Source organism: Planctomyces sp. SH-PL62 (genome assembly GCF_001610895.1).
In the GTDB taxonomy this organism is placed as follows: Bacteria; Planctomycetota; Planctomycetia; order Isosphaerales; family Isosphaeraceae; genus Paludisphaera.
The window spans coordinates 4,551,713-4,609,383 of the sequence record NZ_CP011273.1 but is presented as its reverse complement, the minus strand read 5'-3'; the positions used below and the strand labels follow the sequence as shown (position 1 = coordinate 4,609,383).

At 67.8% G+C, this 57,671-nt stretch carries 45 protein-coding genes and 2 tRNA genes (2 of these 47 running past the window's edge); 26 read left to right on the top strand and 21 right to left on the bottom strand.

Annotated features, from left to right (window positions below; all coding sequences use genetic code 11):
- On the bottom strand, window positions 1-212 hold the start of the coding sequence (locus tag VT85_RS17845) for a class I SAM-dependent methyltransferase (protein ID WP_068418321.1). 556 nt of this gene lie to the left of the window's left edge; 212 of the gene's 768 nt are visible here — the first part of the coding sequence; it begins with the start codon at window positions 210-212; its stop codon lies off the left edge, out of view.
- Complete coding sequence (locus VT85_RS17840; protein ID WP_197490845.1) at window positions 209-2,557, bottom strand: CehA/McbA family metallohydrolase; 2,349 nt, start codon at window positions 2,555-2,557, stop codon at window positions 209-211. The genes VT85_RS17845 and VT85_RS17840 overlap by 4 nt, the downstream gene beginning before the upstream one ends.
- 311 nt (window positions 2,558-2,868) lie before the next feature.
- Here VT85_RS17840 and VT85_RS27755 point away from each other — a divergent pair, with 311 nt between their 5' ends.
- The 5 genes from VT85_RS27755 to VT85_RS17815 all read left to right on the top strand — a co-directional run bounded on the left by VT85_RS27755 (window position 2,869) and on the right by VT85_RS17815 (window position 7,999).
- The gene (locus VT85_RS27755; RefSeq protein WP_068418318.1) at window positions 2,869-3,354 is read left to right on the top strand and encodes an AsmA family protein; all 486 of its coding nucleotides are present in this window, start codon (window positions 2,869-2,871) and stop codon (window positions 3,352-3,354) included.
- Window positions 3,355-3,380: 26 nt separating this feature from the next.
- Window positions 3,381-4,160: an AsmA-like C-terminal region-containing protein gene (locus tag VT85_RS28600; protein WP_197490844.1), complete on the top strand. Its 780-nt coding sequence runs from the start codon at window positions 3,381-3,383 to the stop codon at window positions 4,158-4,160.
- A 277-nt stretch (window positions 4,161-4,437) separates the two neighbouring features.
- Complete coding sequence (locus tag VT85_RS17825; RefSeq protein WP_068418312.1) at window positions 4,438-4,968, top strand: tetratricopeptide repeat protein; 531 nt, start codon at window positions 4,438-4,440, stop codon at window positions 4,966-4,968.
- A 215-nt stretch (window positions 4,969-5,183) separates the two neighbouring features.
- Window positions 5,184-7,697 carry an ATP-dependent Clp protease ATP-binding subunit gene (locus VT85_RS17820; RefSeq protein WP_068418309.1) on the top strand — a complete coding sequence of 838 codons (2,514 nt, stop codon included), beginning with the start codon at window positions 5,184-5,186 and terminating at the stop codon, window positions 7,695-7,697.
- A 98-nt stretch (window positions 7,698-7,795) separates the two neighbouring features.
- The gene (locus VT85_RS17815; protein WP_068418306.1) at window positions 7,796-7,999 is read left to right on the top strand and encodes a hypothetical protein; all 204 of its coding nucleotides are present in this window, start codon (window positions 7,796-7,798) and stop codon (window positions 7,997-7,999) included.
- Here VT85_RS17815 and VT85_RS17810 read toward each other — a convergent pair.
- Entirely contained in the window at window positions 7,987-10,479 is a 2,493-nt protein-coding gene (locus VT85_RS17810) for an MMPL family transporter (protein ID WP_082858695.1), read from the bottom strand. The genes VT85_RS17815 and VT85_RS17810 overlap by 13 nt on opposite strands.
- 322 nt (window positions 10,480-10,801) lie before the next feature.
- On the opposite strand from VT85_RS17810, the gene VT85_RS17805 reads away from it, so the two are divergent.
- Window positions 10,802-11,191, top strand: a complete 390-nt coding sequence (locus VT85_RS17805; RefSeq protein ID WP_197490843.1) for a hypothetical protein — start codon at window positions 10,802-10,804, stop codon at window positions 11,189-11,191.
- A 58-nt stretch (window positions 11,192-11,249) separates the two neighbouring features.
- Here VT85_RS17805 and VT85_RS17800 read toward each other — a convergent pair whose 3' ends face one another.
- The 3 genes from VT85_RS17800 to rlmN form a co-directional block, all read right to left on the bottom strand.
- On the bottom strand, window positions 11,250-12,191 hold the full coding sequence (locus VT85_RS17800) for a reverse transcriptase family protein (RefSeq protein WP_068418300.1): 942 nt from the start codon (window positions 12,189-12,191) through the stop codon (window positions 11,250-11,252).
- Window positions 12,188-12,910 (bottom strand): slipin family protein, encoded by a 723-nt coding sequence (locus tag VT85_RS17795; protein WP_197490842.1) that lies wholly within the window; start codon window positions 12,908-12,910, stop codon window positions 12,188-12,190. The genes VT85_RS17800 and VT85_RS17795 overlap by 4 nt, the downstream gene beginning before the upstream one ends.
- Window positions 12,911-13,362: 452 nt before the next feature.
- Entirely contained in the window at window positions 13,363-14,400 is a 1,038-nt protein-coding gene (gene rlmN, locus VT85_RS17790) for a 23S rRNA (adenine(2503)-C(2))-methyltransferase RlmN (RefSeq protein WP_068418291.1), read from the bottom strand.
- Window positions 14,401-15,216: 816 nt separating this feature from the next.
- Between rlmN and VT85_RS17785 the strand changes: the two genes are divergently transcribed.
- Window positions 15,217-16,788, top strand: coding sequence for a trypsin-like peptidase domain-containing protein (locus tag VT85_RS17785; RefSeq protein ID WP_068418287.1), 1,572 nt, complete (start codon window positions 15,217-15,219; stop codon window positions 16,786-16,788).
- A 479-nt stretch (window positions 16,789-17,267) separates the two neighbouring features.
- The gene (locus VT85_RS17780) at window positions 17,268-18,518 is read left to right on the top strand and encodes an aminotransferase class I/II-fold pyridoxal phosphate-dependent enzyme (RefSeq protein ID WP_068418284.1); all 1,251 of its coding nucleotides are present in this window, start codon (window positions 17,268-17,270) and stop codon (window positions 18,516-18,518) included.
- A 97-nt stretch (window positions 18,519-18,615) separates the two neighbouring features.
- On the opposite strand, the gene VT85_RS17775 is transcribed toward VT85_RS17780, so the two are convergent.
- The 3 genes from VT85_RS17775 to VT85_RS17765 all read right to left on the bottom strand — a co-directional run bounded on the left by VT85_RS17775 (window position 18,616) and on the right by VT85_RS17765 (window position 21,358).
- A complete protein-coding gene (locus VT85_RS17775) occupies window positions 18,616-19,719 on the bottom strand; it encodes a PIN/TRAM domain-containing protein (protein WP_156512932.1) in 1,104 nt (367 codons plus the stop codon).
- A 90-nt stretch (window positions 19,720-19,809) separates the two neighbouring features.
- Complete coding sequence (locus VT85_RS17770) at window positions 19,810-20,337, bottom strand: HIT family protein (protein ID WP_197490841.1); 528 nt, start codon at window positions 20,335-20,337, stop codon at window positions 19,810-19,812.
- A 241-nt stretch (window positions 20,338-20,578) separates the two neighbouring features.
- Window positions 20,579-21,358, bottom strand: coding sequence for a hypothetical protein (locus VT85_RS17765; protein ID WP_068418280.1), 780 nt, complete (start codon window positions 21,356-21,358; stop codon window positions 20,579-20,581).
- Window positions 21,359-21,930: 572 nt separating this feature from the next.
- Between VT85_RS17765 and fusA the strand changes: the two genes are divergently transcribed.
- The 6 genes from fusA to VT85_RS17735 all read left to right on the top strand — a co-directional run bounded on the left by fusA (window position 21,931) and on the right by VT85_RS17735 (window position 32,135).
- Window positions 21,931-24,018, top strand: coding sequence for an elongation factor G (gene fusA / locus VT85_RS17760; RefSeq protein ID WP_068418278.1), 2,088 nt, complete (start codon window positions 21,931-21,933; stop codon window positions 24,016-24,018).
- 227 nt (window positions 24,019-24,245) lie between these two features.
- The gene (locus tag VT85_RS17755) at window positions 24,246-25,130 is read left to right on the top strand and encodes a DUF3179 domain-containing (seleno)protein (protein ID WP_068418276.1); all 885 of its coding nucleotides are present in this window, start codon (window positions 24,246-24,248) and stop codon (window positions 25,128-25,130) included.
- 375 nt (window positions 25,131-25,505) lie between these two features.
- A complete protein-coding gene (ppdK, locus tag VT85_RS17750; RefSeq protein ID WP_068418274.1) occupies window positions 25,506-28,169 on the top strand; it encodes a pyruvate, phosphate dikinase in 2,664 nt (887 codons plus the stop codon).
- Between the two features lie 165 nt (window positions 28,170-28,334).
- Window positions 28,335-29,675 (top strand): PQQ-dependent sugar dehydrogenase, encoded by a 1,341-nt coding sequence (locus VT85_RS17745; RefSeq protein WP_068418271.1) that lies wholly within the window; start codon window positions 28,335-28,337, stop codon window positions 29,673-29,675.
- On the top strand, window positions 29,659-30,696 hold the full coding sequence (locus VT85_RS17740) for a DUF1559 domain-containing protein (protein WP_068418268.1): 1,038 nt from the start codon (window positions 29,659-29,661) through the stop codon (window positions 30,694-30,696). Before VT85_RS17745 ends, VT85_RS17740 begins: the two co-directional genes overlap by 17 nt.
- Before the next feature lie 107 nt (window positions 30,697-30,803).
- Complete coding sequence (locus VT85_RS17735; RefSeq protein WP_082858693.1) at window positions 30,804-32,135, top strand: MFS transporter; 1,332 nt, start codon at window positions 30,804-30,806, stop codon at window positions 32,133-32,135.
- On the opposite strand, the gene glpK is transcribed toward VT85_RS17735, so the two are convergent.
- Complete coding sequence (gene glpK / locus VT85_RS17730) at window positions 32,114-33,622, bottom strand: glycerol kinase GlpK (protein WP_068418263.1); 1,509 nt, start codon at window positions 33,620-33,622, stop codon at window positions 32,114-32,116. The two genes, VT85_RS17735 and glpK, sit on opposite strands and share 22 nt — an antisense overlap.
- A 125-nt stretch (window positions 33,623-33,747) precedes the next feature.
- Between glpK and VT85_RS17725 the strand changes: the two genes are divergently transcribed.
- Window positions 33,748-34,206, top strand: coding sequence for a hypothetical protein (locus tag VT85_RS17725; protein ID WP_197490840.1), 459 nt, complete (start codon window positions 33,748-33,750; stop codon window positions 34,204-34,206).
- Here the strand turns inward: VT85_RS17725 and VT85_RS17720 are convergent.
- Complete coding sequence (locus VT85_RS17720) at window positions 34,150-35,541, bottom strand: ArnT family glycosyltransferase (protein ID WP_197490839.1); 1,392 nt, start codon at window positions 35,539-35,541, stop codon at window positions 34,150-34,152. The two genes, VT85_RS17725 and VT85_RS17720, sit on opposite strands and share 57 nt — an antisense overlap.
- 118 nt (window positions 35,542-35,659) lie before the next feature.
- On the opposite strand from VT85_RS17720, the gene VT85_RS17715 reads away from it, so the two are divergent.
- From VT85_RS17715 to eno, 7 genes are all read left to right on the top strand, one after another.
- Window positions 35,660-36,328: an MBL fold metallo-hydrolase gene (locus VT85_RS17715; RefSeq protein ID WP_068418252.1), complete on the top strand. Its 669-nt coding sequence runs from the start codon at window positions 35,660-35,662 to the stop codon at window positions 36,326-36,328.
- 231 nt (window positions 36,329-36,559) lie between these two features.
- Window positions 36,560-37,120, top strand: coding sequence for a hypothetical protein (locus VT85_RS27750; protein WP_068418250.1), 561 nt, complete (start codon window positions 36,560-36,562; stop codon window positions 37,118-37,120).
- A complete protein-coding gene (locus VT85_RS17705; RefSeq protein WP_068418239.1) occupies window positions 37,117-39,258 on the top strand; it encodes a hypothetical protein in 2,142 nt (713 codons plus the stop codon). The genes VT85_RS27750 and VT85_RS17705 overlap by 4 nt, the downstream gene beginning before the upstream one ends.
- A gap of 11 nt (window positions 39,259-39,269) precedes the next feature.
- Window positions 39,270-40,445: a hypothetical protein gene (locus VT85_RS17700; RefSeq protein WP_068418236.1), complete on the top strand. Its 1,176-nt coding sequence runs from the start codon at window positions 39,270-39,272 to the stop codon at window positions 40,443-40,445.
- A 129-nt stretch (window positions 40,446-40,574) separates the two neighbouring features.
- Window positions 40,575-41,345, top strand: coding sequence for a sugar phosphate isomerase/epimerase family protein (locus VT85_RS17695; RefSeq protein ID WP_068418233.1), 771 nt, complete (start codon window positions 40,575-40,577; stop codon window positions 41,343-41,345).
- Window positions 41,346-41,358: 13 nt separating this feature from the next.
- A complete protein-coding gene (locus tag VT85_RS17690; protein WP_068418230.1) occupies window positions 41,359-42,384 on the top strand; it encodes a phosphotransferase family protein in 1,026 nt (341 codons plus the stop codon).
- A 29-nt stretch (window positions 42,385-42,413) separates the two neighbouring features.
- Window positions 42,414-43,739 carry a phosphopyruvate hydratase gene (eno, locus tag VT85_RS17685; protein ID WP_068418222.1) on the top strand — a complete coding sequence of 442 codons (1,326 nt, stop codon included), beginning with the start codon at window positions 42,414-42,416 and terminating at the stop codon, window positions 43,737-43,739.
- Between the two features lie 59 nt (window positions 43,740-43,798).
- Here the strand turns inward: eno and VT85_RS17680 are convergent, their stop codons facing one another.
- From VT85_RS17680 to polA, 8 genes are all read right to left on the bottom strand, one after another.
- Window positions 43,799-45,427: a fumarate hydratase gene (locus VT85_RS17680; protein WP_068418219.1), complete on the bottom strand. Its 1,629-nt coding sequence runs from the start codon at window positions 45,425-45,427 to the stop codon at window positions 43,799-43,801.
- Between the two features lie 136 nt (window positions 45,428-45,563).
- Entirely contained in the window at window positions 45,564-46,229 is a 666-nt protein-coding gene (locus VT85_RS17675; RefSeq protein WP_068418216.1) for a hypothetical protein, read from the bottom strand.
- A gap of 35 nt (window positions 46,230-46,264) precedes the next feature.
- Window positions 46,265-46,582 (bottom strand): hypothetical protein, encoded by a 318-nt coding sequence (locus tag VT85_RS17670; RefSeq protein ID WP_068418213.1) that lies wholly within the window; start codon window positions 46,580-46,582, stop codon window positions 46,265-46,267.
- A gap of 76 nt (window positions 46,583-46,658) precedes the next feature.
- On the bottom strand, window positions 46,659-46,982 hold the full coding sequence (locus VT85_RS17665; RefSeq protein ID WP_068418211.1) for a hypothetical protein: 324 nt from the start codon (window positions 46,980-46,982) through the stop codon (window positions 46,659-46,661).
- Window positions 46,983-47,055: 73 nt separating this feature from the next.
- A complete protein-coding gene (gene ribH, locus VT85_RS17660) occupies window positions 47,056-47,526 on the bottom strand; it encodes a 6,7-dimethyl-8-ribityllumazine synthase (RefSeq protein WP_068418208.1) in 471 nt (156 codons plus the stop codon).
- A gap of 117 nt (window positions 47,527-47,643) precedes the next feature.
- Window positions 47,644-49,581 carry a transcription termination factor Rho gene (gene rho, locus VT85_RS17655; protein ID WP_068418205.1) on the bottom strand — a complete coding sequence of 646 codons (1,938 nt, stop codon included), beginning with the start codon at window positions 49,579-49,581 and terminating at the stop codon, window positions 47,644-47,646.
- Window positions 49,582-49,867: 286 nt separating this feature from the next.
- Window positions 49,868-50,626 carry a dephospho-CoA kinase gene (gene coaE / locus VT85_RS17650; protein ID WP_068418201.1) on the bottom strand — a complete coding sequence of 253 codons (759 nt, stop codon included), beginning with the start codon at window positions 50,624-50,626 and terminating at the stop codon, window positions 49,868-49,870.
- A gap of 454 nt (window positions 50,627-51,080) precedes the next feature.
- Complete coding sequence (polA, locus tag VT85_RS17645; RefSeq protein ID WP_068418197.1) at window positions 51,081-53,789, bottom strand: DNA polymerase I; 2,709 nt, start codon at window positions 53,787-53,789, stop codon at window positions 51,081-51,083.
- A 271-nt stretch (window positions 53,790-54,060) separates the two neighbouring features.
- On the opposite strand from polA, the gene VT85_RS17640 reads away from it, so the two are divergent.
- Entirely contained in the window at window positions 54,061-55,641 is a 1,581-nt protein-coding gene (locus VT85_RS17640) for a hypothetical protein (protein ID WP_068418194.1), read from the top strand.
- A gap of 83 nt (window positions 55,642-55,724) precedes the next feature.
- On the opposite strand, the gene VT85_RS17635 is transcribed toward VT85_RS17640, so the two are convergent.
- Window positions 55,725-56,294, bottom strand: a complete 570-nt coding sequence (locus tag VT85_RS17635; RefSeq protein ID WP_068418191.1) for a GbsR/MarR family transcriptional regulator — start codon at window positions 56,292-56,294, stop codon at window positions 55,725-55,727.
- Between the two features lie 453 nt (window positions 56,295-56,747).
- Between VT85_RS17635 and VT85_RS27745 the strand changes: the two genes are divergently transcribed.
- The 3 genes from VT85_RS27745 to VT85_RS17620 all read left to right on the top strand — a co-directional run bounded on the left by VT85_RS27745 (window position 56,748) and on the right by VT85_RS17620 (window position 57,305).
- Complete coding sequence (locus VT85_RS27745; RefSeq protein ID WP_156512930.1) at window positions 56,748-56,909, top strand: toxin-antitoxin system HicB family antitoxin; 162 nt, start codon at window positions 56,748-56,750, stop codon at window positions 56,907-56,909.
- Between the two features lie 146 nt (window positions 56,910-57,055).
- Window positions 57,056-57,128 (top strand) — tRNA-Asn (locus VT85_RS17625).
- Between the two features lie 104 nt (window positions 57,129-57,232).
- Window positions 57,233-57,305, top strand: a tRNA-Asn gene (locus tag VT85_RS17620).
- A gap of 94 nt (window positions 57,306-57,399) precedes the next feature.
- Here VT85_RS17620 and glgX read toward each other — a convergent pair.
- A protein-coding gene (gene glgX, locus VT85_RS17615) for a glycogen debranching protein GlgX (RefSeq protein ID WP_197490838.1) crosses the window boundary here: on the bottom strand, window positions 57,400-57,671 show its final stretch. 1,780 nt of this gene lie beyond the right edge of the window; only the last 272 of its 2,052 coding nucleotides appear in the window; its start codon lies off the right edge, out of view; its stop codon occupies window positions 57,400-57,402.

Below are 57,671 nucleotides of genomic sequence, written 5' to 3'. Positions count from 1 at the left end.
ACGCCGAACACGCGATCCCCGGCTTTCAGGAAGGCCTCGCTCACCAGACCGGGGCCGCAGCCGGCGTCGAGCAGGAGCGCCCCGGCCGGAAAGCCGGCGGCGCGGACGAGTCGTTCGAGCGCCGCCGGATCGCTCTGCACCGGGGCCCGCTCGAACTTCGGGGCCTGGTCGTCGAACGCCCCGGCCAGGTCTTCATCGTGGGGCCGAATCATCGATCCTCTCCTCCACCGGCGGCCTTCTCGTCGGCCGCCGGCCGATCGTCCTCGCACTCCGACAGGATCTTGCGGTAGGCGTCGCGTGCGACGTCGTAAGCCTGGCGCGCGGCCTCCTTCTCGGACTCGCGGATCGCCGGCTCCTTCTGAGACCAGCACTGGTCGACCGACTTCAGGCACCATTCGGCCGACTTCCTCGACGCCCGGATCGGCTTGTCTCCGACCGTGACGAAGACCGGGTTGGTGTGCGACGTGGGGAAGATGCGCACCGCCACCCAGCTCGACTTCGTCACCGGAACGTCGAATTCCAGATCCTGGATGGAGCCGTCGGCCTCGATCTCCCGGCGCTCGACCGGCAGGCCGTTGACGACCACCTCGACGGGGACCTTGCGCGACGCCCCCACCCGGGCCCGCTCGACGTGCCAGTAGGGCTGGACGTAGATCGGTCGGGTCCGGATCGCTTCGGTCTCGGGCGAAGGGGTCTCGGCGAGGAGTGCGGCGGCCTTCACGCGGACCTTGATCGTCCCCGGTGCGAGGAGCTTGACCTCGCTCCCGTCCTCGCCGACCTCGCGGTCGTCGACCTGGAAGTCGATCAGGTGGCTCTTGCCGTCCGAGACGTAGGAGCGGCCGTCCTTCAACCCCTGGCACCAACGGTCGAAGTCGAGCTTGCCGTCGTCGAGCTTGACGTACACGCGACCCAGGCCGACCCGCTCGCCGTAGATGCAGGGGAAGTCGGTCTCGCCGCTGATCCGCGTGCGATATCCACAGTTGAGCGTGTGATACCAGATGTTGAGCTCCCAGGGGATCGGGGTGTCGACGGCCGAGATGAAGTCGACGGCGTCATGGACCACGTCGACGATGTACTCGTTGGCGCCGATCCCGTCGAACGGCGGGATCTCGTCGTTGGGGATCTCGATCGATTTAGTCGCCAGCCCCCAGCCCGAGTGCGAAAAGCCGACGACGCCCCCCTGTTCCTTCCCCCACTTCAGGACGGGAAGGTCCCAGCTCGGCCATTCCTCGATGCGCGTGGTGCCGGGATAGTCGTCCTCCTTGAGCCGGAGCAGGCAGAGGTGGCCCGTGTGCGACGAGGGGAAGCCGGAGACCTCCACGTCGTACCGCATCAGGTTCTCCGGGGTGGACAGCCTGTGCACCTTGCCGTCGAAGAACGCCTTCTGGGCGTACCAGCAAGGCCCCCAGCTCAGGACGCAGCCGACGTCGAGATCCTCGCCCAGGATGTGCCGCCACATGTCGTCGGGCGTCACGCCTTCGGTCGGGCTCTCATAGTGGGCGCACCCGGCGGCGTGGACGTGGTGGTCGCCCGAGAACCAGTTCCGCTTCGAAAGGTGGATCCAGCGTTCAAGCTTGAACGCCTCGCGATGGGCGCTCCCCTTGGGCACGGTGATGGATTTCGTGAGCAGGCGGTACTCCGGGCCTCGGGTGTACTCGACCTGGAACTCGCCGGCGGGGAGCGACACGGTCTCGCCGTCGGCCCGGTAGATCTGGGGATGGAAGAAGAAGTCCGGGGCGAGCCGGCGGCTGGGCGATGGATAAACCCTCCCCAGGCGGTCGCGGAAGATGAACGAGGCCGTGGTCGGCCTATCGGACTCGTCGCGGACGTCGAGCGTCACCGTCACGGCGGGCTCGCAGGTGAAGAGGATGTCGACGTCGCTGCGGAAGCCCAGATCCTGGCTCCCCTGGCCGACGTTGAACGTCAGCTTCGCCTCGCGACGTCCGGCGTCGCGGCTGGCGATTTGCAACACCCGATACTCCACCGGCAGTCCCGAAAGGGTACGCGACAGCGGACGGTCGCGGTACATCACGACGTCGCACCAGCGATCGATCAGGTCGGCCTTGTGGATCGTGTCCTTCGGCTCCGCGCTGTTGGTCGACTGCTTGTGCATCGGGCCCGCGTTGGGGCTCTCGACGACCAGCTCGGCGGTGACGCCGGCCTCGTTGTGGACCTTGACCAGGAAGACGCTCCAGCCCCCCTGGACCAACCGGGGCGAGGCGGGACCCTGGATCGACTTGACCCGGCTCTCCGGATTGACGTCGACGCCGATCAGGCAGTGCGCGTCCAGCACTTCCTGGATGGCCTTGATCCCCGGCCCTTCCTCGGCCGCCTGGACGGCCGCGTCGATCCGGGCCTTCTCCTCGGCACTCAGCGGCTGGCCCAGCAGGTCGAGCGTCTGCACCACACGACGCGCCTGCGCGCTCAGGGGTTGGAACTCGACGTCGGCGACGATTGGGAGAATCTCCGCGAGGACGGCTCGCGGGCCGCCCACGAGTGAGAGCGAGAAGACCAGCCCGGCGATGAGTGGAGGGACGAGTCGCGCGCGTGGCGTCATGATCGGCGGCCTCGACGGGGAGGGGAGACTTCCTCGATGCGTCCTCAGGGGTCGATTCTGTCGCATCCCGAGGACCGCCGCAATCCTGAGGCGGCACGCTCGGGCGAGCATCGGGACGGGCCGTCGCGTCGAGCCGATCCTCGAACATGGGGGGGGCGGCCGCGGCCAAAGTGTTCTTGCAGGGCAGGGGCGATTCGCTTATGGTTCGCAGCCGATCGGGGACGACGTCCGTCGGCTTCCGACCAGTTCGTCACGCCGGCCAGGATGGTTGGGGAAGGGCCGGGCCCTTCGGGTGCTCGGGAGGGATTCCGATGAGATGCCGCTGGTTCCGCCGGCTCCTGCTGATCCCCATCGGGATCGTCGTCGCGCCGGCCCTGCTCTGGTGCTTGGTCGTCCTGGTCGCACCGACGAACTGGGCCAGGACGCACGTCATCGCCGCGCTGGAACGCTCCAGCGGCCGTACGGTCCACGTGGACAAGCTCCGGGTCTGCTTCGGCGGCGGCCTCGACCTGGAGAACCTCAAGATCGGCGCTCCCGGCTCGGCCAGCGGACCCTGGCTCGACGCCGAGAAGGTCCACGTCGACGTCAGCTTGTTCCAACTGGTCCGCGGACGGCTCGACGCGACGGCCCTCGACGTCGACGGCGTCAAGCTCCGGGTCCAGCGACGGGCCGACGGCACCTTCGAACTGGCCGACCTCGTCCGCGCCCAGCGACCCGCCCCCGACGCCCCCCGAGCGAGGCCTCGACCGGCCCCACGAACCTCCAGATCCACGTCCAGCGCGGTCAGGTCCACCTGATCGACGAGCCGACGCAGACCGACGTCGTGTTGGAGAACGTGCAGGGCGAGGGGACCTGGGAAGAGGGCAAGACGATCACCGGCACGATGAGCGGCGACGTGAATCAGGGGGCCTTCCAGTTCTCCGGATCGCTCGACCGCATCCCCGGCCGTCCCAGCTTCGAGGGCCAACTCTGGGCGGATCGCGTCGTCCTCGACGACGGCATGGCGTTCCTCCGCTACCTCGTCCCCGTCCTGGCAGGCGCCACGCCTCGAATCCAGGGCGACCTGACGATGGAGCTTTACCTCCGGGGCGACGGCGAGACCCGCGAACTCCTCAGCCAGACGCTCGTCGGCAACGGCCGGATCCTCATCGACCCGATCCAGCTCGACGGGACTGAGCTCCTCTCCGAGGTCGAGAAGTCCTCCATCAGCCTCCCGACCAAGAGCCGGGTGGGCTCGCTGCGGACCGACTTCACGGTGAAGGACGCCCGGATCACCACGAGCAAGCTCGCGCTCAATCTCGCCAAGACCCCGATCATCATCTCCGGCTGGACTGACTTCGACGGCCGACTCGACTATCGAATGGGCCTCGAAGGGCTCGCCGAACGGGTCCCCGCTCGTGCGAAGAAACTCCTCGCCGAACTCGAGCTGGACGTCGACGCCCTCAGCAGCCTCCGCCTCAACGGCACCGTCGACGACCTCAAGGTGAGCGTCCTCGGTCGAGGCGCCGGGATCGGCTCCCCCGTCGATGATTTCCTCACCCCGCCCGACAAACAGAAGCTCAAGCTCCTGGGACGCAAGCTGAGCGACAAGTTCTCGCGGTGATCCCGTCCTGGCGATTATGCGTGCTGCAACGCCGGTGACGGGGCGCCTCGCCCGTCACCGTCGATTCCCCTGCTACTCCGAGTCCGATCCGTCCGATCTGAACGACGCGGAGGAACCGCAACTCCCGCGTTCGCGACGTCTGCGAAGCCGCGGCGGCCGAGCCTGGGGATTCAATTGCGTGCATGCATTAAAATCTTGATTTCGGGCCCGACCGAATCTACAATCAGGACGTAAGGGCCTCGATTTCGGGGCGCGATAATCCGAGGAGGAGCCCACGGTGCCGAGGCGAGCTTGGATCGGGCTGTTGTGTTTCTGGCCGGGCCTCCCGCAGATCTGGACGGGCCAGGAGGTCTTCGGGCTGCTGCTGGCCGGCTTGTTCGCCGCGGCCGTCAACCTGGCGATCGCGGCGCGCTGGATCTGGGTCGAGGCGTTCGCGCCGGGCTGGGCGGATTTCTTCGCGGTCTCCGCGATCCTGACCTGGTCGGCGTCGTTCTGCTACACCGTGTGGTGGGTCTGGCTCTGCCACCCGGAGAGGCATCGCCAGGAGATCGAACGCCTGTTCGGAGAGGCGCTGGAGGCGTACCTTCAGGGCCGCTGGAACGACTCGCGGCGGCGTGTGGAGCGGATCCTGGCCCTGGACGACACCGACGCGGACGCCCTGTTGCACCTGGGGGCGATCCACGTCCGGACCCACCAGCCCGAGCTGGCGCGTCGGGCCTTCCGGCAGTGTCTGGAACAGGACGGCGGCTCGAAATGGCGATGGGAGGTCGAGCGCGCGCTGACCTCCCTGAACGGCCCCGACGCCTGATCGGGGCCTCTCGTCGACGTTCGAGGGGGCCCTGGGCGAGATCCGAGCCGCCCGCGCATCGGGGCGGGAGGGTGGGAAAACCCGCCCGGTCCCGCAGGCCGTATTGAACGGACGGCCGCTCCCGGGTGTACAATGCAAAAATAAGGGAACGGCTCGTCGCCTCGACGGGGACGTCGGCCCGTCGCCGCCCAGAACGTCGGATCGGAGTAGACCGCATGTTTGAACGCTTCACCGATCGTGCCCGCAAGGTGATGCAGCTGGCCAACCAAGAGGCCCAGCGCTTCAACCACGAGTACGTCGGCACGGAACACGTCTTGCTGGGCCTGATCAAGGAAGGGAGTGGGGTCGCCGCCAACGTCCTGCGTAACCTGGACGTGGACCTCCGTAAGATCCGCAACGAAGTCGAGAAGATCGTCCAGGCCGGCCCCGAGATGGTCACGATGGGGAAGCTCCCCCAGACGCCCCGGGCCAAGAAGGTCATCGAATACGCGATCGAGGAAGCCCGCAACCTGAATCACAATTACGTCGGCACCGAACACCTCCTGCTCGGCCTGTTGCGTGAGCAGGAAGGGGTGGCGGCTCAGGTCTTGATGAACCTGAACCTGAAGTTGGAAGAAGTGCGCGAGGAGGTGCTGAACTTGCTCGGTCACGGGATGGACGCTGGCGGCGAGGGTGAACGCGGCGCCGCGTCAAAAGGCAATAAGTCCAAGACTCCGGCCTTGGACTCGTTCGGACGCGACCTGACCGAACTGGCTCGGCAAATCAAGCTCGACCCGGTCATCGGCCGCCAGAATGAAATCGAGCGCGTGATCCAGGTGCTCTCGCGCCGCACCAAGAACAACCCCGTCCTCCTCGGCGAGGCGGGGGTCGGCAAGACGGCCATCGTCGAGGGCCTCGCCCAGCTCATCGTCGACGGCAACGTCCCCGAGCTGCTCCGCGACCGCCGCATCGTCGTGCTCGACCTCGCCATGATGGTCGCCGGCACGAAGTATCGCGGCCAGTTCGAGGAGCGGATCAAGGCGGTCATGAACGAGGTCCGCCGCGCCAAGAACACGATCCTGTTCATCGACGAGCTGCACACGCTGGTCGGCGCCGGCGGGGCCGAAGGGGCGATCGACGCCTCCAACGTCCTCAAGCCGGCCCTCGCCCGCGGCGAGGTGCAGTGCATCGGCGCCACCACCCTCGACGAGTACCGCAAGTACATCGAGAAGGACGGGGCGCTGGAGCGTCGGTTCCAGACGATCGTCGTCGAGCCCCCCAGCAAGAGCGAGGCCCTGGAGATCCTCCGCGGCCTCCGCGACCGCTACGAGGCCCACCACCGCGTCCAGATCACCGACGACGCGCTGGAGGCGGCCGTCGAGCTGTCCGACCGCTACATCACCGGCCGCTGCCTGCCGGACAAGGCCATCGACGTCGTCGACGAGTCGGGCGCCCGCGTCCGACTCAAGGCCATGACCCGGCCCCCCGACCTGAAGGAGCTCGACGAACAGATCGAGCGCCTCAATCAGGACAAGGAAGAGGCCGTCGCCAACCAGGACTTCGAGCGCGCCGCCGCCCTCCGCGACCAGGCCGACAAGCTCAAGAAGAAGAAGGAGACGATCACCCGCGAGTGGCGCGAGCGCTCCCGGGAGATCGACGGCACGGTCGACGAGGAGGTCATCGCCGAGGTCGTCAGCAAGATGACCGGCATCCCCCTCACCCGCCTGGAGACCGAGGAGACCGCCCGGCTGCTTCGGATGGAAGAGGAGATCCAGAAGAAGGTCATCTCCCAGTCCGAGGCCGTCAAGCGGATCAGCGAGGCCGTCCGCCGCAGCCGCGCCGGGCTCAAGGATCCCAAGCGGCCGATCGGCAGCTTCATCTTCGCCGGCCCCACCGGCGTCGGTAAGACCCACCTGGCCAAGGCCCTCGCCGAGTTCATGTTCGGCGACGCCGACGCGTTGATCCAGATCGACATGTCGGAGTACATGGAAAAGCACAACGTCTCGCGGCTGATCGGCGCCCCTCCGGGCTACGTCGGCTACGAGGAAGGGGGCCAGCTCACCGAGAAGATCCGCCGGCGCCCCTACGCCGTCGTCCTCCTCGACGAGATCGAGAAGGCCCACCCCGACGTCTACAACATGCTCCTCCAGATCATGGAGGAAGGCCGGCTGACCGACAGCTTCGGCCGCAACGTCGACTTCAAGAACACCATCATCATCATGACCACCAACGCCGGCGCGGAGGTGACGTCGAGCACGAACATCTTCGGGTTCGACCGCGGCCGCGACGAGGCGGGCAGTTATGAAGAGATGAAGGAACGCCTCAAGGTCGCCATCGAGAAGTACTTCCGCCCCGAGTTCCTCAACCGGCTCGACGACGTCATCGTGTTCCACACGCTGACCCACGCCGATCTCAAGCAGATCGTCGACATTGAGCTGGCCAAGATCCGGGGCCGCATGGCCGACCGCGGCCTGGAGCTGTCGCTCACCGACGCCGCCAAGGACCTCATCATCGCCAAGGGCTACAACCCCGACTACGGCGCCCGGCCCCTGCGCCGCGCCATCGAGAACATGATCGAGAACCCGATGTCCGAGGAGATCCTCCGCGGGACCTTCGCCGGCAAGGATCTCATCACGGTCGACGTCCAGGGCGACGGCGAGAACGAGCCCAAGAAGCTCAAGTTCGACGCCGTCAAGAAGGGCGACGAGGCCCAGGGCCAGCCGCTCGCGGCCGTCGGCGGCGACGCCTGATCCGGCACGGCCGCCGAGGCCGTGCCGTCCGTGAGACGTACCAGACAGAGGGGGGCTTCGGCCCCCCTCTTTTCGTTGGCTTCACGAGAGCGACCAGGATGAACGGCTACGCTCCCGGCTGGCAGGCCCGCTGCACGAAATGCGGCCTGATTCGCGACGCCGCCGAGATCGGCCTCGTCCGCATCGGAGCGTGGTCGTGGAAGAACTACACCCTGGGGGGGTGCCCGCGCTGCGGTCGTCTTCGCTTCCTGGCCGTCGAGCGCAAGCCGCCCGAGGCCGCTCCGCGGGCTCAGTCCTCGTAGAACTCGCCCAGGCACGAATCGACCGCGTCCGGCACGAGGGACTTGTCCGGCTCGGCACCGGCGGGCTGGCCGTTCGCCGAGGGATCGAGGGGCTTGGGCTCCCGGGCGCGTTCCGCTCTGGTCGGGCCCACATCGTTCCAGAGCCGATCCGCCACGACCACGAAGGCCGGGACGAGGATCGGCCGCACCAGGAACGTGTCCAGCAAGATCCCCAGCCCGAGGGAGAAACCCAGCTCCTTGAGCGAGGTGAGGCTGCCGGTCAGCATCGAGCCGAACGTGCCGGCCATGATGAGCCCGCACGAGCTGATGATGCCCCCCGTATGCGCCACGGCGCGGCGGGTCCCCTCGACGACCCCGTGCTTGGCCTCCTCCTCGATGACCCGGGCCATGAGCAGGATGTTGTAATCCTCCCCCACGGCCACCAGGATCACGAACAGGAAGAAGCCGACGGTCCAGTCGAGCCCGCCCCACGGCTCGGTCCCCTGGTGGATGCTGCTGAAGACCAGCTCCGTGACCCCCAGCGACGCCAGGTAGCCCAGCACGACCGTCAGGATGAGGTACAGGCAGGTCCCCGGCCGACGGAGCAGGGCGACGAGGATGATGAAGACCCCGAACGTGACCAGGAAATACATCCGGCGCTCGTCGCCCGTCGTGACCCGCATCAGGTCGTTCACCGCCGACGTCGAGCCGGCGAGGCCGATGCCGGTGCAGCCCTGGAGCGGCCCGCCGGGTCGGCTGGCGGCGTTCAGGGTCTCGTTGACCAGGGCCAGGGAGTCCAGGCTCGCCTTCGAGAACGGGTCGGTCGCGAAGACGACGTCGAACCGCGTGATGTGGTTGCGCGAGCGGGCCGCGGGCACCTCGGCCTGGCCGGGCTCCCTCGTCTCGACCGGATTGATGCTGACGTAACGGCCGTCGGCCGCCGCGCGGAGGGCCCGATCGGCCATCTTCTGGAGGAAGTTCATCTCGGCTTCGGGGATCGGCGGCTTCCCCAGCGGCTGCGAGAGCGAGCGGACCTCGGCCACGCCGGGGACCGCCAGGAGCCTCGCCGTGACCTCGGCGACCTTCTCGCGACCCTCGGGCGATCGGAAATCGAGCTTGGGGTTCTCGACCACCGCGATCGTCGGGCTCAGCTCGCCGACCGCGAAGTAGTGGCGGATCCGAGACGCCCCGACGACGCTCGGCCGGTCCGGCGCGAGGTCCGCGAGCTGGCTATAGTTCGACGTCGTCCTCGCGCCGATCACGGCCAGGGGGAGCAGCGCCGAGAGGCTCACGACCAGGATCCAGATCGGATGGCGGACCACCAGGTTCGCCACCCACACCCAGAAGCCCGACATGGGCACCTCATCCAGGCTTTCTTCCTCGCGGCTCATCCCGGGCGAGTGGTGCGGCGGGCGGAACGGCCAGAAGATCGCCCCCCCCAGCCACGACAGGAGCATCGGCGCCAGCGTCAACGCGGCCAGCAGCGCGATCGTCAGGCTCAGCGCGATCGCCGGGCCGGTGTAGCGGATCTTGGCGAAGCTCGAGAAGTAGAGCATCCCCAGCCCGATGATGACCGTCCCCGCGCTGGCGACCAGCGCCCCGCCCACCTGCTCGATCGCCTCGCGCAGCGCGTCCCGCCGCGAGCGTCCCCGCGCCAGCTCCTCGCGATACCGGGCGATCAGGAAGAGGCAGTAGTCGGTCCCGGCCCCGAACAGGACCACCACCACGAAGACGCGGGTGATGTTGATGACCTGGAACGTGATCCAGGGGATCGCCGTCAGGGCCGCGATCGCCTTCATCGAGACGACCACCGAGAACGCGATCGTCACCAGGGGGACCATCGCCAGCAAGGGGGACCGATAGACGATCAGGAGGATCGCGATCACCAGGACGATCGTCGCCGTGGTCGTGTTCTCGATGCTCTCGTTCGCGGCCGTGTTCATGTCGTGGCCGACGACCGCCGACCCCGTCACCGTCCGCTCCAGCCCCTCCGGCAGCGGCGGCTGCTGGGCCAGGTACTCCAGGATGTTGTCGACGGCGATCCGCGTCTTGCGCGAAAGGTAAGTGCCGTTGAGCGAGGCGATCGTGAGCACGGCCTGGCCGGGGCCGTCCTGCGCCTTGCCGATCAGCCTGGGGCCGATGACCGGCGAGCGATGGGTGTCGAGCTTTTTGACCCCCAGCGTGGGGTCGGCCTCGCTCCACTTGTAGAAATCGGCCGCGTGCTTCTCGACGAACGCCAGGTCTTGGGGGGTCAGAGGCCCCGACCTGCGGTCGAAGACGAAGACGAGCTGCGAGCTGGACGCATCCCGAGGGAAGCCTCGCTCCAGGAGGTCCTGGCCGACGACGCTCGGGTAGTCCCGGGGAAAGAACCGGACGTCGTCGTCCTTGGTCACTTCATCCCAGCGCGGTGCGTAAAGAAAGAGCAGGGCTGTCGCCGCGGTCCACAGCACGAGGACGATCCAGGACCGGCGCTGCACCAGGCGGGCAAGAAAAGGAAACATGTTCGGGCTGGTTCCGCGTGGTGAAGCGATCGAACGACTTCCACCCTGAAGCCGTCAGGCGGACAGCCCGCCGGCTGGTCCCAAGTCGTCCAGCGGCAAGCTTTTTGGTTGATCGGGTTGAGCATAGTCGATACCCGGCCGGCTGTCAAAGCGAAACGGACCTGCCGTGGTTCCGGCTCCAGTGGGCCTCTTACGGGGGAGCCGGCGGGGGATTTCGGGGTCGAAGCTTGGCCTGAAACTTGCCGTGACGAGTATTATGCTCTAGAAGATACGGATCGGGTCGACCATCCGGCCCGGGAACGAGTCCCTGAGGAAACCTGCGTTGTCGCTTTCATCGCTCCGAGAACTCTCAAGCCGCTGGACGGGCCGCCTGGCCCACTACAACTCGCATCGCAACGATGAGCATCTGAACGCGCTGTACGAAGAGACCCTTCGATTCGTCGGCCTTCACCTGGAAAACGATCTCTGTCGTTCGGAGTACTGGTCGCGGGTGCCGCTGCACAGCCGCCTCGTCGTGCTCCTCTATCTGGTCGATCAGGGCGCGGTCGAGTGGACGGTGCGACACGGCCGCCACGTCTTCGCCGCAGCCCCCCACTCCGAGGAATGGATCGGCCGCCAGGCCGAACTCCGGCCCTTCGCGAAGGCGACGCTGGAGCTGGTCGCCTCGCTGCGGTACGACGCCGCCCGTCGCGCCCGCTCGCGCAAGTCCTGACGCCGGACCTCGGGCCGTCGACCCGGGTCGACGCGCGTAAGGCGAACAGTTGTTGAACCTAGCCGCCCTTGCGGGGGCGGCTCCGGGCTCCCTCGCGGCTGCGGTCCACCATCCGCAGATACCCCTGGCATCCTCGCCATCTCGCGCGGGCGACGGGGTCGCCGGTGAGCCACGACCGCCATCGCAACAGGACCGTACGCACCCGGAATCGCCAGGGGACGCGGACTCGCCCGTCCCCGGCGATCACCAGCCCTGTCACCCGAGGGCGATCGCGGGCCCGGCTCACCCGCCAGACTTTCCGAGGCTGGATCTCATATCCCTCCCGCTCCAGGACGTTCTCGACGGCCCGCTGGAAGCCGCCGGGCATGCCGCCGTCGACCCATGAGAAGGTCAGATCGTCGGCGTAGCGCGTGTAGATCCCCCGCGACCGGGCGGCGAGGCGCCGGAGCTTCTCGTCGAGCCGCACGTTCACGAGATTGCTGAGGCACGGACTCGTGGGCGCTCCTTGCGGCAGGCCGTCGCGAAAGGTGCAGAGGCGCATCAGGACGCGCAAGGGCTCGCCGCTCCAGCCCTGCTCGCGGAAGAATCGATGGACCCGCCACGCTCGGGTCGCTTCGAAGAAGTCCCGGAGGTCCAGCGTGACGATCGTCGCCCCGCGCGCGTGCGGGAGCGCATTGAAGACGGGCGACGCGCCGGGGTGGAAGGCGGTCGCGCACGGATGGATCGGCAGTCGCCCGAGATGCTCGTCGAGGAGTCGGCGTTGCAGTCGCTTGAGCGGCGGCGAAGGGGCCAGGATGCGCCGTTCCCTCCCGTCCGGCTTGGCGCCCCGGATCGGTCGGTAATGGTACCGGCGGCCGAGCCGGATCGCGTCGAGTTCGTCCTCGGCCACCCCAAGAAGCTGCGCGAGCGCCTGGGCGTGGGCGGACGACGGCCCGGCGGGCGTCAGCAGGCGACGCAGGGTGGGCGGGACGAGGTAGCTCAGGGGATGGCCGGGGTTCATGCCGGGGCGCCGGGGTCGGCGCGAGGGGTCGAGGTGCGGGACAGAAGGGCGTCGAGCCCGGGGATGATGAGCACGTTCCCCGACTTCGAGGCGAGCCCCGCCAGGGTTTCCAGCTCCTGGAGGCGCAGCAGCAAGGGATTCTCGTGGATCAGCCGCGCCGTGTTGGCGCGCGCCCGCGCCGCGGCGACCTCGTGGCGAGCGGCCGTGAGGCCGGCCCGACCCTTCAGATCGGCCTCCACTTCCTGCAGGAAGACGGCGCGGACCGAACCCGGGAGGACCATGTCCTTGAGGCCGACCCGGGTAAGCTCCAGCCCGTACGCCTTCGCCCGTGGCGCGACGCTCGCGTGCAGGTCCTGGGAGAGCGCCTCTCGATTGTTCAACAGTTCGTCCAGCGTCCGCCCGGTGATGGCCTCGCGCAGGGTGAGCTGGAGGTCTTGATAGAGTTGGGAGTGATAGTCGCCGACTCGATGTCGGGCGGCGATCGGGTCGGAGACGCGGTACTGGGCGATCAGCGTGACCCGGACGCCGATCTTCTCGCTGGTGAGGATCTCCTGGGCCTCGACCGTCGCGCTCACCTCGCGGACGTCGACGCGGAAGATCTCCCGGCCTTGCCAGCTCCAGAGCCGGTAACGACCGGGCGGCAGCATCTCGAGGAACCGGCCGTGCTCGTAGAGCAGCCCCCGCTCGTATTCGCGAACGACAACCGTGCGACGCAACACGACCGGCTCCTCTCGATGCTCGAAAAACGCTCGATCCGGATGAACGGGATGAGGACGAGTCGGAGGGCGTGTGCCGGACGAGTCGGCGATCGCGGGCCGATCATTGACGCCGGGTCGCCGCGAGCGTGAAGCGCGCGGCGGGGCCAGGCAGGTATCCTGACCGACGCAGGACGATCGCCGATCACGGTTTCCCGTGGCCGGCGGGGAGGTCGTTCGCCCGAAGGCTTGACCTCCCGGTTCACCCTCCGACGATATCCCCGCGACGCCGCGCGTCGTGGGGATAAAAGCAATGCCCCCGACCGCGGTACGCTCGATCCTACCGGGGAGCGCCGCCAGGGCTTGAGGCGGCCCGATTGTAAGCCCCGAATCTCGGGGCCGCCAGACCCGGTCGGGCGAGTTCCGGTCGTCCGATCGGCCCCTTCTTCAACGACTCCGCTCGGCCCGGCTCGCGATCAGCCGACGCCCGCCAGGGTGCCGCACGCGGCCTGGATGTCCTTGCCCCCGGAATAGCGCCGGACGATCGGCTGGCCGACGTGCCGGGTGAGGGCGTCTCGGAAGCCTTGCAGCTCCTCGGCGGTCGGGGGCGCGTAGCGGCCGGTCGGGTCGGTCACCTCGATGAGGTCGACCCGGACCGGCGTGTCGCCGATCAATTCGCCGAGCGCCCGCGCGTCGTCCTCGCCGACGTTCACGCCGCCGATGCAGACGTAGGCCAGGGTGACGCGGCATCGCCGGGCCAGGGCGTGCCGACGCGCCGCCGCGACGACTTCCGCGACCGGCCATCGCGAGGCCACGGGGACCAGCTCCTTCCGCTTGGCGTCGGTCGCCGCCCCCAGGCTGATCGCCAGTCGATAGCGATGGCCCTCGCGCGTGTAACGGTCGATCTCCGGGACGAGGCCGACCGTGCTGACGGTGATCGCCTTCGCCGCCACCGAACCGGCGGAGGAACACCGCATGAGATCGGCCGCCGCCAGGACGTTGTCGTAATTCAGGAACGGCTCGCCCATCCCCATGAACACGGCGCCGGTCACGCGCCTTCCCTGGCTCTGCACCAGGTCGCGGGCCTGGAGGAACTGGTCGATGATCTCCCAGGTCTGGAGATTCCGGCGCGTCGTCATCCGCGCGGTCGCGCAGAACGTGCAGCCCATCGCGCAGCCGATCTGCGACGACAGGCAGAGGCTGACCGCCCCCGGCTTGTGCAGCGGGATCAGCACGGTCTCCAGCGCCAGCCCCTCGCCAGTACGGAACCGGAGCTTCTGGAACCCGTCCTGCGGCGAGACCACCGAGCCGTCGAGGGTCAGCCGGGGCAGGGGGAGCGGGGCGATCGACTCGGCCAGCCTTCTGGGGATCTGCGATTCGGCCATCCAGCGCCCGGGTTCGAGCACGCCGCGCCGGAAGATCGCCGAGAGCAGCTTGCGTACGACCGTGGCGTCGCAGTCGCGCGCGGCGGCCCAATCCTCCAGCTCGCTCGGCCTGATGTTCCTGGGATCCATCGTCCGTCAACCCTCCGATGCCCGATCGCCCCTCTCTCGCCTCAACCTGCCAGTCTATCCGACTTCGGCTCCGAGAAATATTCCAGCCGACCCGAAGGGAGGCCCGCGTGTTGCAGATCTGGATCCCATGGTGAAGCTGGGACGATCCCCTTTCCGGATCGAGACCGCGACGAGCATCCGGGGATGAGTCCTGGCTTCCAACCGAGAAGAGAAAAGCGCCGAACGAAGCCAATTTGCGGCCTCGTTGATTCGATGCAAAATCCAACTAGATAGAGCTTTGGGGAGGACTGGCTCCGTTCGGCGTCGGGTCGAACGAAGCCGATCCCGGGCTGCTTCGCTGCGGGAGGTTGGGAAACAGCGACGCGATCCCCGGTCGGCGATCCGAAGGGTCAAATGCGCCGAACGAAGCCAATTGCGAGTGGTGTCGAACGTCGTCAAATTGTGTTGGTGTAAACCTTTACGTCTAGCCAGTGGAAGCCCGGGCAGGCCGAACGAAGCCAATACCGCGGCTCGCTCGGGGATGGAGGACCGGAGGCCGATCGTCACGGATTTCGAAGCCTCCGAGATGTTTGAAATTTCACGGGGTTCATGAACAAACCTTTGGGCGGCGCGTGTCGTAGGAATGAGGAATCGCGTACGATCAGACCGGAGAGTCCTGGGCGTCACGCCCCAAGATCTTCCGGATTGTGGCTTTGGGGAAGTCGACGGGCGAGCGTCGGTCGATTTCCTTGGGGTTCGTCCATCGGGGGCCGTGCGGCTTCCGCAACCTCGAAACGCCCGCGATGCCCCCTGGAATTGTGGAGGAGAGAGTTGAATATGAAGCGAAACCCTGTCGCCTGGGCGGCCCTCGTGGTCTCCACGGCCGCGTTGATCAGCTCGACGGGTGTCCTGCGTCCGATGCCCGCGGCCCCCAAGGTGTCGCCCGAGGGCCAGAAGGTCGCCGCGGCCCTGTCGCAGGCCTATGAAGCGGTCGCCGAGGCTGTGAAGCCCTCGGCCGTGTTGATCAGCGTCAAGAAGAAGTCGTCGGGGCCGAACATGCGGAACTTCCAGTTCCCGTTCCCGGGCAATCCGGGCAACCCCGGCGGTCCCCGCGGCCCCCAGTCCCCCCGCGACATGAAGGACCTTGAGGAGATGCTCAAGAAGTTCTTCGGGCCCGAGGGCGTCCCCCAGAACAACCAGTTCGGCGGCCCCGGCAGCGGCGTCGGCTCCGGCTTCGTCTACGACGACCAGGGCCACATCCTGACCAACAACCACGTCATCGAAGGGGCCGAGAAGATCACCGTCGGCTTCCATGACGGGATCGAGCTCCCCGCGACGGTCGTCGGCGCCGACGACAAGTCCGACGTGGCCGTGATCAAGGTCGACTCCACGAACTACCCTGCGCTTCTCCGGGGCGACAGCCGGAAGCTCAAGGTCGGCGACCTCGTCATGGCGGTCGGCTCGCCGTTCGAGCTGAGCCAGAGCGTCACCACCGGGATCATCTCGGCCACCGAGCGGAACAATGTCCGCATCAACGACTACGAGTCTTTCCTGCAGACCGACGCGGCCATCAATCCCGGCAACTCCGGCGGCCCCCTGGTCAACATGGCGGGCGAGGTCGTGGGCGTGAACTCGGCGATCGTCACCGGCGGTCGCGGCAACGACGGCATCGGCTTCGCCATCCCCATCGACATGGCGCAGAACGTGGCCGACCAGCTCATCAAGGACGGCAAGGTCAGCCGCTCCCGGATCGGCATCAAGCTCGACCCCCTCACCCCGGTGCTGGCGAAGCAGCTCGGCCTCGAGCCCGGCGTCAAGGGCATCCTGGTGGGCGAGGTCGTCGATGACAGCCCGGCCGCGAAGTCCGGGCTCAAGCAGGGCGACGTGATCATCGGCTGGGGCGGCGAGACGATCCCGAGTCTCCCCGCGTTCCGCCTGCGGGTCGCTTCCAGCCCGGCGGGCCGGGAGGTCGCCGTGGAGTACTACCGCGACGGCGAACGCAAGACGGCGACCATCGTCCCGGCCCCGGCCGAGAACGTGGTCTTCGACATCGAGCGCCAGATCGAGAAGAAGGACGACTCCAGCCCGGCCAAGGAGCCGGAGAAGTCCCCCGTGGGCGACTTCGGCCTCGAGGTCCAGCCGCTCACCCCGGAACTCGCCAAGTCGCTCGGCCTGCCTGACGGAGCCAGCGGCCTGCTCGTCTCCGACGTCAAGGAGAACAGCCCCGCAGAGGCCGAGGGCCTCAAGCAGGGCGACGTCATCACCAAGGTCCTGCGCGACAAGAGCGTCCAGCCCGTCGGCGACGTCAAGTCGTTCCAGGAACTGGCCGCCCAGAGCGAGATCCTCTCGTTCTACGTGCAGTCCAGCAGCTCGGTCAACCGCTTCGTCTCCCTGTCCAAGACGAAGTAAACCCGTCGCCTCTCGACGAGGCCCCGGAATGCGAGAAAGGGCGGATCGGCGCGAACCGATCCGCCCTTTCGTCGATTTATGAAGATCCAGACGTGACCTGGGGCCGCGGGGTCAATCAGGGTGTCGGCTACGATGTCGGTGGGTCTTCCTGGTGGTACGACGAGTTATCGACCCGTCGCGGCGTCTGGATCACTCTAATCCGCGCCTGGCTCCATGGATTTTCGCCCGCGGCGGGGGATCGTCGGGGGTGGGTCGACCTGGCCGGCCGAATCGACGATTCCGCGCGGTCGGCGAAGCCCGGAAGAAAGGAACTGCACGCTTCGGCCGATCTGAGGTATTGTAGAAGATAAGTCGGGACGAGGCGTCCGCGAGGCGAAGCTCCGACCATCGTCGAGAAACCATGAAGAGCCTGCCGGGGGGTCCGATGGACGGCAGGCTCTCGCCATTAACCTTGCCGCGGGCCGAGGACGAGGGTCGCGATGATCGATCCGACAACGAATCCCGGATCAGAAGAACACGAGTCGACCGAACGGTACGACATCGAGGTCGCTCCCCGGGTACGCAATCTGCCGCCATACCTGTTCGGCAAGATCAACGAGCTGAAGTACCGCAAGCGTACGGCCGGGATCGACGTCATCGACCTCGGCATGGGGAACCCGACCGATCCCCCCGAGGAGTGGGTGATCGACAAGCTGTGCGAGGCCGCGCGAGACGCGCGGAACCACCGCTACAGCGTCGCCAACGGCGTGTACAACCTGCGCCGCGAGGTCGCCGCCAAGTATGAGAATCGGTTCGGCGTGAAGCTGGACCCGGACCATGAGGTCGTCGCGACGATCGGGTCGAAGGAGGGGTTCAGCCACATGTGCCTGGCCCTCCTCGGGCCGGGCGACACGGCCCTGGTGCCGGCGCCGAGCTTCCCGATCCACGTCCACGCGATCGCCCTGGCGTCCGCCAACGTGATCTCGCTCGACGTCCGCGACTCGCAGTCGTTCCTGACGAATATCGCCCGGGTCTGCGAGAGCCTCCTGCCGAGGCCCAAGATCCTCGTCCTGAACTACCCGCACAACCCGACCTCGACGGTCGTCGAGCCGGCCTTCTTCGAGGAGATCGTGGGCCTGGCGAAGAAGTACCGCTTCTTCGTGATCCACGACTTCGCCTACGGCGACATCGGGTTCGACGGCTATCAGCCGCCGAGTTTCCTGTCGGTCAAGGACGCCATCAAGGTCGGCTGCGAATTCACGACCATGTCCAAGGGCTACAACATGGCGGGCTGGCGGGTGGGCTTCGCCGCCGGCAACCGCGACATGCTCGGCGCCCTCAAGGCGATCAAGGGCTATTACGACTACGGCCTCTTCCAGGCCGTGCAGATCGCCTCGATCGTCGCCTTGCGGCACGGCGAGGAAGGTCGGCTCGCCCAGGTCGCCGAGTACCAGGATCGCCGCGACATCATGGTCCGGGGCCTGCGACGCCAGGGCTGGGAAGTCGAGGCGCCCAGGGCCGGCATGTTCGTCTGGGCCAATATGCCCGAGCCCTGGCGGAGTCAGATGGGCTCGATCGACTTCGCGATGAAGCTGCTGCAGGAGGCCAACGTGGCCGTCAGCCCCGGACGGGGCTTCGGCGAGGCCGGCGAAGGCTCGCTGCGGCTCGCCCTCGTCGAGAACCCTCACCGCCTCCGCCAGGCCATCCGCCAGATCGGCCGTTGCCTGCGGCTGGAGCAGGCCGTCAACTGACTCCGCTTCGAAACGACCTCGCCGCGGGTCCGGGGCCTCGAAGGTCCCGGACCCGCGGCGACGGCTCGACGCCCGGCGACTCGTCCAGGCCGAGCGGTCAGACTTCCCGATGACGCCCGGGCGCGGCGGGCGGCGGGTTGTCGTGATGGGCCTGCTGGTTCGGCAGGGAGCCCCCCTTCGGCGGCGGCAGGAGTTCCATGCGACCGAAGATCATGCGTCCCGCGCTGGTCTGGAGGACGCTCGTGACCGTCAGCCGGACGATCTCGCCGATGTGGTGCACGCCCTGCTCGGCGACCACCATCGTGCCGTCGTCGAGATAGCCGACCCCCTGGCCGGCCTCCTCGCCGCGCTTGATCAGTTTGACGTTGAGGTTCTCGCCCGGCAGGACGATCGGCTTCATGGCGTTCGCCAGGTCGTTCAGGTTGATCACGTCGACCCCCTGGAGCCGGGCGATCTTGTTCAGGTTGTAGTCGTTGGTGACGACCTTCCCCCCCAGGTGCTTCGCCAGGATCACCAACCGCTGGTCGACCTCGCGGACCCCCGCCAATTCGGGGATCTCGGCGTCGTCGATGCGGACCTCGACGCCGGGCGACTTCTGCAGCCGGTTCAGGATGTCCAGGCCCCGACGTCCCCGATTGCGACGCAGCTTGTCCGAGCTGTCGGCGATCCCCTGCAACTCCTGGAGGACGAATCGCGGGACCACCATGGGCTGATCGATGACCTTCGTCTCCGCCACGTCGGCGATCCGACCGTCGATCACGACCGAGGTGTCGAGGACGAGCGGACGCGCCCCCTTGACCTCCTTGGAGAACTCGACGTAAGGGATCACGAACCGGAAGTCGTCCTTCGTCTGCAACAGGGTCGAGATGCAGATATAGCTGATGAACAGCATCAAAACGCTGGCGATGGCCGAGTGGATCATCGGATGGACGTAGAGCTGGAGCGCCGGCTGGACCGCGTCGTTGATGAGGTTGCTCAGGAAGATCCCCACGATCACGCCGAAATAAACGGCTGAGATCGTCTGGATCTTCTTCCTCGGGGTCAGCAGGTCCCCCATCACGCAAGCGATGGCCGCCAGCATCAGGCCGATGAAGAAGACGTAGGGCTTTCCGAGTTCGTTCTCGCCGACGACCCTGGCGAGGCGGACGCCGAGGCCGGCGACCACGAGGATGAACGTCAAGCGAATCAGGACGAGCAACATGGGATGATGGACCTCGCTACGATCGAGCTGCCGGGACGATCCGGTCATGGATCCAGGATGGGCCGCGACGAATTAAAAAGCTAGATGAATTCATTCGGACAAGCCTACGCCGGACTTGCGGTCGGACTCGATCTCCCGACTCAGACGCTCGTGGAACGCGTCCAGGCTCTCGGTGACGACCTTGGTCTCGCCGAGGACCGGCATGAAATTCACGTCGCCGTCCCAGCGGGGCACCACATGCCAGTGGAGGTGTCCCGGAAGCCCCGCGCCGGCCGCTTTCCCCTGATTCAGCCCCACATTGTAGCCCTGGGGTCGCATCATGCGGTCGAGGATCCGGATCATCCAGCGGATCGTCTCGATCGGCTCGACCAGCGACCGGCCTTCGAGTTCCTGGAGCGTCCCCAGGTGGGCTCGGGGGGCGATCAGTAGGTGGCCGTTGTTGTAGGGATAGCGGTTGAGGACCACCACCGATTCCCGGCCGCGCCAGGCGATCAGGTTCTCGGCGTCGCGATCCTCGGCCAGACCGTCGCAGAGGAAGCATGCGGAGGCGGGCCTCGCCTCAGGGGCCGTGCCGGACACGTACTGCGCACGCCAGGGCGCCCAGATTCGATCGATCACGGTCGAAGACTCCGGCCGATCGCAGACCCCTCGGCATGAACAAGGCCCGGCGATCGGCGTCGGGACGATGCCGGCAACGGACGCGAACGGACGATTCGAGACGATCTCGGTCCAGCGGCCGAGCTTCGCACACGCCCGATGCAATCATAACAGGCGGGAGTTGGAGATGTCTCGCCAGACCCGTCGAAAAACGAAGGATGCGATGAGGCGGGGGGGCGGGGAGCGGGAAGAACCGTCGCGATCAGAGCAAGCCGCGCTCCCAGAAGGAGGAGCATCGGGCCCAGACGCGGCCGGTGATGTGCTCGCTCTCGACCACGATCAGGGGGGCCCGGAATTCCCCGGGGCGGACCCGGGTCTCAGGGTCGAGCAGGACGTGATTTCCCGGGACCCGGAACTTCCATCGCTTCGGGTAGCCCGCGAAGGTCCCGGCCGAGCCCTCGTCGATCGCCTCGCCGTCGACCGTCCAGCGTCGACCGGTCCACTCGACCTCCTGGCCCTCCACGGCGACGACCCTGGCGGCGCTCTGCAGGCCCGTGGCCGAGCCGTCCACCCAGACCCACTGGCCCGGGGAGGGGAGCCGATCCTTGTAGGCGAGCCGGTTGACCAGGTACGACCCCTCCTGGGGATCGGGCCCGTAGCTCGGCCAGGCCAGCAGCGTCAGCAACCCGAAGGCCGGCGCGTGCAAGGCCAGGCTCAGCCCCGCCCCCGTAACGGCGAGGACCGGCGTGGGGGTCAGGCCCGAGAACGGATTCTGACGGACCGCGTCCACCCAGCTCAGGCCCTGGAAGAAGATCGAGGCGACCAGCAGGAACCAACTCAACGGGCTGCCCCAGAGCAGAAGCGCCGAGATGGCCGACGACGCATACAGCGCCGCCAGGGCCGCTCCGCGCGTCCTCCTCCCCGCCGACCACTGGGGATGTCCCGGGATCAAGTACGTGAGCTGGGGGACGTTCGTGGAGAACGGCAGGGCCGCGACGGCTCGTCGAGTGGTTGAGGGCGGATGGTCGTCGATGGACTTCATAAAACGTGTCGCCTGCGGGTGCGCACGAGTAAGGCGGGGCGGCGGTGGGATCGACTCGGGCTCGTCGACCGCCGAGAACGTACGGGACCTTCGAACGGGGATGCCGATCCTCGTCGAAGGACGTCCCCGTCAAGAGTACACGATCCGGTCGAAATCTCTCCTCCCGAATTGTAAGCCTTCTCGAGGAATCTCCAAGTTTCTTCCGGAGCGGCCCGAGACTTCCGGCCGAGGTGGCGCGGCCCCCCGACGGCGTCCCGCGGAAAAGTCCTCGCCAATCGGGAGGCGTCGCGAGTATGTTGATTGGGGCGAAAGGGTGGCGCCTTGACGCTCCGACGACGGTTGTTAAGATGATTCGTCCTTGATACTCGCGAGCCTTCCCGGATCGGTCCCGATCCCGCATCAAGGCCCCCGGCCTACCGATACTTGATGCGTTCCGCTTCCCCCGGATGGCCGAAGGTCCGTTCTTGGAACGACGGATCGCGCGGCTCCCGTCTCGACGAGTTCGGCGTGTGGTTTCTGGTCGCGGGAGGTGCGTTCCACCCCTCCGGCGCCTGTTGAGATCTGATTGGACCATGGAAAACCTGCAAAACCTTCGGAACATCGGCATCTCGGCCCACATCGACTCGGGCAAGACCACACTCACCGAACGGATGCTGTACTACACCGGCCGCACCCACGTGATCAAAGAGGTCAAGGGTGAAGGCGCGGTCATGGACCACATGGATCTGGAGCGGGAGCGGGGGATCACGATCACGTCGGCGGCCACCACGGTCCGCTGGCACGACACCGAGATCAACATCATCGACACGCCGGGCCACGTCGACTTCACGGTCGAGGTCGAGCGCTCGCTCCGCGTGCTCGACGGCGCGGTCCTGGTCCTGTGCGCCGTCGCCGGCGTGCAGTCGCAGTCGATCACCGTCGACCGCCAGATGAAGCGGTACAACGTCCCCCGGATCGCCTTCATCAACAAGATGGACCGCACCGGCGCGAACCCGGCCAACGTCATCAGCCAGCTCGAATCCAAGCTCGGCCTGACGACGCTGCCGCTGCAGATCCCGATCGGCTCGGAATCCAACTTCCAGGGCATGGTCGACCTGATCGAGCGGCGGGCCATCTACTTCGACGGCGACAAGGGCGAGGACGTCCGCTACGGCGAGATCCCGGCCGAGCTGGCCGAGACGGCCGCCAGGGCCCGCCAGGGGATGCTCGAGGCCCTCTCGATGGTCTCCGACGAGGTGATGGAGCTGCTGCTCGAGGAGCAGGAGGTCCCGCTCGACCTGATCCACAAGACGATACGCGAGGGGACGATCGCGCAGCAGCTCTGCCCGGTCATGGTCGGCACGGCGTATCGCAACAAGGGCATCCAGGAGCTCCTCGACGCCGTCTGCCGCTACCTCCCGAGCCCGCTCGACCGCGAGGTCACCGCCAAGGACAACGACAACGGCATGGCCGAAGTGCCGCTGACGACCGACCCCGACGCCCCCCTGGTCGCCATGGCGTTCAAGCTGGTCGAGGAGGCCTTCGGCCAGGTCACCTACATGCGGATCTACCAGGGGACGCTCCAGAAGGGGACGTTCTACTACAACACCCGGCAGAAGAAGCGGGCGAGGGTCAGCCGCATCCTCCGGGTCCACGCCGACCAGAAGGAAGACATCGATTCCGCCACGGCCGGCGACATCGTCGCCGTCATGGGGATCGAGTGCGCCACCGGCGACACCTACTGCTCCGAGGGGACCAACTTCTCGCTCGAGAGCATCTACGCCGCCGAGCCGGTCATCGACCTGTCGATCCAGCCCAACAAGCGGGCCGACTACGACAAGCTCTCGAAGGCCCTCAACCGCTTCATGCGGGAGGACCCCACGTTCCGCGTCCACGTCGACGCCGAGACCAGCGAGACGATCATCTCGGGCATGGGCGAGCTCCACCTGGAGATCTACGTCGAGCGGATCCGCCGCGAATACAAGGTCGACTGCACCGTCGGCGCCCCCAAGGTGAGCTACCGCGAGGCCCCGACCCGCGAGACCCCCTTCAACTACAAGCACAAGAAGCAGACCGGCGGCTCGGGCCAGTACGCCCACGTCGTCGGCAAGCTGGTCCCCATGGACCCGACCTCCCCCGAGCCCTTCGTCTTCGACAACAAGGTGACCGGCGGCCGCATCCCGAACGAGTACATCCCCTCGGTCGAGAAGGGCTTCCGCGAGTCGATGCACAAGGGCCCCGTGGCCGGCTACGAGGTCATGGGCGTCAACATGGTCCTGGAAGACGGCTCGTACCACGACGTCGACTCGTCCACCATGGCCTTCGAAATCTGCGCCCGCGACTGCTTCCGCGAGACCTTCCGCAAGGCCGACCCGGTCCTGCTGGAGCCGATCATGCTGGTCGAGGTCGAGGTCCCGACCGAATTCCAGGGGCCGGTCACCGGCGCCGTCTCCTCGAAGCGGGGCGTCATCCTGGGCACCGAGAGCCGATCGGGCTACACGGTGATCTCGGCCGAGGTGCCGCTCAGCGAGATGTTCGGCTACTCGAACGACCTCCGCAGCATGACCCAGGGCAAGGGGGGCTTCAGCATGGAGTTCCTCAAGTACCAGAAGCTCCCCTCGCGGTTCCAGGAAGAGATCGTCAAGCGCGTCCAGGCCGAGGCCAAAACCGGCGCCAAGTAATTTCGGAGGGCGGCGCCGCCGCTCCCGATCCGCGACATCTCCCGAAGGCCGCCGGCATCCCCGGCGGCCTTCGCGCGTTCCGGGGTCGGGCGCAAATCGCCGTCCGGTTTTTCCACGACACCTCGCCCTGACGATTGACGTGGCCATCCGAGTCTGTCATAACGACGCGGCACCCCTCTTCACGTGTCCCCACGTTCGTTCTGGACGTTTTGGAGGGATTCACGGCCATGCAACCGCGCGACCTCTCACTGCGAACCGACCTCTCCGCCCCGACCCCCGCCATTCCTCGCCAGAGCGTCCGCTCGCGGACGCTGGCGACCGCCGCCCTTCTCTCCCTCTGCCTCGTCGCCGTATCGATGCTGGGCCGGTACCTCTGGTCGGAATGGCAGAACCTGCTGGGAGAGGAAGAGGCCGCCGCTGCGTCGGCGGTCGTCGGGTATCCCAACATCTATCCCCGCGTCTCCCGCGCCGCGAAGCCCGTCCCCTCGCTTCGCGTCGAGGGGGACCGGGTCCTCGTCTGGTCGGGGTGGGAGTCCGGCCGCGGGCACGCCTGGTTCACCCTGGGCCGGGACGAGTGCGACCCCACGACGCTGGGGGACCCGGTCGGCCGCGACGTGGCCCAGGCCATCGACTACCCCGCCGTGGAGACGAACGGGGGCCCCATCTGGGGACGCATCCCCGCCGCCGCCGACGTCGTCGGGCTCTCGGTCGGGAAGACCCGATGTGCCTATCCCATGACGGTCCTGGCCAAGGTCCTCGTGGTCAACGACGTGGTCGACGGGACCCCCTTCCTCCTCCATCTCGACCCGTTCATGGGACCCGAGGACGACGTGGCGATCTATGACCCCCGAATCGAAGGCCATCGGATCACCCTGGGCTCCACCGGCTTCAGCGCCCGGGGGCACCACGTCCTCTACGACCGGGGCACGGAGAGCCTGTGGACGGAAAACGACGACGCCCTGGTCTCGTTCAGCGGCCCCCACAAGGGGAAGAAACTGGCCCTCGTCCGCCACCTTCGGCCACAAGCCTGGAGCGAGTGGAAGGATGAGAATCCGGAGTCTCGCCTGCTCGTCGGCTCGCTCGCCCGGACCGCGGGGCTTCCGTCGGACTGAAATCCCGCCCACTCCGAGGGGGGGAGCCGTCCCCCCTCCATCTCGCCGCGATCCTCGCGACCCCGGCCCGGATCGCCTCGCGCGCGACGATCGCTCCACTCCCTCCTTGACGGGGGGGCCGGCAACCGCTAACTTGTATTTTGACAAGATAATACGATACCGCACGTTCTCGACGTTCGGCCGCGGCGCAATACCCGGCTATGTTCGTCGTCGTCCCGTTCAGCGGCCCACCAGAATCGGCGATTCAGCCGGATGGAACCGGCTCCCTCCCTCTCCACCAGAGGCGTGCATGCAGGCCCCGAGGCCCCCGGCTTCGTCATCGTCTGGAGCTGTTGGACTTTCTTGACTGGCCCTGTCCAGGAGTTTTCGAGTCTGATGTCCACGTCCAAATACGTCTATTCCTTCGGCGGCGGCAAGGCCGAAGGTCGCTCCGACATGAAGGAACTGCTCGGCGGCAAGGGGGCGAACCTCGCCGAGATGAGCTCGATCGGGATCCCCGTCCCCCCTGGCTTCACGATCACGACCGAAGTCTGCCACGACTACTACGAGTCCGGTCGCAAGCTCCCCGAGGCCGTCAAGCCTCAGGTGGAAGAAGCCCTCCGGCAGGTCGAGCAGCTCACCGGCAAGAAGTTCGGCGACTCGAAGGATCCGCTCCTGGTCAGCGTCCGCTCCGGCGCCGCTCTGTCGATGCCGGGCATGATGAATACGATCCTCAATCTGGGCCTCAACGACGTCGCCGTCGAGGGCCTGGCCGCGAAGACCGGCAACCCCCGGTTCGCCTACGACGGCTACCGCCGCCTGATCGACATGTTCGGATCGACCGCGATGGGGGTCGATCACGAGCACTTCGAGCACGAGCTGGTCAAGCTGAAGGAAGAGAAGAACGTCAAGCTCGACACCGACCTGTCGGCCGACGACCTCAAGGAGCTGGTGAAGCGGTACAAGGCCGTCTACTCCAAGCACGTCGGCGAAGGCTTCCCGCAGGACCCGAAGGACCAGCTCTGGAAGTCCATCATGGCTGTCTTCAACAGCTGGATGGGCAACAAGGCCGTCCAGTACCGCCGGATCGAGCGGATCACCGGCCTCAAGGGGACGGCGGTCAACGTCCAGGCGATGGTGTTCGGCAACACCGGGACCGACTCGGGGACCGGCGTCGCCTTCACCCGCGACCCCAACACGGGCGAGGACGTCTTCTACGGCGACTACCTCATCAACGCCCAGGGCGAGGACGTGGTGGCCGGCATCCGGACCCCCGAGCCGATCGCCCAGCTCGACTCCGAGATGCCCAAGGTCTACGCCGAGCTGATGGCGATCCGCAAGAAGCTCGAGCAGCATTACAAGGAAATGCAGGACATCGAGTTCACGGTCGAGCGGGGCACCCTCTACATGCTCCAGACCCGCACCGGAAAGCGGACCGGGTCGTCGGCCGTGCGGATCGCGGTCGAGATGGTGAAGGAAGGCTTCATCGACGAGAAGACCGCCATCAAGCGGGTCAACCCGGACAGCCTGAATCACCTGCTGCTCCCGCAGCTCGACCCCAAGGCGAAGGTCACGGCGATTGCCCGCGGCATCGCCGCCAGCCCGGGCGCCGCCTGCGGCAAGGTGATCCTCTCGGCCGACGCGGCCGTCGCCTTCCACGAGCAGCACCCGGACGAGCCGATCCTGCTGGTCCGTAAGGAGACCAGCCCCGAGGACGTCGCCGGCATGCACCTGGCGAAGGGGATCCTGACGGCTACCGGCGGCAAGGCCAGCCACGCGGCTGTCGTCGCCCGCGGCTGGGGCAAGCCCTGCGTCGTCGGCTGCGAAGCGATCGTCATCGACGAGAAGAACGGCCGGATCACGATCGGCGACACCGTCGTCAAGGTGGGCGACCATCTCACGATCAACGGCACCAACGGCGACGTCATCGTCGGCCAGGTGCCCACCGTCGACCCGAGTATCTCCGGCCACTTCGCCGAGCTGATGAGCTGGGCCGACAAGGTCCGCACCCTCAAGGTCCGGACCAACGCCGACGCCCCGGCCGACGCGAAGAAGGCCCGCGAGTTCGGCGCCGAAGGCATCGGCCTCTGTCGCACCGAGCACATGTTCTTCGAAGGCCAGCGCATCGTCGACATGCGCAAGATGATCCTCGCCGACGACACCGCCGGCCGCGAGAAGGCGCTCGCCTCGCTCGAGCCCTACCAGCGCGAGGACTTCGTCGGCATCTTCGAGGCGATGGAAGGCCTGCCGGTCACCATCCGCCTCCTCGACCCGCCGCTGCACGAGTTCCTGCCGCACGACGAGGTCGGCCAGCAGGAAGTCGCCAAGCAGCTCGGCATCCCGGTCGAGAAGGTCAAGCGCCGCGTCGAGCAGCTTCACGAGGCCAACCCGATGCTGGGCCTCCGCGGCTGCCGCCTGCCGATCAAGTTCCCCGAGATCGGCGACATGCAGGTCCGGGCCATCCTTGAAGCCGCGATCGAGGTCAAGAAGAAGGGCAAGAGCGTCCTTCCCGAGATCATGATCCCGCTCATCGGCACGGTCGAGGAGCTGTCGATCCTGAAGAAGCGGGCCCTCGCGGTCGCCGAGCAGGTCTTCGCGAAGGCCGGAACCTCGGTCGAGTTCCTCATCGGGACCATGATCGAGATCCCCCGCGCCGCCCTGACGGCCGACCAGATCGCCGAGGAGGCCCAGTTCTTCTCGTTCGGCACCAACGACCTGACGCAGCTGACCTTCGGGTTCAGCCGTGACGACATCGGTTCGTTCATGCCGACTTACGTCGAGCAGAAGATCCTCCCCGTCGACCCGTTCCAGACGCTCGACCAGTCGGGTGTCGGCCAACTCGTCGAGATGGGGACCCAGAAGGGTCGCAAGGCCCGCCGCGAGAAGCACGGCGAGCACCTGAAGGTCGGCATCTGCGGCGAGCACGGCGGCGACCCGGAGAGCGTGGTCTTCTGTCACGAGATCGGCATGGACTACGTCTCCTGCTCCCCGTTCCGTGTCCCGATCGCCCGCCTGGCCGCCGCCCAGGCCGCGCTCGGCGCCGTCAGCCGTGACAAGTAAGGCGAGCCTCCGCTCGTCCTGAAAAAAACCGAAGGCCGCCGGACTCCCGTCCGGCGGCCTTCGTTCGTTTCGGCCCCGAATTCGCGGTCGAGCGAGGCACGGAGTCGAAGTTCCGGTAAACTAGGGATCCACGACCCCCACCTCCTGAACCCCGAAGGGCCCCCCATGACGTTGCGCCTCAGAGACGCCGTGACCATCGCCTTTGGCATCTGGACGTTCGGCCCGGTCGGGTTCGAGTCCGTCGCGCGGGCCGCCGACGGGCCGGCGACGAACCGCCCGGTCCTCAAGGGCAAGGATGCGCTGGGAGACTGGACGACCGACGCGCCCGGCGTTCGTCGGCTCATCACGCTCGACGACCTTTCCACGCCTTACGACACCCCGTCCGCCCGGAACAACCCGAAGGTCGTCAGTCAGCCGGACGGGGCCTGGCCGAAGGCACCCGAAGGCTTCGAGGTCTCGAAATTCGCCACCGGCCTGAAGCAGCCCCGCGTCATCGCCCGCGCACCCAACGGCGACCTCTTCGTCGCCGAGAGCGGGGCGGGCCGCGTTCGGGTGCTTCGCGACGCCGACGGCGACGGCAAGCCCGAGGTCGACGAAGTTTTCGCCGAAGGACTGACGCGGCCCTTCGGGATCGCCTTCCACCCGCCCGGTCCCGAGCCGAAGCACGTCTACGTCGCCAACACCGGCTCGGTAGTCCGGTTCCCGTATGCGAGCGGGGATGCGAAGGCGGCCGGAGCGGCCGAGGTGATCATCGGGAACATCCCGACCGGAGACGAGGCGGTCGGCGGCGGCGGCCACTGGACCCGCGACCTGGAGTTCTCGCCCGACGGCAAGACCCTGTTCGTCTCGGTCGGCTCGCGCTCGAACGTCGACGACGACGCCCGCGAGGACCGTCGCGCCGACATCCTGGCGTTCGACCCCGACGGCAAGAACGAGCGGACCTACGCCTGGGGCATCCGCAACCCGGTGGGCCTCGCCATCGATCCGAACACGGGGAGGCTCTGGACGTCCGTGAACGAGCGCGACGGCCTGGGTGACGACCTGGTCCCCGACTATATCACGCACGTGGAGGAGGGGGGCTTCTACGGGTGGCCTTGGTATTACCTCACCGGGGCCAAGCAGGACCCTCGCCACGAAGGGAAGCACCCGGAGTTGAAGTCCAAGGTCATCACCCCGGACGTGCTTCTCCAGTCGCATTCGGCGTCGCTGGACCTGACGTTCTACGACGGCGAAGCGTTCCCCGCCGAGTATCACGGACACATCTTCGCCGCCGAGCACGGCTCCTGGAATCGGGCCCGACGAACCGGGTACAAGGTGGTCCGGGTGCCCGTGGAGCAGGGCGTCGCGACGGGCGAATACGAGGATTTCCTCGTGGGCTTCGTCACCCCCGAAGGCGACGTCTGGGGGCGTCCGGTCGGCGTCGCGACGGCGAAGGACGGCTCGCTCATGGTCACCGACGACGCCTCGGGGACCGTCTGGAGAGTCGCCCATGTCGGGCAGAAGTAATCCTGACGCCGCGAAGGCCCCGGCGCCTGCGCGTCGGGGCTTCACGCTGATCGAACTTCTCGTCGTCATCGCCGTGATCGCGGTGCTGATCGGGCTCCTCCTCCCCGCGGTCCAGTCCGCGCGGGAGGCGGCTCGGCGGGCCCAGTGCGTGAGCCGGCTGAAACAGATCGGGATCGCGCTGCACAACTACCATGACGCCCTGGGGGGCTTCCCCGTCGGCTTCCTGGTCCCGTCGAGGCCGGTGCCGGCGACGACCTCGATCTCCCAGTATCGGTGGTCGGCGTTGGCGCAGCTCACGCCGTTCCTGGAGCAGCAGGCGCTGTTCCAGGCGCTGAACTTCGACTTCGCCCTGGGGTACCGGCCGACCGGGGGGGCCTCGGCCTTCTGGCCGTTCCACCCGGCCAACTCGACGGCGATGGGGACGCGGATCGCGCTGTTCCTCTGCCCGAGCGACGGCGCCCCGCCGCCTGCCGACGACTCCGGGCCCACCAACTACGCCTTCTGCAGCGGCGACGGCTCCGGCGGCGGAGATGCAAGCGGCGCCAACGGCCTGTTCGTCATGGGCCCTTCGCGAGCGATCCGCGACGTAGTCGACGGCACGAGTTTCACCGCCTCCACGTCGGAACACCTCCTGGGGGTCGCGGGGCCCTACTCGCAGACCTCCCCGACGCCGATCCCTTTCGAGCCGGGTCGGGCCTCCGCTCGGGCCGCCGCCCCACTGGACGACGCCTCTTGCGGGCAGGCGCCGCTGGGGTGGTTGTTCAACAAGGGAGCCGGCTGGTGGGACGGGAACTACTTGAACACCCTCTATAATCATCACGAGACGCCAAACGGCCGCCGGTACGATTGCATCACGTACCACAATCCCGGGTGGACGGCCGCGCGGAGCAAGCACCCCGGTGGCGTGAACGTCCTCTATTGCGACGGCCATGTGGCTTTCGTGGGGGACGGCGTCGATCCCTCCGTCTGGCGAGCCGTCGCGACCCGCGCCGGGGGGGAAGTCGTCTCCGCGGCACCCTGAGTTCCACGGGCGATTCGCGAGCCGAGGGAGAACCTTGGTCGTGATCCGGGGTCTATGGCAGGGTGGCGGTGCAACGGGACTCGTGATCGAAAGGGAAGAGGGTGCGGATGGATGGACAGGCCGTCGAGCAGGAGGCGGGCCCGATCTTCGAATCGAGCGGCCCGGAGGCCGGTCGGGAGGTGGAAGGGGATCGAACGCTTCGCATGGAGATGCGTCGAGAGTTCGTCCTGGTCATGATGCTGGCCTCGGTGCAATTCACCAGCATCGTCGATTTCATGCTGGTGATGCCCCTGGGACCGCAGCTCATGCGAGTGCTGGGGCTGACGCCGGACCAGTTCGGACGAATCGTGTCGTCCTACACGATCGCGGCGGGGGTCGCGGGGTTCCTGGCGTCGTTCGTGATGGATCGCTTCGGCCGCAAGGCGGCGTTCCTCACGCTCTACGCCGGGTTCCTCATGGGGACGTTCCTCTGCGGCATGGCCTGGAACTATCCGACGCTCCTCGCGGCGCGGGTGGCGACGGGCGTCTTCGGCGGGATCCTCGGAGGGCTGGCGCTCGCGATCGTGGGGGACGCGGTCCCGGAGAGCCGCCGGGGCCGGGCGACGGGGGCTCTGATGTCGTCGTTCGCGATCGCCTCGGTCGTGGGCATCCCGGTGGGGTTGACGCTCGGGACGAGATACGGCTGGCAGGCCCCGTTCCTGCTCCTGGCGGGGCTCGGGCTTCCGGTCCTGTTCCTGGCGCTCCGCGTGATGCCGCCGTTGCGGGGCCACATTCGAGAGGTTCAGCCGACCTCGATCTGGCGGAAGACGCTGGAGACGTTCGGGCAAGCCAACCACCTGCGTGCGTTCGCACTCACCGTGGCGATGATGTTCGGCGGATTCTCGGTGATTCCTTACATTAGCCTGTATCTGGTGGGGAACTCGGGGATCCGGGAGGACCAGTTGTTCTGGGTGTTCGTCACCGGAGGGCTGCTGACGCTCTTCGGCGCCCCGGCGATCGGCCGGGCGGCGGACCATTTCGGGAAGCTCCGGGTCTTTCGCATCGTGGCCGCGACGACCGTCTTCCTGCTCATCGCGATCACGAACCTGGGGGTGGTGCCGATCTGGACGGCCGCCGCGGTCTTCGGGCTCCTGATGCTCAGCAACGCGGGACGCATGGTCCCGGCGATGGCGATGATCACGGGGAGCGTCGAACCGTCGCGGCGAGGGGGCTTCATGAGCGCCAACTCGGCGGTCCAGCACCTGGCGGCGGGCGTCGCGGCCGACGTCGGAGGCTGGATGTTGGCCAAGGCCCCCGACGGCACCATCTTGCACTTCCCACGCGTGGGCTGGTTCGCGGCGGCGTTCACGCTGGTGAGCCTGTGGCTCGCCGGGCGGCTTCGCTCGGCGAGGCCCTCCTACGCCCCGACGGCGGAGGATCAGTCGGCTTCGAGCCGGTAGTGGCCGGAGGTCGTCTCGACCGCGCGGCGCCAGCGTTCCAGGGCCTTGGACCGCCAGACCGCTCCTCGAACCGGCGAGAACGACTTGCCGCCGCAGGCCAGCAGATCGAGGGCCGTCGCGCGGTCGGGCCAGACGCCGGCGCCGAGGCCCGCGAGCAGCGCCGCGCCGAGGGCGGTGGATTCGGTCTCCGGGCTCCGAACGACGGAGCGGCCGAGGACGTCGGCCTGGAATTCGAGGAACTCATCCGAGCGGGACATGCCGCCGTCGACGTTCAGGGTCGTCAGCGGCTCGCTCAGATCCTCCTCGATGGCCTCGATGAGATCGCCGATCTGGAACGCGACCCCTTCCAGCGCGGCGCGGGCGATGTCGGCCAGGGTGGTCGCGCGGCTGAGCCCGAAGATGGTGCCGCGAGCCTCGGGCCGCCAGTGCGGTGCGCCGAGCCCGGTGAACGCCGGGACGAAGACCACGTCGCCTTCGGGATCGCCCTTCCGGGCCATCTCGCCGATCTCGGGGGCCGCGCCGATGGCCTTAAGGCCGTCACGGAACCACTGGACGGCCGCCCCGGCGACGAACACGCTCCCTTCCAGGGCGTAGCTCGCGGGCTCGCCCCGCATCGTCGCCGCCCGGGTGGCGAGCAGGCCGTGCGTGGAAGGGACGATCTGCGTCCCGGTGTGGGCCAGCAGGAACGCCCCGGTTCCGTAGGTGCATTTCGCCTGGCCCTCGCGGACGCAGCCCTGGCCCATCAACGACGCCTGCTGATCGCCGGCCACGCCCGTGATCGGGATCCCATCCGGCAGATAGTCCAGGCCCCTTGTTTCGCCGAAATCCCCGGCGCTGGGGCGGATCTCCGGCAATATTCCCTTGGGGACGCCGAAGACTTCACAGAGTTCGTCCGACCACTGGTCGGTTTCCAGATCCATCAGCAGGGTGCGCGAGGCGTTCGTCGCGTCGGTCAGGTGTTCGGCGCCGCCGGTGAGATGCCGAATCAAGAGGGTGTCGACCGTCCCCGCGGCCAACTCGCCCGCCTCGGCGCGGCGACGGGCCCCCTCCACGTAATCCAGGAGCCAGGCGATCTTGGTGGCCGAGAAGTACGGATCGATCACGAGCCCCGTCCGTCGGGAGATCCAGGCCTGCTCGTGGCGCAGTCGATTGCAGTGTTCGGCCGTCCGACGATCCTGCCAGACCAGGGCGGGCGCGATAGGTTCGCCCGACTTGCGATCCCACACGATGGTGGTCTCGCGCTGGTTCGTGATGCCGATCGCGGCGATCTGCTCCGCCCGCACCCGGGCGTTGAGCAAGGCCGTGGTGACCTCGGCGCCGACCGAGGCGACGATCGCGCGCGGGTCGTGTTCGACCCATCCCGACCGGGGATACGTCGGGAGGACCTCTTCCTGCCCCTGGCCGACGGGGCGAAGCTTCAGGTCGTACACGATCACGCGGGTACTGGTCGTGCCCTGGTCGATGACGAGGAGATGGTCGCGGGCCATGGGAGAGGGCCTCTCGCTGGGGAAACTGGTCGTGGATCGGGTTTCAAATTACCATGAGTCTCAGTTCGAGTCGCCGGGCCAGGCTGCGACTCGATGGACCGATAACCGAGGACGACGAGATGAACGTGATGATCATTCCACTGGCCGGCATCTCCCTTCCCTTGATCCTGGTCCCCCTCATCCTCGTGTTCAAGCATGTCGGCCGGAATCGTGACCATCGACACCTGGAACGGATGCAGGCGATCAAGGCGGGCCGTCCGCTCCAGTCGGCCTCGAATCCGCCGGGGGCCGGTTCGGTCGTGGCGATCGGGGCGGGCGTCCCGTGCGCGTCCATGTTCGGGGCCCTGCTCGCCACCGCGAGCATCTCCTCGCGCAGCCCGGACTTCATGCCGATGATGGGACTGATCTGGGGCTCCGCGGCCGTCGTCGGCCTGGGGGGCCTCCTCACGGCCTTCATCCTCGGCGTCCTCTCGCATCAGGGGTATCGCCGCGACCGTGACCGTGAGGCCTCCGAGGCCCTCGGATCGTCAGCCAAGCCGGCCTACGACCCCGACCTGTTCGACGCGGCGGGCCGGGGCTACTGACCGGACCCGTCCGAGTCCGACGAGCAATTCGACCACCCCGGCGACCCCCACGCCCGCGCAGACCGCCATCAGCGGCTCGATCGGGATGTGGAACCGGGCCGATACGATCGTCAGCGCATGGAAGACGCTGAGCGCGGCGGCGGTCGCCAGCATCGGGATCGACCGCCGTCGAAAGCCTGACCCCCCGAAGAGCAGCCCGAGCGCCGCCAGCGCCGTCAGGCCCAGGTGCGAGACCCGGTACACCAGCACCCGCGATCGCGGGTTCGTCTCGTCGAACAGCCAGAACGACCGGAACCGGTGGAGGCAGAGCCCGACGTACCGCGCCGGATCGTTGCGGATGTCGTCGATCGCCATCCGCAGGAGCACCCGCGACCGCTCCGGCTCCGGGAGCGATCCGAGGTATCGCTTGAAGTCCGGCGTGAAGGCCACGTCGTCGATGTATCCCGCCGTGTGCCGAGCCTTCCAGATGGTCTGATTGTAGGCGGCGAGGCTCCCCGCCGCCTTCGACTCCTCCATCACCTCCTCGACGGACGGGCGGACGACCTTGTCGGTCCCCTGGCTGATCGTGCAGTTGCCCTGCCAGAACGCATAACCGAACGTGCTCTTAATCGGCACGAACTCGCCGTGGACCAGCGCGTTGCGGATCACCCAGGGCGCGACTCCCAGGGCGGCGACCGCGAACATGATCGCGCCCGTGAGCCAGATCGGCCGCTTCGACGGCGCGGTCGTCCGGGTGAGCCAGAGCGCGGCGCAGACCCCCAGCCCGACGAGGCCGAGGATCGGATCGGCGAGGACCCCGAGGGCCGTCAGCAGGCCGGCGGCGACGGCGTCTCGCCGGGAGCCCGAGGACCCGGCGCGGTAAGCCCAGACGAGCGTCCAGACGATGAGCGTGGCGGCCAGGAGGGCCACCTGGACGTGGGTGGCGGCGTAGACGAGGGTCGGGTGAAGGGCCGCGATCCAGGCGGACCACCAGGCGACGGCCGGCCGCTCCGGCGCGACGAGTCGCGCCAGCCGAAAGACGCCCAGGACCATCAGCCCGCCCAGCAGGGCCTGTCCCAACTCCAGGATCAAGAGGGCCAGCGGTTGCTCGACGCCCCCCACGGCGTAGGCGGCGGCGACGAGGATCGGGTAGGCCGGCGCTTGCTGCGAGGTCGGCCCCTCGCCGCCGAGGAACCGCATCGAGAAGCCCCGACCCTCCACGAGCGACGCGGCGATCTCGCCGTGCTCGTAGGTGGAGTGGGGGACGTGGTGGCTCTGGAGCACCAGGACCGCGGCGGCCCTCGCCGCGACGGCCACGACCAGCACGACCGCGAGCCGTCGATTGCTTCCCTGCACGATCATCCTCCCGATGGACCTGAAGTTCCGGGAGCCCGAGCTTGACCCCGGGCGCGCGGCGATCATGATCGAGGAAGGCTGGATGGTCAATGTCGAGCTTCGGGAGTGAATCGAAACCATGATCCGCCTGGCCGAAGACCTGGAATTGCTGCGAGGCTTCCCGCCCTACGCCGTCAACGTCTACTTGATGGGGGGCGTCCTCGTCGACGCCGGCACCCGCTTCGCGACCGGTCGTATCCTGCGGCAGCTCCGGGGTCGCAAGATCGAGGCCCACGTCCTGACCCACGCCCATCCTGATCACCAGGGCGCCAGCCGGGCCGTCTGCGAGACGTTCGGCGTCCCGCTCTGGTGCGGCGAGGCCGACGCCGACGCCGCCGAGACCGAGGGCCTCATCATGGCGAGGATGCCCCCCCACTGGCTCAGCCGAACCGTCGGCCCGCGCTGGACCGGTCCCGCCCATCCGGTCTCCCGGAGGCTCCGCGAGGGGGACGACGTCGGAGGCTTCACGGTTCTGGAAACCCCGGGGCACACGGCGGGGCACATCTCGTTCTGGCGTGAACGAGACCGCGTCCTGGTCCTGGGCGACGTCGTGGCGAATCTCCATATTTATCTGGGCGTGGCGATGCTCCGGGAGCCCGAGCGGGTCTTCTCCCTCGATCCGGCCGAGAACCGCCGGTCGGCGCGGCGGATCGCGGCGCTTGAGCCCCGCCTGATCGCGTTCGGCCACGGCCCTCCGCTCCGCGACCCCCGGCGATTCGCGCGATTCGTCGAACGATTCGCCGATTGAGGGCGACGGGAACGATCTTGCCGGATTCCTCGAATTGGGGTGAAGTGCGCCCCGCCGAACGCCGATTCCTGGACTGAGATGCATTTCTTGACGCACCCCGTCGGTACGCCTTCCGCGTGCCGCCGGGATGGAACGGCCGATCGGCCCCACGACCCACCGCACGGCACGGACGCCGCGAGCTGGTCGAGGATGGCCCCGGGAACACGAACGAGGAGAGGCGGCGAAGGGCGCATGCGCAGGGGATGGCGCGAGGTCCTGGCGATTCTGGCCGTGTCCGTGATGGGGACCCTGGCCCCCTCCGCGCTCGGCGTCGGACTTCGCGACGGCGAGGAGGCCCCACAAAGAGTCGCGCTGACGGTCGAGCTGAGCTGGGCCGTGCCCGCCGCTCCCGAGAAGAAGCCGGCCCTGGAGCCCCCCGCGCAAGACGTTCTGCTGGAGTTCTCCGACGGTCGCGTGCTCGAGGCCGTGGCCTGGCCCTGGGACGCCGAGCCCTCGCGGCGCGGAGACGGCGGACCTTCGCCGACCGACGCCGGCGCGTGGCGGCTGGGCTCCGAGCCGACCGGCCGCGTCCGGCTGAGGATCGAGGCCGGACTCGACTCGACCCTGGTGGTCCGTCGCGGCGAGCAGGAGGTCCGCTCGCCGATCTCCGCCGTCCTCGACCGCACCCAGACGGTCGCCCAGGATTCGGGACTGAGCCTGACCCTGGAGCGGGTCGCCTGGGACGTGCTGGCGATCGATTTCGGCGCGGGGGCCGAGGGGGCCTCGCCGAGCCCGGCGCGGCGGTCCCGGTGACCATCGGCTACAATATCCTCCAGCCCGACGCGATCGACGTGACCGTTCGGACGACGGCCGTGCTCCGGCCGATCGGCAAGCAAGAGCCCGTCTGGCAGTTTGAGCAGCGCGAGCTGCTCCCCGCCAATCGCCCCGATCCGCCGACTCGCATCTGGTCGGTCCCGGCCCCGACCCAGGAAGGGACCTACGTCCTGGAAGTCGAGGCGGCGTGGGAGGCGACCGGCGCCGGACCTCGTGAGGGGTCACGGATCGGTCGCCTGATCCGTCGTCGGAAGCCGGTCGGCGGGGCCAGCTCGGCCTTGCGTCGAGTCGTCATGGTGGTCCTCGCCCCGCAGAGCGCGAAGCCCTCGGTCGCGCTCCTGGGAGGGGAAACGCCCCTTCGCGAGGCGGAGATCGACTCCTTCGACCTCTCCCGGCTGCGCGGCGCCCGCTTCTCGGCCTGGGGCCGGTCGCCTTCCGTCTCCGGCGGTTCGGCGTGGGAGCCCCCCGCGGAGATCCTGGCCCAGGCGTCTCGTCACGAGAAAGAGCGGGAGTGGCTCCGTGGCTTCATCGCCAAGGCGGGCGCCGAGCCCGGGCGGCTCGCCGCGGCCGACGAACGGGGGCTGGCCTGGTCGGCGGTCTCGCTGCATCCCGCCCTCCACCCGGAACGTCCGCACCGCCTGACGGTCTCGGTCGCCGGCGGCGATCCGTCCGCGCTGGGGGCCCTGCTCATCGATCCCGGCTCGTCGGATCGCCGCCCGAAAGTGCTGCTCGACTCCTGCGGCGTCGGCTCCCCGGCCGGGAAGCCCGGCGCGACGACGATCGAGTGGCTCCTGTGGCCGGGCGCGGCCGAGCCCGTCCTGTTCCTGCTGAATCGCCATCCCACCTCCGACGTGACCATCGGCTCGGTCCGGCTCGTCGAGCTCGATCCCCAGCCGACCGACGCGAAGCCGCCGAGGGCGGACGCCGATGGTCGCGGGGTCGGGCTCCACCTGGCGGGGAGGGACGCGTTGGACCGCTTCTCGGTCTCTCCCGAGCCGGGCCTGGACGACCCCCTGACCACGGCGGAAAACCTCGCGAGCTACCTTGCGACCTGCGGGGCGACGTTCGTCGTCCTTCCCGAACGACTTGAGGATCGGCCCCGACGGCGACGGCTCGCCGGTCGGCTGTACGAGGATGCGACGGGGCCGGACCGGCTGGACCTGATCCTTCGCGTGCTGGCCCGAAACGGCGTCGCGGTCTGGATCGAGCCCGACCTCGGCCGCCCCGATGCGTTCCCCGAACTCCCCCCGCCCGACTCCGCCGAGTCGATCCAACAAGGCCTTGCGCGGATCGGGGCCACCGGCGAACCCGACGGCGGGATGTACCAGCCACTGCACCCCAGAGTCCGCGAGGCGATCAAGCGCCGGATCGTGGAAGCCCTCTCCGAGAGCGGGGGGCGAGCCGGCTTCGCGGGGGTGCTCGTCCGCCTGGGACGCGGCCCGACCTTGCTGGGGACGCCGGACACCGGCATGGACGACGAGACCTTCTCCCGGTTCGTTCGCGAGACGTTCGGGCCGGAGGTGGCCAAGGAGATCCCGGGCCTGGAGTCGACCGACCCCGGGCGTTTCGAGGTGCGGGCGAAGTACCTCGCGGGCGTGGGCCGAATGCCCTGGCTGACCTGGCGATCCAAGGCCGTAGCCGGGTTGTACGCCGAGTTGAACGAGGCGGCACGCAAGACCGCGCCCCGATCGATCCTCGCCCTCGCCACGCCTACGCTCGAGGACGGTCCGGTGGGCGCGGAGGCTCGTCGCGTGGACCTCGCGGGGCTCGCGCCGAGCCAGGCGTGGCGGAGCGTCGGGCTCGATCTGGAGGAGTGGCCGAAGGGACCGGAGGCTCCGGTGCTGTTCCGGGGGGCGGGACTGTCGGCCGACGACCTGGCCCGCGACCTGGCCGTCCACCCAGACCTTGACGAGAAGCTGCTCCCCTTCTCTCGGCGGGGTGTCTTCCTCCACGCCGAGCACGAACTTGTCCCGAGCGAAGGACGAGCCCCCCTCGGCGGCGCGTCGGGCCGAATCACGCGACCGACTGCGACGGCCCCCCGGCCGGGGACGCACTTGCGGTCGACGTCCCGACGGCCCACGCGGTCGCGGCGCTCGACGCCCGATGGATCGTCCTGACCGCGACGGCCGTGGCCGGTCGCGAGGAGCGGGTCCGCCGCTTCTCCGAGGTTTTCCGCCGTCTTCCCGTCAACGACCGCCCCGCCGCCGAGCCCGCCGCGGGAGCGAAGGATTCGGGCGTCGTGGTCCGGGCCCTCCCCGACTCGGGCCGAACGATCCTGGAGATCGTCAACGACACCCCGTACGCGATCCGCCTGGCCGGGGTCGTCAAAGGGGACCCCTCGGCGATCGTGGAGGACCTCGGACGTCGATTGAAGCTGGCCCCGCAGGCGGCCGATGGGGGGCGGCAACTGGTCATCGACCTGGCCCCCTACGGCCTGTCGGTCGTCCGGGTGGGCGCTGCGGGAGCCTCGCTGGAGAAGCCGACGCTTTATCCCCCCGAGGCCGTCCTGGCGACGATGGAAGCCCGCTTTCAGGACCTCTCGATCCAGCTCGCCACGTTGAACCGAGGGCTGGACAACCCCCTGGTGGAGCCGCCGAACGCCGGCTTCGAGCAGGAGCCGGTGACGCCCGCCTCGGCGACGGTGGGCGAGACGGCGACGCCGATCCCCGGCGGCTGGAGGCTCGACACGGGGGCGCGAGGCGGGGCCGCCGCCTCGCTCGACGAGGCGCAGCCGCACGCCGGCTCTCGCTCCCTCAAGCTGGAGTCTCCCCAGGGGGCGGCGTCCGTCCTCAGCGGCGAGTTCCGCCCCGGCGCGGGGACCAGCATGCTCGTCCAGGCCTATCTACGGGGCGACAAGGGGCAGAACGTCCGCATCTGGATCGAGGGCGAACACCAGGGCCGACCTTACGTCCGGCGATCCGAGGCCGCAGTCTCCACGGAGTGGCGGGCGCTCGTCGTGCGGGCGTCGGACATCCCGCCCGGGGGGCTCGCATCAGCCCGACTGCGGTTCGAATCGACCGGGCCCGGCACGCTCTGGATCGACGACGTCCGCGTCCTGGGAGAGATCGCCCCCAAGGCCGTGCGGCTCAACGCCCAGCGGACGCTCCTGGCCGCCTTGCAGGCGTATCGCGAGCAACGCTACGCGGAGTTCGCCCGCCTCGCCGATTCCCACTGGGCCAGGCACCCGGGCCTTCAGGCGCTCCTTCGGGGCACCAGGCCCGGCGACCTGTCGGCGGCCCGGGCCGAGCCCCGCGAGGACGCGCCGGCCGCTTCTGCCCTACCGGCCGATCGAACCCTGCGGTAAGATCGGCTCGCCCGGTGGAAGACCGGGCCCGCCTGGGAATCCCCCGGTCTTCGACGCGCCGAGAGGCTCGCCGCGACGCCGGGGGCGAAGTCCGGCGCGGGGCGCGGTGGGACGTAGGAGGAGAAGACGGTGTTCGTAGCCTGTAGCACGCTTTGCTTCGCGAATGAGCCCCTGGAGGCCGCCCTTCGGCACATCGCCGAGTTGGAGTTCGACAAGTTCGAGCTCGCCATCGTGGAGGACGGCCAGCACCTGCGCCCTTCCGAGGTCGGCGACGATCCGGAAGCGGCCATTCTGAGGCTCAAGCGAGGCCCGGCGCTCATCCCCTCGACCCTCTATCTGGATTTCGGACCGGTCGACTGGGCCGACCCCGTCCAGAAGAAGCGGTTCGACAACCACTGCCGGTTCGCCAAATTGCTGAACGTCGCCGTCCTCACGATGACGGCCGCCCCCGCGGGCTCGTCGCTGGACGCCGAGATCCAGCGTCTGACGAGCCTCTCGTCGACCGCCATGCGCCAGGGCCTCGTCCTGGCCCTCATCACGCATCGTGATTCGGTCACCGGCGACGCCGCCACGGCGCTGAAGCTCTGCAAGTCGGTTCCCGGGCTCGGCCTGACCCTCGATCCCAGCCATTACGTCGGCGGACCCTCCAAGGAATCCGACGTCGATCAGCTCTATCCCTACGTGCAGAACATCCACCTGCGCGACACGGGGAAGCACGCGAACGAGTTTCAGGTGCGCATCGGCCAGGGGCAGATCGAGTACGCCCGGATCGTCAACCTGCTCCAACGGGCCGGCTACAATCGCGCCCTGACCGTCGCGATCCTCGATCGCCCCGACAACGCGTTCGATCGCGAGGTCGAGGTCCGCAAGCTCAAGCTCCTCCTTGAAACGCTCCTTTGAGCCGGTCCCGACCATGCACGAATTGACGGCCGAGAATACGGCGGATTACCTCCGCGAGTCCGGGAGGATCGGCGCGGGGGTCCCCGTTTCGGTGCGCGAGCTGAGCGGCGGCGTCTCGAACGTCGTGCTGCGTGTGGACGCGGCCGATCGCGAACCATTCGTCGTCAAACAGTGCCGCGAACGGCTGCGGGTGGCCGTCGAGTGGCTCGCCCGGCTGGACCGGATCTGGGTCGAGTACGCGACGCTCCGCGTGCTCGCCGAACTCCTCCCCGCCGGCGCCACGCCCCGCATCCTGTTCGAGGATCGCGAGGAATACCTCTTCGGGATGACCTGCGCACCGGAGGACTCCGAGACGTGGAAGGCCCGGCTGATGCGCGGCGAAGCCGACCCCGAGGTCGCCGCCAGGCTGGGAACGCTCCTGGCGATCATCCACGCCCAGGCCCCTCGCCATCCCGCGTTCTCGCCGCGCCTCGCCGACACGTCGCTCTTCGACGAGCTACGTGTGGATCCCTACTATCGGACCACGGCGCGGGCCCATCCCGACCTCGCCCCGAAGTTCGACGCCCTGATCGCCGAGATGAATCTCCCTGAAGACCGCCGCGGCCTGGTGCTCGGCGATTTCAGCCCGAAGAACATCCTCATCCACGCGCGGGGGCTCGTGCTGCTCGACTTCGAGTGCGCCCACCTCGGCGATCCCGGCTTCGACCTCGGCTTTTTCCTCAGCCACCTGGCGCTCAAGCGAATCCACGGGGTGGTGGGCGACGCCGACTATCAACGTCTCGCAGCGGGTTTCCTGGCCGCCTATTTCGATGAACTGGGCGATCGTCTCGGTCCCCCGGCCGAGCTTTCCTCACGGGCGATCCGGCACACCGCCGCGTGCCTGCTCGCGAGGGTCGACGGCAAGAGCCCGGTCGAATATCTCGACGGGCCGAGGCGCGAGACGGCCAGGCGCTCGGCGCTGGCGCTCTTCGAGGAAGCTCCCGCCGATTGGGACGGGATGCACGAGATCCTCGACCGCGTCGGTCGATCCCGCTCCTGAACATATTTCGATCTCCGAGGTGATCCGCGATGCCGACTCTCCGGTCGTTGAAGGCTCGTCAGGTCCTGGATTCGCGCGGTCGTCCGACGGTCGAGGTCGACGCCTTCGCCTCCAACGGCGCGCGGGGGACGGCGATCGTTCCGTCCGGGGCCAGCACCGGCCGCCATGAGGCGCTCGAGCTTCGCGACGCCGACCCCGCCCATTACGGCGGCCTGGGCGTGTCGAAGGCCGTGGCCAATATCCATTCGACGATCGCCCCGGCGCTCCTGGACATGGACCTGGACGACCAGCGGGCGGTCGACGCCGCGCTGATCGCCCTCGACGGCACCCCGAACAAGGGTCGCCTGGGCGCGAACGCGCTGCTGGGCGTATCGCTGGCCGTGGCGCACGCGTCGGCGGCCTCCCGGGGCGAGGAGCTTTTCCTCCACCTGAATCGGCTCTGGAAGGCCCGTGCGAAGGGCCTCGGCGACGCCGTCCCGCAGGAGCCGACGCTCCCGCTGCCGATGGTCAACATGATCTCGGGGGGGCTGCACGCGGGCCGAAACCTGGACATCCAGGACGTGCTGTTCATCCCCATCGGCGCCGAGAGCTACAGCCAGGCTCTGGAGACGATCGTCGCCATGTACCGGGCGGTCGGCCAGGTGCTCGCGAAGCTCGGCATGGAATCGACGCTGGTCGGAGACGAGGGGGGATACGGGCCCCGCCTGAGCGGCGACGAGCAGGCGCTCGAGATCGTCGTGGAGGCGATGAACCTCTGCGGCCTGACCCCCGGCGAGCAAGGCGCGATCGCCCTCGACGTCGCCTCGACCCATTTCTTCGACGAGTCCTCCCGGACTTATCGCTTCTCGGCGACCGGCTCGCGGCCCCTGGACGCCGGGGCCATGATCGAGTTGCTCGCCCGCTGGACGGAGCGCTATCCGATCGTTTCCATCGAGGACGGCCTGGCCGAGGACGACTGGGAGGGCTGGAAGGCGCTCACGGATCGCCTCGGGAGCAAGGTCCAGCTCATCGGCGACGACCTGTTCGTCACCCAGACGGCGCGGCTCGGTCGCGGAATCGAGAACGGGGCGGGGAACGCCGTCCTGATCAAGGTGAATCAGGTGGGGACGCTCAGCGAGACGCTCGACGCCCTGGAGACGGCGCGGCGATCGGGCTTCCGTCCGATCGTCTCGGCCCGTTCAGGCGAGACCGAGGACGCCACCATCGCCGACCTGGCGGTTGGGACCGCGGCGGGCCAGATCAAGATCGGCTCCGTGGCGCGGTCGGAGCGTCTGGCCAAGTACAACCGCCTCTTGCGGATCGAGGAGGCTCTCGGCCGGGACGCCCGCTTCGCCGGACGTGCCACGCTCCCCTGAGCCTCGCCGACTCCATGCGGGCGCGCCCGAGGGGCGTCGCCCGCACGAAGGGGTTCCGGTCAGGCGACGACGGGGAGCTGCGAGAAGAACTCGTTCCCCTTGTCGTCGACGAGGATGAAAGCGGGGAAGTCCACCACCTCGATCTGGTAGACGGCTTCCATGCCCAGCTCGGGATATTCGAGCAGCTCGACCTTCTTGATGCTGTCGTGGGCGAGCAGGGCGGCGGGGCCGCCGATGGAGCCGAGGTAGAATCCGCCGTGCTTCTTGCAGGCGTCGGTGACGGCCTGCGAGCGGTTCCCCTTGGCGATCATGATCATCGAGCCGCCGTTAGACTGGAAGAGGTCGACGTAGCTGTCCATGCGGCCGGCGGTCGTCGGGCCGAACGAGCCGGAGGGCATCCCCTCGGGCGTCTTGGCCGGTCCGGCGTAGTAGACCGGATGGGCCTTGAGGTAGTCGGGCATCCCCTCGCCGCGATCGAGCCGCTCCTTGATCTTGGCGTGTGCGATGTCGCGCGCCACGATCATCCGGCCGTTGAGCTTGAGAGGGGTCGAGACCTGGTACTGGGTGAGTTCCGCCAGGATCTCCGCCATCGGCCGGTTCAGGTCGACTTTCACGCCGTGCTCCGCGCCCAGGCCGGTGCGGTATCGCGCGGGGATGTACTGGGCGGGGTCGCGCTCCAGGACTTCGAGCCAGACGCCGTCGCGGTCGATGCGGCCCTTGACGTTGCGGTCGGCCGAGCACGAGACGCCCAGGCCGACGGGGCAAGAGGCGCCGTGGCGAGGAAGCCGGATCACGCGTGCGTCGAGGGCGAAATACTTCCCGCCGAACTGGGCGCCGATGCCGCTCTTGCGGGCGATCTCCATGACCTTCGCTTCCATCTCCAGGTCGCGGAAGGCCTGGCCGAGCCTGTTCCCCTCGGTCGGCAGGTGGTCGAGATACTTGGCGCTGGCGAGCTTGACGGTCTTCATCGTCGCCTCCGCCGAGGTGCCGCCGACGACGACCGCGAGGTGGTACGGCGGGCAGGCCGCCGTGCCGAGCGAGCGGAGCTTCTCCTTGAGGAACTTCTCCAGGCTCGCCGGGTTCAGCAGGGCCTTCGTCTCCTGATACAGGTACGACTTGTTGGCCGAGCCGCCCCCCTTGGCGACGAACAGGAAATCATAGCTCGAACCGTTCGTGGCGAGGATGTCGATCTGGGCGGGGAGGTTGGTCCCCGAGTTGATCTCCTCGAACATCGAGACCGGGATCGTCTGCGAGTAGCGGAGGTTTTCCTGCTGATAGGTCTCGTAGATCCCCTTCGAGATCCACTCCTCGTCCTTGTGGCCCCCGGTCCAGACGCGCTGGCCTTTCTTGGCGACGACCGTCGCCGTGCCGGTGTCCTGGCACATGGGGAGCTGGAAGCCGGCGGCGACGGCGGCGTTCCGCAGCAGGGCGATCGCGACCCCCTTGTCGTTCGGGGAGGCTTCGGGATCGTCGAGGATCGCGGCGACTTGCCGCAGGTGGGCGGGACGGTAGAGGAATGAGACGTCGCGGAGGGCCTCGCGCGCCAGGAGCGTCAGCGCCTCGGGCTGGATCTTGAGGATCTCGTCGCCGTCGAAGGTCGCAGTCGAGACCAGGTCCTTGCCAAGATTGCGGTATTCGGTCGTGTCGGGACCAAGCGGGAAGGGGTTTTGGTAGGCGAATTCAGGCATTGCGGTTCCTCCAGCAACCCTCTGGCGAGGAGGCGCGGAGCGGGACTGCCCGCGACGTCCGCGCGAGGGGCTGATGAACCTCGATTTTAGGGGATTTCCGCCCGCTGGGACAGGTCGGTTCAACCGCTTGACGGGCTCACCCCTTGAGTTCCAGAGTCGACCAGAGGCTGGGATTCTCCCCGAGCGGGAAGTCCCGACCGATGCCCAGGAATTGATCCTCGCGCTCGGCGTCGGAGATCTGGTAGGCGAAGCCGAGCTTGCGGTTCGTTTCGGGATCGAAGCCGTGAAGGGCCGCCGCGGGGAGGAACAGCTCGAACCGCCAGCCCTTCTTGATCAGCTCGGAGCGATGCGCGAGGAGGGAAGGGGAGGTGAGTGGGGCGTCGGCCGTGGCGCGGGCGATCGGCCGTTGCTCGACCTCGGCGGTGAGCGTCTTCTTGTCGCGGCCGAGCGTCATACGGCCCTGGAAACGGTGACAGTACCTGGTCGCCCGGCTGACGTTCCGGGTGTCGCGCGTGTCGATCCAGAAGACGACGTTCGCGAAGCCCTCGGCCCGGTCCGGCGTCCTGGCATTCGCGCCGAGGCCGTCGGCGTCGACCGTGATCCCGATCCCTCGCGAGTTCCAGCCGACGCGCACCGAGGCCCACGAACTCCGGCCGTCGAGCGCCGCGAGGTCGGGGATCGCGCAGTCGTTGGGAAGGTCGAGCAGGCGGCCGGCTTTCCCTTCTCGCGGGAGATCTTCGACCCGAGGACAGGAGGCGGAGACCCGGAACCAGAAGGCTTGCGGCAGCAGGACCGAGGACATGGCGAGGCTCCGAAGTCGTCGTCTCAGGGATGGGCTCAGTCGAGCGTTTGATCGATGTACGGCTTGCGGCTCGGGGCCGTGGTCATGGCCGACGTCAGGATCATCCAGACCCCGATCGCGACGAGGAAGAACGGGAGGCTGAACCGCATGATCGCCCAGAAGCCGACCAGGATGAGGATGATCCCGGCGCGGGCGGCGCTCCGCCTCCTCGGCTGGGCGTAGGCCTGGACCAGCGAGACCGCGCCGGCCAGGAAAAGGATCCCGGGCCAGAACTGTCGCGAGGCGAGCAGCAGCCCGATGCCGATCAGCCAGATGCCGGCCGAAACCGCCCTCGTGTCGTCCCGATGCATCATCCTCAACGATCCGGCCTCCCATGATCCTCGCGTTCGTCGGTTCGCTCCGACGAGCCTCCGGCGACCTGGACGACGGCTATTCGAGCGAGAGGTCCACCCTCGGCTTGCGGGTCGACGAGGACGCCCACAGGGATGAGGCGACCATCCAGGCCCCCGCCAGGATGAGGATCTCGACGAGCCCCAGCCGACAACCGATGAGTAAGCCGAACAGGATAAGCACCATCCCCGCCCGGCGCGAGTTCCTACGCTTCGGGTCGTAGATCGATTCCACCAGCCGGACGGAACCCACCAGGAACAAGACCTCGGGCCAGAACCGCCCGCTGAAGAGCATGAATCCGATCCCGACCAGCCAGAGCCCGGTGGTGAGCTGCTTCGAGCGAGCCGACTCGTGATCCCCCACATCGTCCTCCCGTCCAACGGAGCATTCCGGCGCACCCGATCCGACCACAAGAGGGTTCGCGGCTCGGGCCCGGTTATTGACCGCCGATCTTTCCGAGGAGATTGACCATCTCGATCGCCGCCATCGCCGCCTCGCCCCCCTTGTTGCCGGACTTGAGGCCGGAGCGGTTGAGGGCCTGCTCGACGGTCTCGGTGGTCAGGACGCCGAAGATCACCGGGACGCCGGTGGCGAGCCCGGCCTGGAGGATGCCGCCGGCGGCCTGGCCGGCGACGTGGTCGTAATGGCCGGTCTCGCCCCGGATCACGCAGCCCAGGCAGATGACGGAGGCGTGCGCCCCGGACTCTGCGAGCTTGCGGGCGACCAGCGGGACCTCGAACGAGCCGGGGACCCAGTAGACGTCCAGGCGGTCGTCGGCGACCCCGTGGCGCACGAAGGCGTCGCGGCAGCCTGCCAGCAGCGCCTCGGTCACCAGAGAGTTGAAGCGGGAGGCGACGATCGCGAACCGGCCCGAGGGGGGCGAGAAATCACCTTCGTAGATCGGCATGGGCGTCGGGGGGTTGGGGGATCGGCTGGGAAACGGAAAAGGTCCGGCCGGGCCTCCTAAGAAGCCCGGCGCGGACCCGGTGTCGGTCGTGGGGACGAATCCGGCCGGAAGACCAGTTTACGACAGGTTCATGCTCGACAGGAACTCGCCGTTGGTCTTGGACTTCTTCATCCGGCCGGTGAGCAGCTCCATGGCCTCGACGGGGTTCATGTCGTTGAGGACGCGACGGAGGATCCAGACTCGGCGGAGTTCGTCGGCGTCCATGAGGAGCTCCTCGCGCCGCGTGCCCGACTTGTTGACGTCGATGGCCGGCCAGATCCGCTTCTCGACCAGGCGACGGTCGAGGTGCAGTTCCATGTTGCCGGTCCCCTTGAACTCCTCGAAGATCACGTCGTCCATGCGGCTGCCGGTGTCGACCAGGGCGGTGGCCAGGATCGTCAGGCTGCCGGCCTCCTCGATCTTGCGGGCGGCGCCGAAGAACCGCTTGGGCTTCTGCAGCGCCGAGGCGTCGATGCCGCCGGTGAGGATCTTGCCGGAGTGGGGCGCCTCGGTGTTGTAGGCGCGGGCGAGCCGGGTGATCGAGTCGAGCAGGATGACGACGTCCTTGCCGAACTCGACCATCCGCTTGGCCTTCTCGATCACCATCTCGGCGACCTGGATGTGTCGCGAGGCGGGCTCGTCGAAGGTCGAGCTGATGACCTCGGCCGTCGGCCCTTTCACCGACCGCTCCATGTCGGTCACTTCCTCCGGCCGTTCGTCGATCAGGAGGACCATGACGTAGGCTTCGGGGTGGTTCGTCAGGACGCTGTTGGCGATCTTCTGGAGGAGGATCGTCTTGCCGGTCCGAGGGGGCGCCACGATCACGCCGCGCTGGCCGAAGCCAATCGGCGTGACGAGGTCGACGACCCGCATGTTGATTTCTTCGTTGGTCGTCTCGAGCCGGATGCGGCCCTGGGGGTGCAGCGGCGTGAGGTCGTCGAAGCCGACCTTCTCGCTGAGCTTGTCCGGGTCCTCGAAGTTGATCGCCTCGACCCGCAGGAGCGCGAAGTACCGCTCGTTCTCCTTGGGGGGGCGGATCTGGCCCGACACGATAGCGCCGGTCTTGAGACCGAAGCGGCGGATCTGGCTGGGGGAGACGTAGATGTCGTCGGGGCAGGGCAGGTAGTTGTAGTCCGGGCTGCGGAGGAAGCCGAAGCCGTCGGGCAGGACTTCCAGGGTCCCCTCGCCGTACATCAGGCCGTTCTGCTTGACCCTCTCCTTGAGGATCTTGAAGATGAGGTCCTGCTTCTTCAGCCCCATGTACTCGGCGATCCCTTCGGATTTCGCCGTCTTGATGAGCTGAGGCATCGTCATCTTCTGGAGCTCGGTGAGATGGATCTCACCGCGCTTGATGTCCTCGTAGCGATCGTGGATCGCCACATCCCCGAAGACGTCGTCGTCCTCGACGTCGGGGAACGCTTCGCCCGCGCCTTCGCCCAGGGACGGCGAGGCCGACGGAGAAGGAGATCGTTCGGGCTTGGTGGACGTCGAGTAGTCGCGATCGCGGGAGTTGAACGAGGCCTCGCGCTCCGGGCGCTCGCGGGAGCCGGACGCCTCGGGCTCGCGAGCCTCGCGGACCCGCTCGCGGACGGGCGGGGCGGCCTCGCGGTCCCTGTCGCGATCTCGATCCCGATCGCGCGAGAGCGGGATGCCGTCGTGCGCGGGGGGCGGCGAGGCGGCCTCGCGTTCGGCGCGGTCGCGGGCGAGGCGCTCGCGAAGGGTCATCCCCGGCTCGCGCTCGGGCCGCTCGGCGGCCGGTTCGGCGCGGTCGCGGGATCGGATGAACCGGATCGGCTCGCGGTCGGCCGGGCCTTCCTCGCGATACGGTTCGCGCGAGGGGCGCTCGCGGTAGGTTTCGGAAGCGGCGGGCGACTCGGAGACCGGCGAATGATTGGGAGTCGAGGCGGAGGCGGATCCGGCGTTCTCGTCTGAAGCGGGCGGAGGGGAGGCCGCGGCGGTCTTGCGGATGCGGGAGCTTCCAGAGGACTCGCGGCGGGGGCGTGTCTCGTTAGGCATGATGAACCGTTCTCCTGAACAGACTAGACGAGTGGATCAGCCGAGCCGCGGATGCGGGATATGGCACGGGGCGGGGCGATATCGGAGATCGTTCGAGCCGTGAGCCCGTCCGGCTTTGCGACGGTTGACGGACCGACTCGAAGCGGGGGATCGCCGGATCCAAGGCGGGTTGACGAAGAGCATGACCGAGGTGAAGCCTTTGAATAGCGAGGGACGGCGAATTGAAGGATCAGGAGAGTCGAGCGCGGGGAGGCATGTCGGCGTCGAGGGGCTGGAGCGACGATCCTCATGGATCAAGTCGCAGTTCGTGACGAGCTGGCGACGGACCAGCCCCGGGCGAATCGCTCGAGGTCGGGGCCGGAAGAGGTCGCCCGGCGCATCGGGACTCATCCTCGAGCCAGGCGACGAATCGATCGACCTTCGATTCCAAACATGAAGCGTCCTCGTCATTGACTAGAACGTAGTCGGCGCGGGATTTCTTACGTTCGACCGGCCACTGGGCCGCTTCGCGCGCATCGAGTTCGTCGGCCGTCCAGCCCCGAGTCGCCTGGACTCTCGCGAGCCTGGTTTCTCGGGGAGCTTCGACGAAGACCACGAGGTCGCAGGCGCGATCCCAGTTCGACTCCAACAAGATCGCCGCGTCCAGCACCACCAACCGGGCGTCCGCTCGCCGTTGCGCGTCGCCGATCGTCCGGGCGAATTCCTCGAACATCGTCGGATGGAGGAGGGCCTCAAGATCCCGTCGGGCCGTGGGATCGTCGAAGACGATGCGGCCGAGCGCCCGCCGGTCGATCGCCTGGTCGGCCCCCAGAATTCGGGGGCCGAAGCGGTCCACGACCTGGGCCGCGATCTCGGCGTGCCGCAACACCTCATGACCCACCGAGTCGGCGTCGATCACGACCGCGCCACGCGACTCGAGCAGGGCCGCCGCGGCGCTCTTGCCGCCGCCGACGCCGCCGGTCAGGCCGACGACGGGGAGCGCACCCGACTTCCACCGCGACGCTTGCGCGGGGGACTCTCCGATAGTCGTGGACGACTCGGACATGACGGACCTGTGGCTCGCGACGAGGGAAAAATGGGGAAGCGGAGACGCGACTCGCACCGGGCGCGACGGCCCGCCGTCGGTCGAGGCGGAGCGTGGAGGAGGCTGTCATGCCCGCACGCCGGGGCGGTCGGGCCAGACCGGCGTCGGGTCGGACGATCAGGCTCGTCCGTGGCGGCACGGTCGAGGCGTGCGACACCGGAAGAGCGGGTGGGCGACGGAGATTCTCATGGCCGTCATCTCGATCCTGGGCGAATCTCGTGGGTGCGGATCGCGGGAGGGAGATGATGGAGGTGATGGGAAAGCACCGGAACTCGGCTGCTGGCCATACACGATTAGTCCACTCACTTATACGCCCTGCGCCTCGGGCCTGCAATGGAAAACCTCGGAAAACCGGGGGCGAGCCCGCCCGCCGGCGCGTCGCGCCCCGGCCTCGCCCCTCCGCGCCTGCGCCGCCTCAATAGTCGGGAGTCTCGACGTCGAGCCAGTTCCTCCCGACGGCCAGGTCGACCTTCAGCGGCACCGCCAGCGACAGCGCCCGCGTCATCTCTTCGCGGACCAGCGCGGCCAGCCGCGGCAGCTCCGAGACCGGGCTCTCGAAGACCAATTCGTCGTGGATCTGGAGGATCATCCGAGCCTCCAGGCGCTCCTCGCGGAGCCGACGATCGACGAGGATCATCGCCCGCTTGATGAGGTCGGCCGCGGACCCCTGGATCACCGTGTTGACGGCCGTCCGCTCGGCGAGGTTCCGATTCCTCCCGGTGGTCGCCTTGATCCCCGCGATCGGCCGACGGCGGCCCAAAATCGTCTCGACACGCCCCGAAGCCTGGGCGGATTCGAGCGTCCGGGTGATGAACTGGTCGACTCCCTGATACTCCTGGAAGTAGGCGTCGATGAAGGCCGCCGCCTCGGACTGTTTGATGCCCAGTCGTCCGGCCAGGCCGAACGGGCTGAGGCCGTAGATCACGCCGAAGTTCACCGTCTTCGCGACCCGTCTCATCGTGTCGTCGACCTGATCCTCGGCCACGCCGTAGATCCTCGCCGCGACGGCGCGGTGGATGTCGTGGTCGGCCTCGAAGGCCTTGCACAGCGCCGGATCTTGGGAGAAGTGGGCGAGGACCCGGAGTTCGATCTGCGAGTAGTCGGCCGTCAGGAGCCTTTGGTCGTCCCCCTCGGCCACGAACGCCTGACGGATCTGGCGGCCTTCCTCGGTCCGCACGGGGATGTTCTGGAGATTGGGGTCGCTGGAGCTGAGCCGGCCGGTGGCCGCCACTCCCTGATTGAAGGACGCGTGGATCCGGCCGTCGTCGGGATGGGCGAGGAGCGGCAGGGCGTCGAGGTAGGTCCCCTTCAGCTTGGTGAGCTGGCGATGCCGGACCAGGAGGGCGGGCAGGGGGTGCTTGCTCGCCAGCTCCTCCAGGACCTCGGTCGCGGTGCTCAACTCTCCGCCGGGGGTTTTCTGAAGCTTGGGGAGCTTCAGCTCTTCGAAGAGGATCTGGCGGAGTTGGGGCACGGAGTTGATGTTGAACGGGCGGCCGGCGAGCTTGTGGATCTCTTCCTCGGTTGCCGCGAGCCGGACGGCGAAGTCGTCGGAAAGCTCCTTCAGCCGGTGGACGTCCACCATGACGCCGATCTCTTCCATCCGCATCAGGATCGAGACGAGGGGGCGCTCCAGGTCGGCGTAGAGGTCCCACAGGCCCTCCTCGCGGACCCGGGGGGCGAGGATTTCGTAGACCCGCCAGGTCGCGTCGGCGTCCTCCCCGGCGTACTCGGCGATGCGCGGAACGTCGATCTGGTCCATCCTGAGCTGCTTCTTCCCCTTCCCGATCAGATCGGAGATCGGGATCATCTTGTGGCCCAGGAGGCGGTCCGACAGCTGGTCCAGGCTGTGGTTGCGCTCGCCGCTTTCGAGCAGGTAGCTGAGGATCATGGTGTCGGTGATCGGCCCCTCGATCGAGACGCCCGCCCGACGGAAGGCCAGCATGTCATACTTGAGGTTCTGGCCGACCTTCTCGACCTCCGGGTCCGCGAGGATCGGCCGCAGGGCGTCCAGGACCATCTCGGGGTCGAGGATCTTGAAGCCGATCGGGGCCCGCAAGGGGATGTAGAAACCCTCTCCCGCGTTCCAGGAGACGGCGATCCCGACGAGGCTGGACAGGAGCGGATTGATCGAGGTCGTCTCGGCGTCGATGCAGAATCGGGGCTGTTTCCGTAATTCCTGGACGAAAGTCTGGAACGATTCCGGGGTGTCGATCGTCGAATATCTCGCGACCCACTCGGCTTTCGGTGCGTCGGGGACCGTCTCCTTTGAGTCGCTCAGGTCGGCGGCGAAGCGGTGGAAACCCGATTCGACGCAGATCTCCCGGAGGACCGGGGCGTTGGGAGGCGAGGCCTGGAGCGCGTTCCAGTCCAGGGCCAGTTCCAGATCGTCGCGAAGGGCCACGAGGCTCCGCGCCCGGCGGGCCACCTCGGCGTTGTCCCGGAGGGCTTGCTGCTTCTTGGGGCCTTTCACCTTGTCGGGGTTGGCCAGGAGTGTCTCCAGGTCGCCGAACTGTTTCAGGTATCCCGAGGCGAGGATCGGGCCGATCCCCGGGACGCCGGGTACGTTGTCGACGGCGTCGCCGGTGAGGGCCAGGAAGTCGACGACCTGACCCGGCCGTATCCCCCACTCCTTCTCCAGCGCCGCCTCGTCCATCAGGGTGTTCTTGCGGATGTTGAGGATCTTGACGTGATCGCTGATCAACTGCCGGGCGTCCTTGTCGGACGTGCAGATGAAGACGTCGAGCCCACGCTCCTCGCCGCGTCGGGCGAGCGTGGCGATGACGTCGTCGGCCTCCATGCCGGGCTCGACCAGGACCGGCACGTTGAATCCCTCGAAGATGCGCCGGATCACGTCGATCTGGGGGACGAGGTTGATCGGCATGTCGGGCCGATTGGACTTGTAGTCGGCGAAGATCTCCGACCGGAAGACGGGCCCCCCGCCGTCGAAGGCGGCCGCGATGTAGTCCGGCTTGCGGTCGCGGAACAGGTTGAGGACGTCCCGGAAGATCCCGAAGGCGGCGTTCGTGGGCCCTCCGGTCGGGCTCGTCATCTCTGGGATGGCGTGGAAGACCTGGAAAATCAAGGAGTAAGCGTCGAGAATATAGAACGTTGGGCGATCGGCCATCGTAGTCATCCAGTGAGGGGTCGGGACGCGTCCCGGGCGTGCGGCCCGACCCTCCTGTATTCGGCCCTCCGGTCGCCGTTCTGGAGCGGCCCGATCCGGACCGGGGAGTCCGGCCACGTCGATTCTGTCGAAAATACCGTTCCGGATGGGTCGCCCGCGTAGGATTTCCCGGCGCAGGTTTCGTATTTCCCCTTCTCATGTGACATAGTATCTGCAAACCGGCCGACCGCATGCGCTGTCGCCTCCGCTCCGCTCCGAGGAGTCTTGATTCATGGCCGCCTCCAACGAATCCCAGGGTCTCAAGATCGCAGTCGCGGTCTTCGTGACGCTCACGGTGATCCTGGCCGTGACGTCCTATTTCCTCTACTCGTCCTACGCGCGCTCGGAAGGCCTGCTCGCGTCGGAGACCGACAAGGCCTCCAAGTCGCGCCGAGAGGCCGATGAAGCGCTGACCCAATATGACGAATTCCGCAAGACGATCGGCGCCCGCGCCACGGAATTCGACCCCGCCAAGACCGAGATCGCGACCCACCTCAAGAAGGTGGAGGACCGGCTGCTCGGCATCGCCAACATGGTGAACGCCTCGGTCTCCCGCGCCCAGGCCGCGGGGGCCCAGGGCCCCGAGCTGGAAGACGCCAAGCAGAAGGTTCAGCTGGCGATCGAGTCTTTCAAGAAGGAACCGAACAAGAACTACATCTCGGCCCTCGACCGCCTGGTCGAGCTGCTGGAGAACCTCTCGCTGGTCGACGCCGAGCTGTCCGCCCACGAGACCTCACTCCGTAGCAACCTCGAATCGGCGACCAGCGTCGCCAAGCAGCAGATCGACGTCCAGGCCAAGTCGGCCGAGGACACCCGGACCGACCTGGAGGCGGAGCACAACAAGCATGAGCAGGAGCGGCAGGTCCTCCTGACCAAGGTCGACCAGCTCACCACCGACCTCGATCAGGCCCGGACCGACATCGCCAACCTCACCACCCAGCTCCGGCAGACCAAGGAAGAGGACGATCGGAAGGTCGAGCAGCTCACCGCCATCCTCCGCGAGCAGCGCGACGTGATCGACCGCCGTGAGAACGTCCTGGACCGCCCGGACGGCCGCATCACCTACGTGGACCTCGGCACCAACGAGGTCCACGTCAACGTGACCCGCGCGCAGGGCGCCCGCCCGCAGATGAACATGACCATCTTCGACCAGGGCTCTCCGGGCATCCCGACCGAGAAGCCCAAGGGCAACATCATGCTCACCCAGGTCGGAGACACCTACAGCATCGCCAAGATCGTCAAGACCAACAGCCCGATCGAGCCGATGCGCGTCAACGACATCGTCTACTCGCCCACGTGGTCGCCCAACGAGCCGATGATGTTCGCCCTCCTCGGCAAGCTGGACGTCAATCGCGACGGCCGCGACGACCGCGACGACCTCAAGCGGATGATCGAAGCCGCCGGAGGCAGCATCGCCTACGACCTCCCGCCGCCCGACGTGGGCAAGGAAAGCGGCAAGCTCGACGCCCGGATCTCCTGGTACGTGACCGACGACGTGAAGGAGCGTCCTCCCCTTCGCGACACCTACGTCGCCAAGACGGACGCCTCGATCGCCCAGCAGGCCCTGTTCGATCAGCGCTTCGGCGAGATGGTCAAGGAGGCCCGCACGAACGGCATCCGGCCGATCAGCCTGGGACGGCTCCTGGCCTACCTCGGCTATGACATGAACACCCCGGTGGCCGGCCGCTCCGAGGCCGTCAACGAGCGGGCCCTCCAGCAGCTCACCGCGCCCCGGCCCAGGACCGACGCTCAGAAGGCGGAAGATTCCGCCGCCCCCGCGCCCGAGTCGGACGAGATGCAGGACCAGCCCTGATCCGATCGCCTCGTCCTGAATCGCCTCCCAACCACGAGGACCCGTCGCGAGCCCCGGCCGCGACGGGTCCTTCGTCGTTTGGTTCACTCCAGCTCGGCGTCGTCGTCGACGGCCAGGAGCTTGCCGATCGCGGCCAGGTCTCCGGAATCCAGGGCCATGAGCCGCACCGAGAGCCCGTCGATCGCCTCCAGAAAGCTCCGGAGCGTCTCCAGCCGGCTGCGCAGCTCGCCCAGGCCGGGGGCCTCCTCGGCGACCCTGGCGAGGTCGTCGAGGACCTTCACGGTGGGATCGAGTTCCCGTCGCTTCCGCTCGGTCATGATCCTCTGGAAGAGGGTCCAGACGTCGGTCTCGGCGCGGTAGAGTTCCCGGCGCTCGCCAGGCCGGTGGGCCTTGCGGACGACCCCCCAGCCGAGCAACTCCCTGAGATTCATGCTGACATTGCCGCGGGAGACGTCCAGCCGCGATCGGAGTTCCTCGGCGGTCCAGTCGGAGCCCGTGATATAGAGCAGGGCGAACAACTCCCCCATCGTGGAATTGATCCCCCAGGCTCGGGCCATCATGCCCCAGTGCTCGATGAAGCGCCGGATCAGGACGTCGGCCCCGAGGCTCGCGGGCGAGCCTTCGATCGGGCCGTCCGAGATCGTCGAATCCATGAAACCTCCCCCATGCGCGGCTTTTCCGCCGAGGGCGAAGGGGCGCACGCGAGTTCCACGATACGGCATGCGCGACGGCCGGGGAAGGCGGCTTCCCAGCCCTGGCCGGCCTCGGATAGGGCCGCCAGCCATCGTATCGGCGCGGAGTCCTACCGGCTCATCGACCGAAACTCATGCATTCGGAGGATGGGTCGTGCGTTTCCGGCGGGTCGTGAGCCCGCCCGGATCGATTCGCAAACCGTTCCGCGGAGAAGACCTTGCATCCAGAGCGGGAAGCCCCACAATAGAAGCCAGACGATTCGTCCTCAGCAAAGTGAAAATGCTATAAGATCGTGTCTGGCCGAGGGTACAATGCCCTCGATCGTATCGGCGAAGCCGGCGTCGCGGCTCTTCGACGTCCTGGCGACGTCGCGAGCGTTCGCGTCCCTTTCTCTTCCGATGGAGTCGATCCCCATGCCCGAAACAGTCGTTCACTTCCAGATCCGTATGCCACCCGTGCTCCACGAACAGCTGGCCAGCTGGGCCAAGGAAGACAAGTCCTCGCTCAACGCCTTGATCGTCGGCATCCTTGAGAAGGCGATCGAGCAGCATAACAAGTCGACCCAGGCCTCCTGACCTCGTTCGATCGAGCCGGGCCTGAGATCCCCCCGCCCGGGCGGGGCTCGATGGCGATGCATGTTTATGCGAGCATAAAGGTTTCTAGGAATTCCCAAGATTGCCCTTGAGCCTATCGGCTTCAACCAGTATCCTCTGGGGCGTATTCCCCGATAGCTCAATCGGTAGAGCGAGCGGCTGTTAACCGCTAGGTTCAAGGTTCGAGTCCTTGTCGGGGAGCTGAGGCGCGGGATGTCTCGCCTCAATCTCAATCGCGAAAACGACGCCCTCGAAAGGGGGCGTTTTCTTTCGGTCGAGGACATTCGGCATCCATCAAGACGGATTCCCCGATAGCTCAATCGGTAGAGCGAGCGGCTGTTAACCGCTAGGTTCAAGGTTCGAGTCCTTGTCGGGGAGCTGAGGTGAGCGATCGCTTCCTTCCAGCTCCAAAAAAACCGCCCCACCGGGGGCGGTTTTTTTTTGAATACGGCGTATCCATGCCCCGTCCGTGTCAATCCTGCGATGTCAGGATGATCAGGGAACGGGCGATGACGCGATAAGCGGACATGACCTCGACTTCCGTGCCGGCGTCCACATCCACGAAGTCGTCCGGCGAGGGCAGGGCCGTGTCCACCACGCGACGCCAGGCGCGTCCTGAAGGGGAGGCGGGGATCCGAAAATCCAGATCCTCTCCGCTCGCGTTCATGGCGACGTAGAAATCGCGGTCGATGACGCCGGGCCGATCGCACCGCCGGCCGTCGAGAGCGAAGGCCAAAGCCTGGG

What these genes read in the sequence shown, in the direction of transcription:
- VT85_RS17690 (WP_068418230.1), top strand. Translation starts at nt 41,359, where the DNA reads ATGCACGAATTGACGGCCGAGAATACGGCGGATTACCTCCGCGAGTCC.
- VT85_RS17820 (WP_068418309.1), top strand. Translation starts at nt 5,184, where the DNA reads ATGTTTGAACGCTTCACCGATCGTGCCCGCAAGGTGATGCAGCTGGCC.
- VT85_RS17840 (WP_197490845.1), bottom strand. Translation starts at nt 2,557, where the DNA reads ATGACGCCACGCGCGCGACTCGTCCCTCCACTCATCGCCGGGCTGGTC.
- glpK (WP_068418263.1), bottom strand. Translation starts at nt 33,622, where the DNA reads ATGGCCCGCGACCATCTCCTCGTCATCGACCAGGGCACGACCAGTACC.
- rlmN (WP_068418291.1), bottom strand. Translation starts at nt 14,400, where the DNA reads ATGGATCCCAGGAACATCAGGCCGAGCGAGCTGGAGGATTGGGCCGCC.
- VT85_RS27750 (WP_068418250.1), top strand. Translation starts at nt 36,560, where the DNA reads ATGCGCAGGGGATGGCGCGAGGTCCTGGCGATTCTGGCCGTGTCCGTG.
- VT85_RS27755 (WP_068418318.1), top strand. Translation starts at nt 2,869, where the DNA reads ATGAGATGCCGCTGGTTCCGCCGGCTCCTGCTGATCCCCATCGGGATC.
- coaE (WP_068418201.1), bottom strand. Translation starts at nt 50,626, where the DNA reads ATGTCCGAGTCGTCCACGACTATCGGAGAGTCCCCCGCGCAAGCGTCG.
- fusA (WP_068418278.1), top strand. Translation starts at nt 21,931, where the DNA reads ATGGAAAACCTGCAAAACCTTCGGAACATCGGCATCTCGGCCCACATC.
- VT85_RS17680 (WP_068418219.1), bottom strand. Translation starts at nt 45,427, where the DNA reads ATGCCTGAATTCGCCTACCAAAACCCCTTCCCGCTTGGTCCCGACACG.
- VT85_RS17765 (WP_068418280.1), bottom strand. Translation starts at nt 21,358, where the DNA reads ATGAAGTCCATCGACGACCATCCGCCCTCAACCACTCGACGAGCCGTC.
- VT85_RS17735 (WP_082858693.1), top strand. Translation starts at nt 30,804, where the DNA reads ATGGATGGACAGGCCGTCGAGCAGGAGGCGGGCCCGATCTTCGAATCG.
- VT85_RS17780 (WP_068418284.1), top strand. Translation starts at nt 17,268, where the DNA reads ATGATCGATCCGACAACGAATCCCGGATCAGAAGAACACGAGTCGACC.
- VT85_RS17635 (WP_068418191.1), bottom strand. Translation starts at nt 56,294, where the DNA reads ATGGATTCGACGATCTCGGACGGCCCGATCGAAGGCTCGCCCGCGAGC.
- eno (WP_068418222.1), top strand. Translation starts at nt 42,414, where the DNA reads ATGCCGACTCTCCGGTCGTTGAAGGCTCGTCAGGTCCTGGATTCGCGC.
- VT85_RS17755 (WP_068418276.1), top strand. Translation starts at nt 24,246, where the DNA reads ATGCAACCGCGCGACCTCTCACTGCGAACCGACCTCTCCGCCCCGACC.
- VT85_RS17800 (WP_068418300.1), bottom strand. Translation starts at nt 12,191, where the DNA reads ATGAACCCCGGCCATCCCCTGAGCTACCTCGTCCCGCCCACCCTGCGT.
- VT85_RS17715 (WP_068418252.1), top strand. Translation starts at nt 35,660, where the DNA reads ATGATCCGCCTGGCCGAAGACCTGGAATTGCTGCGAGGCTTCCCGCCC.
- VT85_RS27745 (WP_156512930.1), top strand. Translation starts at nt 56,748, where the DNA reads ATGCCCGAAACAGTCGTTCACTTCCAGATCCGTATGCCACCCGTGCTC.
- VT85_RS17775 (WP_156512932.1), bottom strand. Translation starts at nt 19,719, where the DNA reads ATGTTGCTCGTCCTGATTCGCTTGACGTTCATCCTCGTGGTCGCCGGC.
- VT85_RS17785 (WP_068418287.1), top strand. Translation starts at nt 15,217, where the DNA reads ATGAAGCGAAACCCTGTCGCCTGGGCGGCCCTCGTGGTCTCCACGGCC.
- ppdK (WP_068418274.1), top strand. Translation starts at nt 25,506, where the DNA reads ATGTCCACGTCCAAATACGTCTATTCCTTCGGCGGCGGCAAGGCCGAA.
- VT85_RS17640 (WP_068418194.1), top strand. Translation starts at nt 54,061, where the DNA reads ATGGCCGCCTCCAACGAATCCCAGGGTCTCAAGATCGCAGTCGCGGTC.
- VT85_RS17740 (WP_068418268.1), top strand. Translation starts at nt 29,659, where the DNA reads ATGTCGGGCAGAAGTAATCCTGACGCCGCGAAGGCCCCGGCGCCTGCG.
- VT85_RS17810 (WP_082858695.1), bottom strand. Translation starts at nt 10,479, where the DNA reads ATGTTTCCTTTTCTTGCCCGCCTGGTGCAGCGCCGGTCCTGGATCGTC.
- rho (WP_068418205.1), bottom strand. Translation starts at nt 49,581, where the DNA reads ATGCCTAACGAGACACGCCCCCGCCGCGAGTCCTCTGGAAGCTCCCGC.
- VT85_RS17745 (WP_068418271.1), top strand. Translation starts at nt 28,335, where the DNA reads ATGACGTTGCGCCTCAGAGACGCCGTGACCATCGCCTTTGGCATCTGG.
- VT85_RS17670 (WP_068418213.1), bottom strand. Translation starts at nt 46,582, where the DNA reads ATGATGCATCGGGACGACACGAGGGCGGTTTCGGCCGGCATCTGGCTG.
- polA (WP_068418197.1), bottom strand. Translation starts at nt 53,789, where the DNA reads ATGGCCGATCGCCCAACGTTCTATATTCTCGACGCTTACTCCTTGATT.
- ribH (WP_068418208.1), bottom strand. Translation starts at nt 47,526, where the DNA reads ATGCCGATCTACGAAGGTGATTTCTCGCCCCCCTCGGGCCGGTTCGCG.
- VT85_RS17675 (WP_068418216.1), bottom strand. Translation starts at nt 46,229, where the DNA reads ATGTCCTCGGTCCTGCTGCCGCAAGCCTTCTGGTTCCGGGTCTCCGCC.
- VT85_RS17815 (WP_068418306.1), top strand. Translation starts at nt 7,796, where the DNA reads ATGAACGGCTACGCTCCCGGCTGGCAGGCCCGCTGCACGAAATGCGGC.